Raw genomic sequence first — 56,165 nt, 5'->3', positions numbered from 1 at the left:
TATGAAAAGTATCAAGTTGGAACGCTATTGGTGATTGTAGGACATAATAGCGATTCTAGCGAAGCTGTCGATCCACAATTAATCGATACCCTCCTAGCATTCGACACAGTTTCTAAAACGTGAAAAGTATGTGATATAATAATAGAATCATAACTTTGAAGATAGTGCTGGAGGTAATTTGCAATGTTATCTGCTATTGAAGGAGATTGGAGGCAAATTCTTGCAGAAGAGCAGGATAAGCCGTATATGGCTGCTTTGACAGAGAATCTGGAACGCAGCTATGAGGAAAAGATTATTTACCCTAAAAAAGACCATTTATTTTATGCTTTGAATTTGACTGCATTTGCTGAAACTAAGGTTGTCATTCTTGGCCAGGATCCCTACCATGGACCTGGACAGGCATATGGCTTGAGCTTTTCTGTCATGGAGGGCGTAAAGCATCCGCCGTCGCTGCGCAATATTTTTAAGGAGCTTGCTAGCGATATAGGCTGCGAGACGCCGCAGAATGGCTGCTTGGACGCCTGGGCAAAGCAGGGAGTGCTGCTGCTGAATACAGTTTTGACAGTCGAAGATGGGCAAGCAGGCTCGCATCAAGGGATTGGCTGGGAACAGTTTACAAATCGCATCATCGAATTGTTGAATGATCGCGAGGAGCCGGTAGTATTTGTGTTATGGGGAAAGCATGCGCAAGAGAAGAAAAAAATGATTAATGCCAATAAGCATTGCATCATTGAGTCCGTTCATCCTAGTCCGTTGTCTGCGCATCGCGGTTTTTTTGGCAGCAAGCCTTTTTCAAAAGCCAATCAATTTTTGAGACAGCATGGACAAACAGAGATTGATTGGCGCTTGCTTAATGTATAAATGAGCTATTTTGGTTTATGCTATTAAAACTTAACGATATAAATTAAAAGCCGGCTAGAGGAAAGTCCCTTTTGGGGTCTGCTCTCTTGCCGGCTTTTCTTATTGTAACAGTTGTTAAAGTCGATTTTTGAAACAAGTACACTAGTGTTTATTGCGCCGCTGCTGCGCTTGAATGACCCGAATTGCCGCCTCCGCTTGAACTGCTGGAGCTGGAGTCGCTCGTATCAGAAGAAGCTTGAGCATAAATAAGCTCAGCCTTGTATGCGGAACTGATAAACGTATCTACACTTATATCAGTAATAACTTGAGGATAAACTCTATCAGGATCAGGCATTACAGGCTCTACTAGGATGAAGGCTGTTTTGCCCTCGAATGAAATGGAATTGATCTTCATTCCATATCCCGGATGCGGAACAGTTGCGTGAATAGTTATTTTGTTAACCTCATCGTTAATAGCGGTCTCTTCGAGGCGTACATTATCTAATGGAGACACAGGCTGCAAAGCTTTGTTCTTTTCTACAAAAGCGAGAGCATCATATACAGCACCTGCTGCATCGCCTCTAGTAATAGCTTCTGAAGGGTTGAAGAAATCTTTGTCCAGCGTCATCCATTTAGAAATTAGCACCTTTTGCACGCTGTCTCGATACGGCTCAGAAACTTTATCATGATCCTCAAACATCATATAAAGTTCTATGAAGGCAAAGTCGCCTTGCTTAATAACAGCTTTGAACAAATGATGTGCGAATTGTTCGCGCGTCATAAGATCATTGGCTTTCACATCTTTCGGAATATCCAACCCGTTATAGAATGCCTTGATAAAAGCATCTGCATACCAGGCGTCATTGTCCAGATTAGGGAAGGAATCTGTCGCTTCAGGCATTTTGACAAAACGGATATGGTTGATGTTAATATCAAAAGCTTTAACTAGTAAGGAAATTCCTTCGGCATAGGTTAAAGAACGGTTTGGAATGAATTGATCCTTTCCATTGCCGCTTAAAATCCCCTTTTTCTGCAATTCATTAATTTTAGAAGCTTGCGAATGTCCTGTTACGTCTGTGAATGCTGAAGCGCTTTGAGTAAATACGAGAGTAAGCATTAGTGCCATCATTAACAGAAAAAATCTTTTAGTTTTCATAATTTCACCTCTTTTATCGATTGTGCAGCGTTTGTTTTATAGACGTTTCTGTCAATGTATAGGTTGCAAGAAAAGAGATAAAAAATGCTGCCCTTGAGTAACGCTTCTAAATCGGCTATTAATCTCTCGCGTATATCATTATCTAGCAAGCCGGACGAGAATAGGAATGCGTTGATTACGGAGAAAATTGTGAGCATCATGCTGGACAAAATAGAACAGCCAGGGATGTAGTATGATCTGGACATGGAAGGTTTTAAAAAATGCTACGGAATCGATCCGGAGATTATTGAGGAGTTTTCAATCAAATCGCTGTCTATATATAAATTAACTCGATGCAAGAGCAGGTATAAGGAGGGGTTTAACCCTCCTCACCTTCAACAAGACTATCATCGTCAGGTTCTCTGAAAGTATCTAGCGCAGCATTGCCTTGACCTTGGTCACCTTCATATTCACGTTCCATTCCTGCATGAAGTTCTCGGTTTTCATAATCAAATGCATTAGGGGAGCGTTGATCAATGCGCCATGGCGTACTTTTTCCTAATTTTTCAGCATTAATGGTCGAACCATAAGGACCTTCAGGGAATTCTTCAGCGATTAAGTCATTGCGTTGAGATTCAACTGTAGCAAGATCAGTAAATTCATTTCGTTCTTCTTCGATAAAACCATCTTTTTCAGTCATAGCGAACCTCCACACCATTCATTTTGTATAGTGTGCTCAACAATTGTTGAAAAATACCCAATGGACGCATTGCAGCAGAAAGCTGAAGCTGCAGATTATTTAATAAAGTGAAATAAAGTTTATGAAGCAGCGCTCCTAGGGGCGTTTTTATCACCCAATTCAAAAGTGATTAAGCTTATCTAATATTTGTTTGAGGGTTGTCCCAAAAAGCCCGAAGAATAAGCCTGGGGGGCGATAATTACAATAGAAAGTAACAAGAATAAAGAACCAATAGATTTTGCTGATGGAATGATGGCATTAATAGAGGGGAGGGGGAAGCATAATAGATAGTTGCTATGGACGTTAGGCAGTTAGCAGCAGAAGCCACAGCAATTCATTTATTTATCTGATCACTTTTCTAATTTTTATTAATTCGTTTATAAAATAGTCTAACTGTTTTTGAGTAGAGTCTATCTGCATTGTATGATTTTGAAATCTTGTTTCGCTTGGGTTTTCTAACACTTCTAAAGCAAGCCCGGCGGCAACAGCAGATAAACCATCACCAAGCAGTGTGATTGATGATCCGATGAAAGCAATTCTGGCGATTAGAATATCTTTATCTAACTGATCTAAATCATTATTATTGCGGTTCATATATAATCCCTTTCTTAATAGATAATGAAAAGCCTAATGTAATATATGCACCGTAACGATTTTTAGAAGAGCAGCAGCAGTGCTTTTCAAATTGCAAACCGCTTTAGCTAAGCAACAAATATTCCATAATAAGAAAAACCCCCATTGGATAAAGGGGGTGTTAAAATCATTTGTTAGGAACGTTCTCTTTCTCGGTTTCTTAATCCGAACAAACCAGCTAAACCAAGCAATCCAATCCAGCTCCAATTAGTACCTCTATTGTTATCTACAGCAGATGTACGGTAATTATTTATGTTAGATCTTCCATCTACTCTGTATCCATCCATTCCACCATCGCTTGATTTGTAATTGTTCATTTGGTGGGTGGTTAAATCAATATTCTGGATAACATTCGTTTGATTATTGTCCAGTGCATAGGCGGGGCTTGACAGTAAAGATAATAACACAGTAAAGGTAAAAGCAAACGAGCATATTTTTTTCAAAACGATAATCCTCCTTATTATTATTTTCGTACTTTTTTAAGGTTTCCGTTGTTTTGAAAAATATTCTTAGACTTAGAAATGAAAAATCCCGCCCAATGATTACCTCCTATGATACCCACTTACTGGATTATTACCTGATATAGTATCACTTAAAAAACCATCTAGCTATATAAGCGATAATTGACAATACAATGCTTATAACTATGCAAGTGACGATGGGGAAGTAAAACTTTACACTTCCTTTTTCGACTGCTATATCACCAGGGAGACGCCCAAGGTTTATAAACCTCCCTAAACCAGCCCAAATTAATCCAATAACGATAAGCACGATACCGGCTATCATGAGCAATTTCGGAATGCCATTCAATACATCTCAGCCCCTTTGTTGAAGGATGTTGTTTTATAACCTGTTAACGGGCTCTAACGATGGCGCATATGTAACATTGGTGTTTTCTTCCTTTTATTTGCTGCAAGTTTTCACAGTAGACACATTTCATGTGCAGCTCACCTCCGAGAAATATTATGCCGTTAGTCGTAAAGGAATATTCTTGAAGTAGAGTATATTAAAAGAAGTCATTTATATTGCGAGCCAAGCATAAACGCTTGGCGGTATCATCAAAACGAGCCGGTGAATCTAATCGCAAGCCAGTGACTATCGGAAAGGGCTGCTGGATCGGAGCTCGAGCAACAATATTGCCAGGTGTTACCGTTGGTGATGGTTGCGTTATTGCTGCTGGAGCGGTTGTTACTAAAGATTGTGAGCCGGACTCATTATATGCTGGCGTTCCTGCCATAAAAATAAAATCTATAGAAAAGTAATGCAACTCAAGCACCCTGATCGGTGCTTTTTTCTTAGCTTAGGCAATAATGCATTAGTTAAAATTGTGAATAAGTGTGTTGAGCTCGAATTGATCCTTATGATGCAGACACTAATGACCGTTAGCGCTCATTTTTCGTCAACTTCTACTTTCTAACGGACGGAAATTTCCGTTAGCGGGTTAAAAGCTCGAGATTTCGAAGGAATTTTCTTCTAAAGGACATAAATGTCCACATATGCAACAAAAAGACTGTTTTTTTGGTTCTAACGGTCATGGATGACCGCACCGCAAATAACATCGCGTCGTTGGGAGTGGATATTCACATCGATTTTACAACAATTGCGAAAAACTTATCTGTACTATATATTTCAATCATCTGTTATAAAACAAAAAAAGCCTTGAGTATCAAGGCTTTCAGCTTCTAAGTTATGGTGATCTGAGCAGGGTTCGAACCTGCGACCCCCACCCTGTCAAGATGGTGCTCTCCCAGCTGAGCTATCAGATCATATTATGCAGATGCAAATATTAATATAGCAAATTGAAAACGCATTGTCAATATATTCATCTCATTTTCTCACCAATTCATTATTTTAAGGTTATGAGCAATGCATGTTACGCATAGTTTGATAGAAATATAATGAGAGGCGGGAATAAGATGGCAGATCAAGTCGTGGAGCTAGTTGTGTGGCTAGGTGGGATGTTTGTATTAATTGTAATTGTCATTGCAGCGACAGTGCGATTTTTTCGTTCCAGCTCGCAAAGTGATGATGAATAGCCCGCTTGAAAATGGACAATATTAAAGGTGTCAGGCAATGGTTTTACATCTGCATACTGACAATGACAGCAAGAGAGGATGACATAAATGGCACATGATTTCATTGAGAATAGAATGGGCAAGCGGGAGAGCTTTGTAGCTGTACAAAAAAATGGCGACGGCGATTTGACAGCTTTTAAAACGTGCAGCGGAAGAGTACTGGATTATGACCAGGCGAAGCAGGAAGTAAATGCAGGAAATATTAGCGGCGTTAATCTTTTCAAGGGCCGCGACGGCGAATTGTATATTCGCGGAGATGCAGACGGCGATCCATCGAACAATTTAGACAATTTGCCCTCATTTTAACGTTCGGTTTTACTAACGAAAAAGCTGTCACGCTTCAAAGCGTGACAGCTTTTTTGCTTGCGCTAACTTGCTAACATGCTAACTTGCGCTAAATAGCCGCTAATTTTAAAAGCTATACATTTTTCCTTGTTCAACAATACGCATTGCGCCGGTTTTTCCTATATATTCGCTAATGGCATCGCCATAATGCATTAACCACATTTTTTGCTGTATCGCATCAGGAAGCGTAAGCAGCTCGTCCAGGCATGCATGCACATTGCCGGGAGGTTCTAGCTGGCAGTCGTGAAAGAACGTCTCGACGCCTTGTTCATGCAGTAATTCGAGCAGCTTTCTGTCAAACTGCATATCTGCTGAATAAAAAAAACGGTCGTTAATAAGAAAGGAATAACTGGGTTTTCCCGGAATATGAGCTGTCTGAATTGGCATGACGGAAAGCTCTTCGGTCAGAGGCGCATATTCATTCGGCTTCAGGGGTCTTACTTCAAAAAAATCAGATAATGAAGTAAGCTCACCCTGTGTAAGGCCGCCGCGCAGTGTATGCTCCCATAACGGCGAAATAAGTGGCTCGGCAATATACAAAACTGGCTTACGGTTATAATTAAATAACATTTGAAAAGCAAGTTCTTCTAATCCGCCAACATGATCTGCGTGAATATGGCTTATAAGCACAGCATCTAATTGACCGAAATTATAACCTAGCTCGTAAAGCGCATGAGGCAATGTAATTCCGCAATCGAGCAATATGGTTTTGCCGCCGCTTTTTATTAATGCATTATTATTATAATGTTTTTTGGCAAAGGCGCTGCCCGTGCCAACCATTTGAATGTTCAATACACAGCCTCCAATAACCGAGTAATTAGAAATGAAATAAAAAAAGCTGCTTATATAGCTTATGTAAATAATAATGATATTTTTGGAAATAATCAATCATCTGCTTGTTATATTTCCCAGGCAAGCGCATATTTCAACAGGTTGTGACAGAGATATAGCGAAGTTTATCAAAATTTTCGTTAATGTAGTACGTTAATGTAGTATAAGAAAAATCTCTATTAAAAAAGAACAACTATTTGCGTTGAACGGCGCAACTTTATGACTGAAATGCAGTATACATCTACGACGAGAACATTTGGACGGAGGGCTTGCATAGATGTCAATGAAGAAGAAAGTAGCAGTTGCAGTATTGCTTTTAAGCGTATGGGGTGGCAGTATGATTTTTGCTAATACAGCTGCCAATAAAGTCAGTGTAATTTTCAATGGCTCTGAGCTTGGTGATGATGGAGCATTAATAGAAGGAAAAACATATTTGCCGCTCAGACAGCTTGCGAGCTCGTTCCAAGCGCTAATCGAGTGGGACAGCAATAAAAAAGCTGCGGTCATTTATAAGCCGAATGTACATATGTTTGTATTTCAAGGCAAAAGCTCAAATTCGTTTGGAATTGTAGACCGAGGCTCTTACAAGTTTCATGTGTTTTCACAAATCGATAATTTGAAAACCGACATAGCTGCGGTTAAAGTATCTATTTTTGATCCAAAGGGCAAGGAAAGAGTAATTCAAACTGAATCGGTTAATCAAAAGAATGATAATTTCTGGTTTGTAACTGAAGAAATTGATTACCGCTTTGAAACAGCCGGCAAGTATACGATTAAGTTTTTTATGAAGATGTCTGCGAATGATGATTGGACCGCTGTTTCAGAAAAAGTGATCACATCAAGATAAGCTAGTGCTCGAAGAAAAATGGCGTTCTTTCCTGCCGTGCAGTTTGACCCGAATATATTTAACGTGTTAGGATAAGCTGTGTACATAACAAATGAAATGGGGTTTTCTTGCATGAGCGAGCATCAGCATGGTGCAGATTGCGGCTGCGGACATGATCATGATCATGAGCATGAGGAGCATGTATTTATCGTAACAGACGACGAAGGCCAAGAGCGTGAGATGGTTATGGTTTATACATTTGAATCCGAAGAGAATGTATATGCAGTATTGTTGGATCGTCAAGATCCAGAAGCGGACGGAGTAATTTTCCGTATCGAGGAAGAAAATGACGAAGCATTCCTTGTAGGCATTGAAGATGATGCAGAATGGGATCGCGTTGCAGCTATTTACGAAGAAATTGCGCGCAAAGAAAATGAAGGCATTGAGCAATAGGCTTTCTATAAAAGTAAAAGAAGGGATGTCCCATGCAGCATACATGGGACATCCCTTTTATTTGCGCGGATTATAATAAATAGTCCGGCCATTGAACAAAGTCAGCTCAGCTTGCAGCTGCTTTGCCATATATTTAGAATACTCATTAGCTTTTCCTTTGTCGCCATGCGTGGCTGTTTTGGGTAAAACGACTTGAATGCACGGAACGGTATTTCCTTGCGAGCACTCTGCATTGCCGATGCCCATAATAATATGGTTGTAGTGTGCGGTTGCTCCCTTAAGATAAAACCAGCGTTCATCCTCAGATTCTACTATCGTGTAAGGGAAGGCGGCGTCAGCGTAATTCCAGCCCAGCTGTTCACCGGTTCGAGCAGCCTGATCGCAATATTGCTTAAGCTTGCTCTGAATAGCAGCAGTCGTTAAATCGAAATCCACAGAACCTTGCACAAGTTTAATAAATGCGCTCTGACTCACTTCGATCACCCCAGCCCCATATTAGCATGAATTGGTAATGTTTACAATAAAATTACCAATTTAACGCTTCAAGATCCGCTGATTTAGAAAATGGCTGTTTCTTCTACAATAACCTTAACAAATTCTATGCTGCGATCCTCAGGACCTTTCACAGGCAAGCCAACTTCAACATGATCGACGATGTAATCGATATTGGACTGGGAAATTACTTCGCCCGGAAGCAGAATAGGAATGCCTGGCGGATACACATAGATAAATTCGGCAATAATTCTGCCGGCAGATTCCCGGAACGGGATGACTTCTGTTTCCGCATAGAAAGCATCGCGGGGCGTTAGTGAAAGCTGAGGGATTTCAGGTATTTTCACAACGAGCTCGCGTGCTTCAGCGCCTTCGAAGAAGGCCGCTGACAAGGCTGTAAGTGCTTCGATTAGCATTCCAACAGAATCTGAGGTATCTCCAGGCGTAATTAAGCACAAAATATTATACATATCACTCATTTCAATTTCGAGATTGAAATGATCGCGCAGCCAATTTTCGGTTTCATAGCCTGTAATGCCTAAATGTCTTACATGGATCGTCACTTTGGTCGGATCGTAATCATAAGTAGCTTCATCGCCAAGAATTTCTTCGCCAAAGCTGTACAGGCCAGGAATTTTATTAATCGCTTGGCGGGCATATTCTGCAAGCTCTATAGCTTTTTCCGCAATTTCATAGCCGTGCAAAGCCAGATTGCGGCGAGATGTATCCAGCGAAGCAAGCAAAATATAGGAAGTCGAAGTTGTAGTCAGCATGCTTATAATCGTTTGGACGCGCTGCGGGTTGATTCTTCCGCTTTTTACATTGAGAACAGAGCTTTGCGTCATCGAACCGCCCAGCTTATGGACGCTCGTTGCAGCCATATCAGCGCCTGCTTGCATGGCCGACATCGGTAATTTATCATGGAAATGTATGAGCACACCATGCGCTTCGTCAACGAGCACTGGAATGTCATAGCTATGCACCAGGTCTACAATTTCCTTAAGATTAGCGCAAATGCCATAGTAAGTAGGATTAATGACAAGTACACCTTTGGCGTCCGGATGGCGTTCAATGGCGCGTCTTACCGAACGGGTTGTGATGCCATGATCGATGCCCAGATTGCTGTCTCGAGCAGGGGATATAAATACCGGTCTTGCGCCGGCAAAAATAATCGCCGCCATAATAGATTTATGCACATTGCGCGGGACAATGATTTTATCGCCGGGTGAGCAGACTGTAAGTATCATTGTCATGATGGCGCCGCTTGTGCCTTGTACAGAAAAATAAGTATAGTCGGAACCGAAAGCATGTGCAGCAAGTTTTTGGGCTTCTTCTATAACGCCTGTCGGTTGATGCAGATCATCGAGTGGAGCTATATTAATTAAATCGATTGACAACGCATTGTCTCCGATAAATGCTCTAAACTCTGGGTCGCTTCCTACCCCTTTTTTATGTCCCGGAATGTGGAATTGCACGGGATTGTGCTCCGCATGCTTGCGAAGCGCAGTGAAGAGCGGTGTTTTATTGTGATCCATCGCCAGCATCCCTGCCTTTCATCAGATGTACAAACAAAGTAGAGTATAGCAAAAAAGAAGGGGAATGCAAGCGTCTTTTTTTGAAAAAGGAAAGCTTGTAAAAATTCGCGGCATTCTTTCGTCCGAATAGTCGATTAAACCGCCAGACGACTGCACATCATCGTGTTTGAGCGTTTACATAAAATGAAATAATTAGTTATGCAGGAAGCGGTTTATTTGTTCTTGAAATGTTCAAACCTGTAAAGTAGTAGAATATGGTACGATGAAATAATGGAGGGATATTACGAATGAAAAATAGTCGTATGATCATTGTAATGGCAATCTTAATGATTACATTTATTGGCTTCGGTATTATAATTCCAGTTATGCCGGAAATCATACAAAAAGCTGATCCGACCGGGGCTGAACTACATACAGGGAGAATGCTGGCATTATATTCTGCGGTGTCCTTTCTATTATCGCCTCTTTGGGGCAATTTATCTGACCGGATAGGCAGAAGAAAAATTATTTTAACAGGTCTGATCGGTTTTTCTGTCAGCTTTTTGCTATTCGGCTTGGCGGGCGAAAGCTTGACGATGATGTATATTTCAAGAGCGCTAGGCGGCTTGTTCTCTGGTGCTGTAGCTTCCGTTATCGTTGCCTATGTAGCAGATATCACGCCTCCTGAGCAGCGTACGAAAGGAATGGGGCTTGTAGGAATGTCTATCGGGCTCGGCTTTACGATCGGGCCTGGTGTAGGTGGTTTATTAAGCGTTGTTTCTCTTAACACGCCTTTTTTCACGGCTGCCATATTTACGCTCTTAACGTTTGTAATGGCGTTTATTAAGCTGCAGGAGTCTTTGCCGCCTGAACAGCGCAAGAAGGCTTCTGAGAAAGCTGTATCGCGTTGGAAAGCATTTCAAGGACCGCTTAAATATTTATACGTGCTCGCTTTTTTTGTAACATTCACTTTAGCAGGAATGGAGGCGACACTGCAATTTTTCGGTATGCGTCGCTTTGATGTAACGCCTCGACAAGTTGGCTTATTATTTTTCGTGGTTGGTTTGGTAGGCGCGCTTGTACAGGGAGGCGTCGTTCGCCGAATGATCAAGAAAGGCCAGGAGCCGCTATTCATTAGTGCGGGGCTTATTTTTTCAGCAGTCGGATTTTTTATGCTCATATTCGCTCATTCCTTATGGTGGACCATTTTGTCTCTCGTTGTATTTGGAATCGGGAACTCCTTAATCCGGCCTTGTGTAACGTCGTTAATTACGCAAAAAACGACGGTTGGCCAAGGTGTCGCCTCTGGACTAAGCTCTTCGATGGACAGCTTTGGCAGAATTCTCGGTCCGCTATTAGGGTCCATATTGTTTACTTATGAAATTGGTTATGAGCTTGGCTTGCCATATTTGGTAGGCGGCATTTTATGTGCGCTTGCACTTCTGCTCGTACTCGGTTTTGTTCGCGCGGATCAACACCGCCAATTGGCTGCATCGAAGTAAAGCAACCTTTAAGCAGTGAATGTTGTTCACAATTATATAGCGGTCTTAGTGAAAAGTCAGACTTAGGTCTGACTTTTTTTCAATCTCTAGTATTTGCTAAATACTGGACTTGAGACGATTATGTAATCTGACTCCTCAACTTATGATTATTACAGAAAGAAATTATTGCAGAGGATAAAGGAGTCGTTCAAGTTGAGTAAATTAACAGAGTGGTCATTTCGCAATAAAGCAGCAATAGCCTTGCTAGTCTTTATGGCATTAGTTATGGGAGTTATCAGTTATTTCCGATTGCCGATGGAATTTTTGCCAGCTGCAGATAATCCGCAAGTGATGATAACGACGATTGGCCCAGGCATGAATGGAAAAGCGATGGAAGAGCAGGTAACAAATCCGATTGAAGAAGCTGTTTTATTTGTTAAGGGTAAAAAGGATATTTTCTCTACTTCCGGCGACGGTTATGGCCAAATCATTATTAATTACGATTCTAAAACGAGTATGAAGGAAGCGAAGCAGGAGGTTGAGCAAGCATTGGCGGGCGTGCCATTGCCAAGCAATGTTATGAAGCCTTTTGTCGTACAGCTGAACACCTCGATGATTCCGATATCCTGGTTAGTTGTAACCTTTGAAAAAGGTCTGAGCGAGCACGATAAGGATGAACAGCTGAAAAATGTGCTTGCTGAGATTAAAAATATTGAAGGCGCAGGTCAAGTCGTCGTAGATGGCAAGTCCAATCCGGTCGTCCTGATCGAACCTCATACGCAGAAGCTTTCAGAGCTGGGCCTTCCCGTACAGAGCCTGCTTTCCATACTGCAGGGAAGAGGCGTATCAGCCGCGATTAGCGAACAGATTATTGACGGTCATACCGCTAACATAGCCCTATATGATCAGATCGAAGACATTAAAACATTAGAAAGCTTGCCAGTGGCGCCACATGTATCGCTTAAGGACGTTGCTTCCATAAACGTTTCCAAGCAGCAGGATAGTATTACGCGATTAAATGGACAAGATGCCATTATGGTAACGATATCTAAAACAGCTGAAGCCAACGCGGTATCGGTAGGCAATGCCATACAAAATATGGTTGCTGACTTCAATAAGGACCATAATGGCGTAGAAGTATCAATAATACTCAGTACCGCAGAATCAATTGTTCAATCTGTGAACAGCATGCTGCAGGAGGTGCTGCTGGGAGCTTTATTTGCAACAATTATCATTTTAGTTTTTATGCGTAATTTCAAAGCGACCATTATTACAATTGTTTCTATCCCACTATCGTTAGGAATTACACTTTATTTGCTTCACATTTCTGGAGTTTCGCTTAATATTATTACACTGGGAGGCGTGGCGGTTGCCGTCGGCAGATTAGTGGATGACAGTATAGTCGTCATAGAAAACATTTATCGGAGATTGCAGCGTGAATCGTTCTCGATTTCATTAATAAAAGAAGCAACGAAAGAAGTGGCGTCAGCGATAACTTCTTCTACGCTTGTAACAGTAGCCGTATTTTTGCCAATGGGCTTGCTGCGCGGCTCCTTGCAGGATTTTCTATTGCCGTTTGCGCTTACCGTCGCTTATTCATTGCTCGCATCACTGATCGTTGCGTTGACAGTCGTGCCGCTGCTGAGCGCTGTACTGCTTAAGAATACGGTTGAAGCGCCGCATAAAGGCGCAGAATGGTTTACTCATTTTATTCGATGGAATTTAAATAGAAAATGGCTGCCTCTGACTCTGGCGCTGCTGCTTTTTGCAGGCTCGATTGGCTTGTATGTCTCGATGCCCAAGGGAGCGCTCGATTCATCCAGTGCAGAGTATGTAGATATTTCTTTGCAGTATGCTGGCGATACGCCTTCGGATGATGTGCTTTTGGCAGGGGAAAGGCTGGACAGCTACTTAACGCAGCACGCTTCGGTAGACTGGGTGATGATGTCTCTGGGCAATAGCGCCGAGGCTGCTAAATTCGGAGCTGTCTCCTCCGCAACGAATGTTCAATTTATGCTTCACTTGAAAAAACAGACGAATGTGGAGCAATTTATGGCTGAAATATTAGCTTTGCAAGACCAATACGCAGGAGCTGACTTGTTTGTTACTGCCACTGATCTTATGATGGGTGGCGGCTCAAGCAACATATTTATAGATATTATGGGCGAAAATACAGAGCAATTAGCGCAGGCTGCCGAACAAATTGTAACAGCTATTAGGCCTGTGGATGGCGTTCTGAAGGTTGAAAGCAATCAGTCTGAGCAAAAAACAGTATATTCTTATAAGATTAACGCGACTCAAGCAACAGGGCAGGACACCGCAATGCAGCTGCAAAGCTTGTTTAATCCTATGCCGCTTGGCGAAATTAAAATTGACGGTCATGCAACGCCCGTTATATTGCAGCCTGTTGCTCTCGCGCAGACAGAGTCCGATCTGAAGCAAATTACGCTGATGACTGAGGAAGGGCCTAGATCGATTGAGGAAGTGGCAAGTTTGGTAAAAACACAGGAGCCCAGCCTGCTTTACCATAAGGAAGGCAAGCCGTATGTACGGGTTACGGTTAGCGCGGAGCCTTCATTGTTGTCCAAGGTGGATCAGCGAATTAAAGAAGAGATGAATAGCGTAGAGCTTCCGGAAGGTGTAAAAGCAATTGTTGGCGGTGCTTCTTCGGATCAATCGGAGGACTTTGCTGATCTTGGCATGACGGCGCTTATCTCCATTGGGATTGTTTACTTGATTATGGTGCTCACGTTCAAAACGCTGCGCGCTCCGCTCGCAATATTGATATCTCTGCCTTTGGCGGCTATCGGCGCTGTGACAGGACTTCTAATATCTGGTGTAACGCCGGACTTTACAGCGATGTTTGGAGCATTGATGCTAATTGGCATCGTGGTTACCAATGCCATTGTGTTAATAGACCGTGTGAAGCAAAATGAGCAGACAATGTCTATTCGTGAAGCGATTGCCGAAGCGGCTGCAACTCGTCTGCGACCGATCGTAATGACGGCGCTTGCTACGATCTGTGCGATGCTTCCGCTAGTATTCGGTTCGCATGAGTCAGGCAGCATCGTATCGCAAAGCCTTGCCATCGTCGTTATTGGCGGCCTTGCAGGTGCAACAGTATTGACGTTAATTATTGTTCCTTGTGTGTATGAGCTGATGTATTTCCGCAAATCTGCAAAACAAAGAAGACGACAAGTGCAAGATGGATTGACTGCTTCTTCTTAATTCTGAATTACTGTATTAAAAAAATATGGAAAAAGGCAGTCCCATAAGTCATTCGTGACAGGGGCTGCCTTTTTGCGCAATAAGGTTTTTCTTACTATTGCAAGAAGAGGGGGATTAATTGGCAGTTTATACCGTATGCCTTGCCTTCTGGCAGGCAAGCTCGTACAACGGAAGCAGCTGCAAAAATGTGTTTTCTACATATCCTAACAAATTTTCTTCACTGTTCAAAAGCTCGCTATCCGGGCTAATATGTCTACCTATTAATAACTCGCATTGCTTGACGTCACGCAAGCGGATAAGCAGCTTTTTCCAATCATCTTCGGCAAGTGTATGTACGGCAGTGCTGTCCTTTTTCATATGGTCGAGCGATATTACATAGTCTTGCGGAACGGCTGCAACTACATCATCCAGCTGATTTAAAAAGCCTGCAGCTACTTGCTGCTTGCCTGGAAGCTCGTAAATAAGCGCCAGCCAAATAAACAGGTGATCATCGAAAAGCCCCAGCTGAAAATGCGGATGCCCCTTGTACCCGCGCTTGTTGTCACATATCGCCAGCCAAGTATCTTTGGGCGGATTGACAGTACGTCTGGCGTGCTTGGCAATGTGAAGAAACATCTCTTTGCCCGTATGCACGCTTAGGCTGCTGCGCAGCTGCTCGCCGATGGTACGGAATTTAGGCTGAATCTGCTCCTGGATTGCAATCATGCGCTGTTCAAGCCCTTGTATATGAAAAACTTCAAAATCTTTACGAGTAAACATTCCGGTATTCTCCTTACTTTGATTTGATAAAAAGGGTATGATGATAGAACATGGAATAAGTATAACATGATCTAATAAAACGGGCTAAAAATTAGTCAATAATCCAAGTTGCCACAACATAAGATGAAGTATAAGATAGTATTACGAAATGAATTCTGAACTTTCTGACAATTGGCCGCAGATCAAGGAGGGGTTGCCGTGAATAAAGGATATGAGGTCGAATTTTGTAATTTGGAATTGCGGTTTGAACGACGGCAAATCCAAAACCTAATTAGAGAGCTTATTCAAGAAGGGTATTCGTTATATTGGAGTGAATCGGAAGGTGCATTTTTAGTATCTATCCGATCAGGCCGCAGACTGCTTAAGCTGCATTTTCAAAAATTAAATGACCGCTACAAGATGATAGGCAATTATACAGTGCGCGATGAGCGACTTACTGAGCTGCTTGATAAGCTGATAAATGATACAAGAGGGCATGCTGTAGTAAAACGGACAAGGGATCGGCAAATGGTCATTGAGAATATTATGTTCGGGGAAATTATCCGGTTGGTGGAGGTGACGGGAATGGAGCATCGTATTATTTTCCAAAAAAAGCCGGCGATTACTACTGAGGATATGATTCGGGCGTTTCAATCGAAGCGTGCGGAGGAAAGAGCAGCCGTTTTACGCTATGAGCTCGATTATGAATTATCCGCTCTTTATGAAGCTTTACAGTCAGGCAACGAGAAGCAAGTTGTTTTATCTAAAAATAAACTGGAGCTGTTAAGAGTTGAAATGCTGCAATTGGAATTATAAAAGGATACGATCCGTATGCTATAATAAAGCTGCGGGTCGTTTTTTTGTACATTTTCGGTCGAAATAGTTTTCTTCTTGTCGCAAAAAGAGTAGAATAGGCTTATTATGACTTAAAATATATACGAAGGATGGAAGAGCCAAATGTCTAAACAGCAAATCGGTGTCATTGGTATGGCCGTAATGGGCAAAAATCTTGCTCTTAATATCGAAAGTAGAGGATTTACAGTTTCTGTATTCAACCGTTCTCGTGAGAAGACAGATGATCTAATGAAGGAAGCAGCGGACAAAAATCTTGTTCCGACTTATACAATTGAAGAGTTTGTGCAATCATTGGAAGTGCCTCGCAAAATTTTGATTATGGTACAAGCAGGCGCAGGCACGGATGCGACGATCGATTCACTTGTTCCGCATCTTGCTCCAGGGGATATTATTATCGACGGCGGGAATGCATACTTCCCAGATACACAGCGTCGCAGCAAGGAGCTTGAGGCTAAAGGCTTCCGCTTTATCGGCACAGGCGTATCCGGCGGTGAGGAGGGAGCGCTTAAGGGCCCTTCCATTATGCCAGGCGGACAAAAATCAGCTTACGAGCTTGTTGAGCCGATTTTGACAGCTATATCTGCTAAGGTAGGCGAAGATGCTTGCTGTACTTATATTGGGCCGGACGGTGCGGGCCATTATGTAAAAATGGTTCACAACGGTATTGAATACGGCGACATGCAGCTTATTTGTGAAGCTTACGACCTTCTCAAAAATGTACTGGATGTTAGCGCTGAAGAGCTTCATGAAATTTTCTCCGACTGGAATAAAGGAGAGCTTGACAGTTACTTAATTGAAATTACAAGAGATATTTTCTCCAAATATGATCCTGAGACCGGAAAGCCGATGGTGGATGTTATTCTTGATTCTGCTGGCCAAAAGGGCACAGGCAAATGGACAAGCCAAAGCTCACTTGATCTTGGCGTGCCGCTTTCCATTATTACAGAATCCGTATTTACCCGCTTCCTGTCCGCTATGAAGGAAGAGCGCGTAGCTGCCAGCAAAGTGCTTAGCGGACCAGCTAAAGTTCCATTCCAAGGCGACCGTGCAGCATTTATCGAGTCTGTGCGCAAGGCGCTGTTTGCAAGTAAGATTTGCTCCTACGCGCAAGGCTTCGCGCAAATGCGTGCAGCTTCTGAAGAATACAACTGGGATCTTCGCTACGGCGAGATCGCGATGATCTTCCGCGGCGGCTGCATTATTCGCGCACGCTTCCTGCAAAACATCAAGGATGCTTATGACCGCGATCCTGAGCTGCGCAATTTGCTGCTTGACCCTTACTTTAAGGATGTTGTTGAATCCTACCAGGGCGCATGGCGCGAAGTTGTATCCGTAGCCGTTGCAAACGGCGTGCCTGTTCCTGCATTTGCAAGCGCACTGGCCTATTTCGACAGCTACCGCACCGAGCGTCTGCCGGCCAATCTGCTGCAAGCTCAGCGCGATTACTTTGGCGCTCATACATTCAAGCGTGTGGATAAGGAAGGCACTTTCCATTTCAACTGGCTGCAAGATTAAGCTTCATTGTTTAGGAGGACGCTGGATGCCTCGGATAGCCATTCTCGCATTTGATTGGCATCCAGCGAGTTATTGTTGCCTCGTTGAATTAGGCATAATGCCGCCTCCGCATAAGCGTGAAAGCTTTGAATTAAGCGTAGCTGCGGGAGATCCAGTAGAGCTGGGTCCTCGTCAGCTACTCTTTTTTTTATACACTGAAGCAGCCAGATAACATCATTGCGACAAAGCGGATGATCGGCATCGAGCAAACTGTTTATATGTCGTTTTGTTTCATTCATTGTGTGAATGCTCTCCTTTCCTATTTTTTTGTTCGTAAATATTTTTAGCGTGTATTATCATAAATACGACATAATTAGCTTTTTTATACCCTGGTCCTAAAAAAAATGATATGATGTACATAAGTCGGCGATAGCCATTTATCCTTGAAATACAGGAAAGTATATGTTTTTGTTAAGGGAGAATAAGCACATGGGCAATGAAGGGCTTCGTAATATTATTTTGGTTGGTTTTATGGGCACGGGCAAGTCAACCGTCGGAGCTTTGCTTGCTAAGCAGCTTGGCTGGGAAATCGTTGACGTCGATGCCGAAATCGTACAGTCAGAAGGCCGTGCTATAGCTGATATATTTGAAAAAGACGGAGAAGCGGCGTTTCGAGCAATCGAAACAGCTGTGCTGGAGAAGCTTCTTACCGATTCGCGCAAGCTTATTATTGCGGCTGGCGGAGGCGCAGTGCTTGCTGAACGCAATCGCGAGCTGATGCTGAAGCATGGGCTTGTCGTAGCTCTAACAGCAACTGCTGAGCAAATCGTCGAAAGAGTGAAGCATGATACGGCAAGGCCTCTGCTGCAAGGAGACGTTAAGGCAAGAGTCGAACATCTAATGGAGCAGCGCAAGCATGCCTATGATTTCGCGCCTGTCGCTGTTGATACGACTGCCAGGAGTGCTGCCGAGGTCGCAGCTGCCATAACCGAACAGCTTGAGACGAGAATACAACTATAATTGGGCAAAGGGGAATTGTTACAATGGATGTAATCGTTACACCAACACCTAAACTTAGCGGAGAATTGCAGGCACTCTCCTCCAAAAACTATACAACGCGCTACTTGCTTGTTGCAGCGCTTGCAGAAGGAACGAGCACGATTTACTATCCTGCGCATAGCGAGGATAGTGATGCAATGCGCCGTTGTATTCGCGATCTTGGGGCAATTATTGAAGAGGATGATGAGAAAATTGTCATTACTGGCTTTGGACGGAATCCGAAGCCGGCAGCGCAGCTTGACGTAGGCAACGCGGGTGCGGTGCTGCGGTTTTTAATGGCCATTGCCTCGCTTTGCCCTGATCTTACATTCATTAATCGTTACCCGGATTCGCTTGGCAAAAGGCCGCATCATGATTTGATCGAATCTTTAGAGAGCATGGGAGTCACAATTGAACATAATGAGGGCAAGCTGCCTATTACAATTAAGGGCGGACAGCCAAAGGGCGGACATATTAAAGTATCCGGTAATATCAGCTCGCAGTTTTTGAGCGCTTTGCTGTTCCTGACGCCGCTGCTTGAAGAGGACAGCGAAATAGAAGTGCTTCATGATTTGAAATCGAAGGTTGTCGTTGGCCAAACGCTTGAAGTATTGGAGCAGGCAGGTATCGTTATCCATGCTTCCGACGATTACATGAGCTTCCGCGTTCCAGGCAAGCAAAGCTACGCAGCAAAAACATACAGTGTGCAGGGCGATTACCCGGGTTCAGCAGCACTATTGGCGGCAGCGGCTGTCACACAATCCGAAGTACGGATCCATCGACTTGAAGAAAACAGCAAGCAAGGCGAGCGTGCTGTTATCGATGTGCTTAAGGCAATGGAAGTGCCGCTAACGCAAAAAGGCGGCATTGTAGATGTGAAAGGCAACGGCAAGCTGAAGGCTGTCGAATTCGATGGCGATCATTTTACGGACGCTGTTTTGGCAATGGTAGCTGCAGCAGTATTTGCCGAAGGCACATCACGTTTTTATAATGTAGAAAATTTACGTTATAAGGAATGCGATAGAATCACAGACTATTTGAATGAGCTGCGCAAAGCAGGCGCTGATGTAGAAGAACGTCAAAGTGAAATTATAGTGCACGGCAAGCCGGAAGGTGTTGAGGGCGGCGTTGAAATCAACGCACATTACGATCACCGCGTTATTATGGCGCTGACTGTAGTAGGCCTTCGTGCAAAAGCTCCGATACGGATACGTGATGCGCATCATGTAGCGAAATCTTATCCAATTTTCTTTGACCATATGAAGGCATTGGGTGCCAAGGTGGAATGGGTTGAGTAGCTTACATCAAATTTAAGAGGTGAGAAGGATGGCATTTGAAAACCCGGATCGTACGCAAATAAAAAAGATTTTGCAGGAGAGCTCGGTAATTGCTGTAGTAGGCTTATCAGATAAGTCTCATCGCACTTCTTATATGGTTTCACAAGCTATGCAGGCAAAAGGCTATAAGATTATTCCGGTTAATCCGAATGCTACAAGCATTTTGGGTGAAGTCTGCTATCCATCATTAAGCGATATTCCTGTCAAAGTGGATATTGTCAATGTATTTCGCCGTAGTGAATATACGCCTGAAATCGCTAGGGAAGCTGTAAAAGCTGGGGTTAAAACACTATGGCTTCAACTTGGCGTTTTCAATGAAGAAACCGCACAAATCGCATTGGACGGCGGACTTACGGTCATTATGGACCGCTGCATTAAGGTAGAGGACTCGATACTCCTGCCGCATGGCAAGGAAACCTAGCCCTGTTTGCCTTATGGATATGGAGGAAAGAGAGGATACGGGGAGTCGTGCAGGCTCGCCCGTATCTTTGTTTCCTTTGACATTGAGCGAGGATGCGATTATTATCGTATTGTCAATACAGAAGTCTAATAGTAAAGGAGGGTTTGAATGGCGTTTATAGGTAATCTGCAGCAGCTTGGCAGAGCTTTTATGCTGCCGATGATCGTATTGCCTGGCGCGGCTTTGTTTATGAGTTTAAGCAAGCTGCCGTGGGAATATATCGGCTTGCCAGGTCTATCCTCGCATTTACTGGCTGCAAGTGAAGCTATTTTTTTGTTTTTGCCTTATATATTTGCGCTTGGGATATCGTTAGGCTTAACGGGAAATGCGCTATCCGCTGGTATTGCATCGATAGTAGGAATGATTATTTATTACGGAATAACGAATTCGGCAAATCCCGAAATAGAGCCAACTGTTTTGATCGGGGCGATCATAGGCATTATTGCGGGCTACAGCCATGAGCGGTTTAAAAGCTTGCGATTGCCTGAATATATTCAGTTTTTTGGCGGGCCGCGCTTCGTTCCGTTATTTGTCAGTTTTATTTCCTTGCTATTTTCGATCGGAATGATAAATATTGCGCCATTTCTCCAAAACATACTAGTTGATCTCGGAGAGATCGTTGCTTCTGGCGATGGATTTGGCGTGTTCTTATATGGATTTGTACATCGGATACTTGTAGTATTCGGACTGCATCATTTAGTCAGCCATGTATTCTGGTTTCAAATTGGCGGCTATGAAACAGCTTCCGGTACGATGGTTTATGGTGATTTGCCGCGTTTTTTTGCGGGGGATCCTTCAGCCGGAGCTTTCATGGCAGGCTTATATCCAACGATGATGTTCGCATTGCCGGCAATTGCATTTGCGATTATTCATGAGGCGCGTGAAGATTTAAAGCCCAAAATTAGAAAAACGTTTTTTTATGCTGCTCTTGCTTCCTTCTTGACCGGCGTTTCCGAGCCGGTAGAATTTGCGTTTTTGTTCGTCGCTCCATACCTTTATGTCGTTCACTCCATATTGTCCGGTATCATTATGTGGGTAACGTATGAACTGGGTATTTTGCACGGCTTTTCATTTTCAGCGGGAGCGATTGATTTTATAATTAACGAGCATTTGGCTACAAGAGGCTGGCTCATTATTCCGATTGGCATCGTTGTCTTCATGGTCTATTACTTTCTGTTTCGCTGGGCGATCCGAAGGTTTAGAATACCGACGCCTGGCCGTGAAGAAGGCTCGCAGCTTGAGGATTGGGCAGGCGATATACCATACCGCGCTCCGCTTATTCTGCAGGCTATCGGCGGCAAACAAAATATCGTTCAAATGGAATCCTGCATAACGCGGCTGAGGCTCAAGCTATCCAACGAGAAGGATATCGACGTCAATGCGCTGCGCAATCTTGGTGCAGCGGGAGTTATCAGGCTCGGTGGAGGCCATGTGCAGGTCGTGTTCGGCACCTATTCCGAGCTGATCCGTGAAGAGATGATTAAGACGATTCACCGCGATCAAGCGCAAGTGCTGTTCCATTCGCCTATGCAAGGGAAAATGATCCCGCTGGAAGAAGTGCCGGACCCTATTTTTTCCGGTAAGCTCGTAGGCGACGGAGTCGCGTTTATACCAGATAAAGGGGAGCTGGTTTCTCCTGTCCAGGGAGAGGTCATTCATATTTATCCTACGATGCATGCGATCGGGATTCGCACTCCGGAAGGGCTGGAGGTGCTTATGCATATTGGGATAGATACATCACAGCTGAAGGGCGGAGGCTTCTTCCAAGCGCTAGTCAAGGAAGGCGATGAAGTAATGCCGGGCACGATGCTGATAAAATTCAATTTGCACCGAATACGACAGGAAGGCAAGTCGCTTGCCACGCCGATGGTCATTACTAATTCTGATCGTGTTCGTTCATGGCGGTTCGCTCCTTTTAAAGCAGTCAAAAAGGGACAATCTTCTGTTATGTCAGTTGTACTTAAAGAGAGCAATAGTGGAGGGGAAACAGAATGATTCAAGGGATAGGGGCGTCTTCAGGAATCGCTATCGGAAGAACATTCGTACTGCCTAACTGGGAGTGGGAAGTGCCGGAACAACAAATTGATGTAGCTGATTTTGCTAAAGAATTTGATCGTGTCTACGAAGGGATTCGCACATCCAAAGTTGAAATCGAGCAAATTAAGGACGAGCTGAAGGATGTAGTCGGCTCAAACGAAACGATGATTTTCGATGCGCATATTGCCATTTTGGATGATCCTGTTTTTATGAACGAAATTCAAGGCATTATTCAGCGTCAATATAAAGCGGCAGAGGTTGCTGTAAAGGAAGCTATCGATCATTTTGTCACGATGTTTGATTTGCTGGATGACGATTATATGAAAGATAGAGCGCTGGATATTAAAGATGTAGGCAATCGCCTGCTGAAGCATTTGCTTGGTGCGCCTGAAATTAAACTGCCCTCAGATACGCAGCCTTTCATTTTAATAGCTAAGGAGCTGTCGCCATCCCAGCTGGCGAATTTGAATCAGGACCATGTGCTTGGCATCGTTACGCTGGCGGGCAGTACAACCTCCCATACGGCTATCATGGCAAGAGCGTTAGGCATTCCGCTCGTTGTCGGGATAGAAAGTATGCTCGATCGTCCGATACAAACCGGTGAAAAAATTATAATTGATGGCGGGGATGGAGCCGTATTTTTAAATCCTAAAAAGCAGCAAATTACAGAGTATTTGAAAAAACGGGATAAGCAGGACGAGGAAAAAAAGCTGTTATCTCAAATAGCGGATATTCCGTCTGCCACACCGGACGGCAAAAAGCTGAAACTTTCAGCGAATATCAGCTCGCTTAAAGAACTGGAAATCGCTCTAACCTGCAGTGCAGACGGAGTCGGACTATTCCGTACAGAATTTTTATATATGGACCGTACAAAGTTTCCGCAAGAGGAAGAGCAGTTTGAAATTTACCGTAAAGTTGCAGAAAGGCTGGAAGGCTCGTCCATCGTTATTCGTACGCTGGATATTGGCGGAGATAAGCAGCTTGATTATTTTCAAACGCCTGAGGAGGATAATCCTTTCCTGGGCTATCGAGCCATACGTATTTCACTTGCCCGAAAGGATTTATTCAAGACACAGCTTAGAGCAATCTTACGAGCGAGCTATTATGGAAATGTTAAAATTATGTACCCGTTGATTACATCTTTGGATGAGGTGCGTGCGGCTAACGCAGTTTTGGAGGAAGCGAAGCGGGAGCTTGAGGAAGAAGGCCATCCCTATGACAGCTCTATTCAAATCGGAGTTATGATAGAGGTGCCAGCAGCGGTTATGATCGCTGACCTGTTGGCTGAGGAGGTCGATTTTTTCAGCATCGGCACAAATGATTTGCTGCAATTCACACTGGCTGTAGACCGCATGAATGAAGAAATAGCTCATTTGTATGAGCCGTTTCATCCAGCAATGCTGCGTATGCTCAAATATACGGTTGAGTCTGCTAAGAAATGCGGCATTCCCGTGTCTGTTTGCGGAGAGCTTGCCGGCAATCCGCTGGCCCTGCCTATTTGGCTTGCGCTGGATGTTGACGGCATCAGTATGTCCGCACACTCCATATTGCGAGTTAAAAAACGATTGCTTGATACGTGCCAGTCGGATAGCAAAGAGGTTGTGCAGCAGCTGCTGAGCTGCCGTACTAGCGACGAGATGAAAGCGAGACTGAATGATTTTTTGGCAGCCGTGGACAAGAAGAAGCGATGTGCGCCATTGGCACATGAGGAACCGTTTCACGGTGAAGTATAAGAACTTTATACGGGTGTAAAACTTGTACATTCTTATATATGAAAAAGAGCGAATGGTTAGCCCATTCGCTCTTTTAAAGCATCTACAAATGCCTTGGCATAAGGAGGCAAGTCGGGAGGCCTGCGTGCAGAGATCAGGTTGCCGTCTACAACAACAGGCTCATCGAACCAAAGCGCTCCGGCATTTTCCATATCGTCTCTAATGCCTGGGGTAGATGTTACTTTACGTCCGTTCAAAATTTTTGCTGATATAAGCACCCAGCCGGCATGACAGATTTGACCGATCGGCTTATTGGCTTCATCCATATCGCGCACAAGCTGCAAGACAGCCGGATAGCGGCGTAGCTTGTCTGGAGCCCAGCCTCCCGGTACAAGCAGGCCGCTTACGCTGCTGCTGTCTATCTCATCAAAGGAAAGATCTGCAGTGGCGGGCACGCCGTATTTTCCGATATGCGTCTTTCCCTTTTCAGGTCCGGCATACAATACAGTTGCTCCAGCTTCTCTTGTGCGATAAACAGGATACCATAGCTCCAAGTCTTCAAATTCATCATCCAGCAAGCAGATTACGGTTAGGTTTTGTAAGGACATCGTTAGTCTCCTCTCCTCAGTCTTTCTCTATTATTGTAACGAAGGAGGTTATAGGAAGCAAATGCCTGCTTATAACGAATATCGCAATATTGATACAACTACTGTGAAAAGCAAAGGGAAACGGATATTCAGGTTTATTCCCGCATTGTTATGGATGACAGTTATTTTTGTTCTATCTTCGCGCACAGGCGACGAGATCGATACGGTTTTGCCTTTTTTCCAATCGTTTATGCCTTGGATTTCTGATTTTAACTGGGGACATTATATCGCTTATTTTATATTGGCTCTGACGTTTGATTTTGCACTCGGAAAAAAAGCGAATCGTTTTGTTTGGAAAATTGCAATCGTGCTTCTATGCGGCTTGTATGGAATTACAGACGAATGGCATCAATCATTTGTTGGCGGCCGCATGATGGACCCTGTCGATGTACGCAATGATATGATCGGAGCTGCTGTTTTTGTCGCGGTTATCGCTATTCCTCCGTTGCAAAGGGCATGGTCAAGGCTAAAAGACTAGTAAAAGACAGGTTCAGCATGCTGTGAAAAAATTTTTTTTGAATAGTAAAAATTACATATCGCAAACAAGCAGGAATTTTGCCGAATCAGGTCGAATGTTTCACTCATCGCATTGTGTTTAATGAGCCACAGTTATGCTGTGCTCGCAAGAAGGAGTGATACCATTGCAAAAACAATGTCATTGCGGCGACATAATGTCCATTAAGTTGCGAACTGTAATTTATTCTGGAAAGGTAGAAATCGGCAACGTGCCTATTTATTCTTGCCAGGCTTGTCAAAGAAGTGAGGTTATTCCGCAAGTAAAGCCGGATTTGACTGGATTGATCGCTCAGCTCGGCTCAATGCCTGAAAAACAATCTTTTTTGTTTAACGAGTGTAATGAATGGGCAGATTTATTAGTAGAGGCAAAAGAACAAAAGCGTAGAATTAGTGAAAGTGAGGTAGAAGCACTCACAGAACACCGCGTGAATGCTTTGCTTGATTTATATTTATTGGCGCAGTCACTGCAGGATAAAAATTGGATTAAGGATCTGTCAAAACGTTTGGAGCAGCTAAGCCGCAGCAAGCAAACTACATAGACTGGATTTCTGAAGCCGGACATACAGATTTAAAATCATATACATAATGTTCGTATCTTATCACACTTAAAAAACCGTACGTCCAACAGATAGGAATAGGAAATGATGTAGTCCTGGTCATTGCTCGTAAATATCAGACAAGCATAATTTGTAACAATTCATAGTCGAATTGATAGCTAACATTGCGAAAAGTAATATTTTGTCGTATCATTAACGGTAACATACGGCGAACGTATCAACAAAATCTGATGTAATGGAGAGAAGGATCGTGACGGTAACCATTTATGATGTAGCAAGAGAAGCTGGCGTATCTATGGCGACGGTTTCCAGGGTTGTAAACAACAATCCGAACGTGAAGCCTGCCACACGTAAAAAAGTATATGAAGCGATTGAACGGCTAGGCTATCGTCCGAACGCCGTCGCTCGCGGTCTTGCGAGCAAGAAGACGACTACAGTAGGCGTAGTAATTCCGGATATATCCAATGCTATATTCGCAGAGGTAGCAAGAGGTATTGAGGATATCGCGAATATGTATCATTATAATATTATTTTGTGCAACGCGGATAAGAAGAAGGAGAAAGAGATCCGTGTTATCAACACGCTTCTGGAGAAACAGGTAGACGGTTTGCTGTTTATGGGAGGCGCTGTTACCGAAGAGCATCAGCAAGCCTTCAAAACATCCAATGTGCCAATCGTGCTATGTGCTACTTCGGATGAAAGTGAAGAAATTCCTTCAGTCGATATTGATCATGAGGCAGCGGCATACGATGCTGTTATGAACTTGATCTCTAACGGGCACAAAAGAATTGCGATGATTAGCGGAACTTTGCAGGATCCGGCTAACGGATATGCTAGATTCCAAGGCTATAAGCGCGCACTCGAATCATCCGGTATTGCCTATGACGAATCATTGGTTCGCATCGGCAATTACAGATATGAGTCTGGCGCAGAGGCGATGAAGTATTTTATCGATATGGACAAGCGTCCTACAGCTGTGTTTTCTGCAACGGACGAGATGGCGATTGGCGCCATTCACTGCATCCAGGATAGCGGCCTGAGCGTGCCATCTGATATATCAGTTATCAGTGTAGACAATAGCCGTATGGCGTCTATGGTTCGCCCTCAGCTGACGGCGGTGGCGCAGCCGATGTATGACATTGGCGCGGTATCGATGCGGCTGCTTACGAAACTGATGAAGAAAGAGCATGTAGAGCAATCCAAGGTTGTTCTGCCGCATGATTTGATTGCAAGACAATCGGTTAAAACTGTGTAAAACATTATAAAGCAGCCCGGTCAATTTAATGACTGAGGCTGCTTTTTTGTTCCTATTTCTTATATTTAAGCGTGACACAACGGTAAACGTACCTCAAAGAAACCTTTTTTGCATACAATGATTCGTCACTTCCAGTAACTTAGATGCCGGTTCACCCACTAAAGGGATTTTATGTAGTTAGAATAAATAAATTTGAGCAAAAATAAGGAAACGCCTGAAAACAAGTACACGTTTTCAGGCTATTGAAAAACCGCAACAAGTACTTTGCAACAATGGCAAGCTCTGTTTTGTGTGACGAGCACTCACGAGTTAAGCTAAGTGCATTTCCTGTGCTTAGTTATAAGAAATTTGGCTTTTTTGTGATTCTATGGGGAAAAACTGCATTTAGTTTGGCGTAATTCGAAAATTATAGGGTAATTCAATAAAACTAGATGCATGAAATCCATTTAGAATCGTTTTTTAGATAGAAAAGGTGAATCTAGATGGACAAAATGTACTTAGTATGTACTTAGTTACCACGAGCACTTGTCCATTTATTGTATACTTTTTCCAACAGTCTGACGTTTTCCCTCTAAATCAGCATATGTACCTTAAAGTGCCTAAACTAAATGCACAAAATCCGGCTGTTGAAAAAGCTCTGCGGCAGCTTAATAGCCTGGGTTAAGCGAAGCGCAGCCCGAGAAGCTGCGTTCATTTTGTAACGAACCCTAACGACGCTATATCGCATAAAATGCCCCTTTTGAAAATCTAACGCATCGAGGGGACGCTATCTGTGAACAAATGCTCATTTGAGCAGCGTTTTACAGCCAATAAGCATGCTGCGATTCGTTACAAATTTAAAACAAGCTTTTTCGGCTTAATAGCGCTACTAGCATTCGTTAAAGTTTCAAAACGAGTTTTCCAACAGTCTGACAATTTCCACTTAGATAAACCAAGAAACAGCTTTGTCCATCGTTTACTCCACGCGCTAACGGTTGCCAGAGGCGCTATTCCGCCTTAAAAATCACTTTTAAAAATCTAACGGTTCTAGGAGAGCTTATTCGTCTCAAATCAAGTGAAATAAGCAAAAAGTTCACAGATAGCGTTGCTGGCAACCGTTACATTTTCAAATCAGCTATTTTTGAACAAATAACGGCTCTACAACCGTTACAGTTTTCGCCCATCGTTTACTCCACGCGCTAACGGTTGCCAGAGGCGCTATTCCGCCTTAAAAATCACTTTTAAAAATCTAACGGTTCTAGGAGAGCTTATTCGTCTCAAATCAAGTGAAATAAGCAAAAAGTTCACAGATAGCGTTGCTGGCAACCGTTACATTTTCAAATCAGCTATTTTTGAACAAATAACGGCTCCTACAACCGTTACAGTTTTCGCCCATCGTTTACTCCACGCGCTAACGTTTGCCAAAGGCTCTAATCCGCCTCAATCAAGCAAACAAGCGAATTTTAGAAAGTTGCAGATAATCTCCTGTGCGCCGCTAGCACTGGACACATTAAGTCGAATATCGCCGTCATTACTCTTTAGCGGGCTGGTGCTGAAATCGCAAACTCGTTAAATATCTTGTATAACTATAGCTTGTGTCGCTCTATTTTTTTGTTCGATTTGCTCGCGCCGCGGAATTTCACCGATGACCTCCGGCGGATCGAACCAATCGTCAGGAAGCTCAAATGGGCTGTAAGGCTGCCATTTTTTGAGCCACTGGGCAGGGAGCGGGTGAGTCGATTGATGCGAAGCCCCTGCAGCCATAATCGGCTGATCCTGCATCTCCAGCCATACGAGCGACCACGCGCGGGGCACGACACGCCATATGTCATATCCGCCTCCGCCAAGAGCAATCCATCGCCCAGCTGTATATTGATGAGCGAGTTGATGAATAATCGCCGGTATTGCATGATATATATTCATACTGCAATGCAAGTGTGAGAGCGGATCGAATGCATGCGCGTCGCAGCCGTGCTGGCTTATAATAACATCCGGCTTGAAATGCTCAATGACGCGATGCAGCGTTACTGTAAACGATTCGAGCCAAGAGTCATCCTCGGTATAAGGCTCGAGCGGCACGTTGAAGCAGGTTCCAAAGCCGTGATCATTGCCTTTTTCGTAAACATAGCCTGTGCCTGGAAATAAAAATTTGCCCGTCTCGTGAATGGAATAGGTGCAAACATAAGGATCATTGTAAAAAATCCATTGCACGCCGTCGCCATGATGCACGTCGGTATCGATATATAATACTTTGGCGCCGTAAGTATGACGAATATGCTCGATCGCTATAGCGGCATCGTTATAGACGCAGAAGCCCGCAGCGCGCTCTGGGAAGGCGTGGTGCAATCCTCCGGAGACGTGATAGGCATGAAGCGTCTCGCCGCTCATAACGGCATCTGCGGCCGCGACAGAGCCTGCTACAATTGCACTGGCCGCCTCGTGTATGCCGTGGAAGGAAGGAGTATCCTCTGTGCCCAGCCCATACTTATCGATGAATGAAGCGGTTTCAATATTATCATCGGTGACGCTGACATGCTTTACGGCATCAATGTAATCTTTTCGGTGAACGAGCGTAAGCTTACTGTCATCCTGCAGAAGCTTAGGCACAACAATATCTTGATCAGAAAGCATATTCATAGATTTGAGCAAATCCATCGTCAGGACAGCGCGTATCGGATTAAAAGGATGATCTTCGTTAAATTTATAATCTTTTGTAGCGGGATGATGAAAAAATAATGCATTAGCTGACATTCGCAACACAATTCCTTTCCCTAGATTCAATACATGAATCTTCGTTGAAATCGAAGTTGATCGAACTTTTCAATAGAGCTCATTGGCACTTCTTTACCGATCCGTACCATAAGGCAATTGGCGGGATGAGAGCAAATTTCCGGATCATCGGTTGCATGCCACGTCATGCCAACAGACTGCATCAGCCTCTCCATCATTTTTCGATAGTCCCAAACATTCATTTTTGTTCCTTCCAAATCCCAATGCCAATAATATTCTGTCGCAAAAACAATGGCATTTTCCAGCTGTTCCTCGGCGAACGCCATTTGAACCATTCGTTTTCCAAGACCGTAGGAGCGGTAATCCTTCGCAACCTCGACAGCCCCAAGCTCGATCAGGTCTACCATATTGCCCTTGGACCAGCGCTCAAGCTCGTCTGGATAATGAAAGGTTATATATCCAACGATAGTATCGTTTTCGCGCACCGCAATAATGCGGCCTTCCTCTAGGCCGGCAATCTCGACAAGCGCTTCAAGCTGATCTGCGGGCCTGCGAAAAGCATCCAGCGAGGAATGTATGGATAATTTCGCCAGCTGCTCGGCAGGAATAGGTCCTTCTATCACCAGTTCGCGATTGTCGGACAATGAAATCGTACTGCGTTGCAAACGTTTACGATGCTCCAAAGTGATTTTCCCCTCTCATAAATAATTTGCAACTTCATTAGCTAATAAGAGTGATTTGTGTAAATTTATCCCCTAATATTGTTTATAGCAAACATTTAGACAAATGAAAAGCGTAGTCGAGATGAATTCGATTGTGGTATAATAGAAAAGGTGGATGTAAGCGTATTCTTGTTCACAATATTGTGACAGATATTACAGGAGAGTGATCGAATGACTAATTTGCATCAGGAGCGACTAGAAGTAACGGCTCAAAATCCAAATTTGCCAAGTTATGAAGCTGCAAGAGAAACATTCAACTGGGAATCCGTAGAGAAAGAGTTCAGTTGGTATGAGACGGGCAAAGTAAACATGGCCTATGAAGCGATTGATCGTCATCTTGAGCAAGGAAGAGGCAGTAAAACTGCATTGCTTTATAGTGATAACGAGCGTAATGAGTCTTATACGTTCGAACAAATAAGCAAACAATCGAATCGATTTGCCAATGTGCTCCGCAAACTGAACATTCAAAAGAGCGAGCGTGTATTTGTATTCATGCCTCGTACTCCTGAACTCTACTTCAGCATTTTCGGCATTCTTAAAGTCGGCGCTGTTGTCGGTCCGTTGTTTGAGGCGTTTATGGAGCAGGCTGTCAAGGACCGCTTAAAGGATAGCGAAGCAGTTGCTATCGTTACTACGCCTGCCCTTTTAGCAAGAATTAAGCGAGATGAGCTGCCGCTTCTCAAGCATGTCATCGTTGTTGGCGACGATATAGCAGAGGAAGACGGAATAGTTGATTTCAAGAAAGAGATGGCCGCTGCTTCGGAAGAAGCGCATATCGAGTGGCTGGGACGCGAGGATGGAATGATTCTTCATTACACATCCGGCTCCACTGGCAGCCCGAAAGGCGTATATCATGTACAGAACGCAATGGTTCAGCAAAAGTATACAGGCCGAATCGTTCTCGATTTGAAGGAAGATGATGTATACTGGTGTACAGCCGATCCAGGCTGGGTTACGGGAACTGCATATGGAATATTTGCACCATGGCTGAATGGCGTAACGATGGTAGTCCGCGGCGGACGCTTCAGTCCTTCGGATTGGTACAGTGTATTGCAAAATAATGGCGTAACCGTTTGGTATAGCGCTCCTACAGCTTTCCGCATGCTTATGGGAGCAGGGGATGATCTTACCAAGCAATTCGACCTATCCAAGCTTCGCCATGTGCTTAGCGTTGGCGAGCCTCTTAACCCTGAAGTCGTGCGCTGGGGAATGAAGGTATACAATCAGCGTATTCATGATACTTGGTGGATGACGGAGACGGGAGCGCAGCTAATTTGCAACTATCCTGCCATGGAGATTAAGCCAGGCTCGATGGGCAAGCCAATTCCAGGCGTTGATGCTGCTATCGTTGATGACAGCGGGAATATTATGCCTCCATACAGAATGGGAAATCTTGCTATTAAAACACCATGGCCGGCTATGATGCGGCAGGTATGGAAAAACCCTGCTAAGTATGAGGAATACTTCCATCTGCAGGGCTGGTATATTTCCGGTGATTCGGCTTATATGGATGAAGACGGATATTTCTGGTTCCAAGGCAGAATTGACGATGTTATCAACACCGCTGGCGAGCGGGTGGGGCCATTCGAGGTAGAAAGCAAGCTTGTTGAGCATCCAGCAGTAGCGGAAGCAGGCGTAATCGGCAAGCCGGATCCGATGCGCGGCGAAATTATTAAAGCATTTATTTCCCTGCGTGAAGGCTTCGAGCCATCGGAAGAGCTGAAGCAAGAAATAGCCCAATTCGTAAAAGTTGGTTTAGCAGCTCATGCAGCTCCTCGCGAGATCGAATTTAAAGACAAGTTGCCTAAGACGCGAAGCGGTAAAATTATGAGACGTGTCCTTAAAGCTTGGGAGTTGAACCTTCCAACAGGCGACCTGTCAACTATAGAGGACTAATCAAATTATTTCTTTTTACTTATAGAAAGAAGAGCGGCGAGAGGATTTTCCTCTCGCCGCTCTTTATTTTTACGAAGCGATCTTTACCTTATTGGAAGGAGCAGATTCACCGCTGCTGTTTTCAGCCGTTATATAGTAGGTTCCAGTCAGTAAAGGTGAAATATGCTCGAAATTGGTTTGTCCTGTGGAGGCGATTTTAGAAAAATTACCGTTGCTTTCAGGACTGTAATAAATATTGTACTGATACGTTTGTTCAGATATTGGACTTGCAGACCAATTGAGTAAAATGCTCATATCTGATTTCTCATAGCTTAAGCCGGAAGGGGAGGCTGGCGACGGCAATTCTGATGAATTGCCGTCGCCATTGCCATTGCCGTTGTTATTCCCGTTTCCATTGCCATTCCCGCTATTGTTGCTTCCGTTGCCATCTATGCCGCTATTGTCTCCATCGTTTGGATCTGTTGGGTCCGGTATTTCTGGCAGCTTATGCCCATACTCCATAATGGAGCTTGGCGCTGACTCTTTGCCCGATACGTCAACAGCGACTACGTAAAATGCAGCGCTGCTGCCGGCTGGTGCTGCGAAGGTAGCTTTATATTCTTCGTCCAGCAAAATAGAAGAACCTGCTTTTTCGTAATTGCCAGGCAGTAAAGAACGATAAATGCGATACCCGACCACATCTTTGGCTTTGCTGCCTGTGAAGGTTATCGTCAGCTGTCCGCCGCTTTCCTTCATCTGCACATTTGAAGGCGCGTCAGGCGCAGCGCCGTCATCTACGCGCGGATCAACTTTGGAAGGTGCATCCTGCCCGGCATCAGCAGGCAAATAAACGCTCATATTGCGTCTGTTTTTGGCCGGCAGCTTAGCTTGAGCCGCTTCAATCTCGTCCATTAGGGCATCGAGCGGCTTTTTACGCTTGATTACAATTTTTTCTTTCAGCATATCCTGAGGCGTCGCATCCTGAGGCACATAGTTGATGCCTTCATAAGAGATATATGACATTTGCACCAGGGCGTCATCTGATTTTTTCGGCAAGTATGCTTTGTTGAACCAATCCGTAACTAGCAAGCCGGATTGACGGGTCAGAGCGGTAGGTAATAGGCCGCTTGCTTTGGATACAGTTGCTTTTACAATGCCGTCCGGCATAGGGAATTTATCTGTATTAAACAATTCTGGCTTAGCCTCTGTCGTTTTATTCATAATTAACGACCAGATTGATCTCGCTCGCGTTCTACCGTTATTAGATAAAGTGTGAATCGGTTTTTCATAGCCGGCCCATACTCCAAGCGTAATATCCGGTGAGAAGCCGACAAACCAGACGTCAGCGTAGCTTTGTGTAGTACCTGTTTTACCTGCAATCGGTATTTTGCTGAACTGTTTGAACTGGCTAGTCAAAGAATGTCCGGAGCCGCTAGGGCTTGTAATAACGCTTCTAAGCATGTCGCCTACAAGGAAAGCAGTTTGTTCAGAGAATACGCGCTTTGGATTATGCTGATGCTCGTATATTACTTTTCCATTGGCGTCGGTAATCTTTTCAATCATATAGGAATCGTTGTACATGCCTTGGTTCGGAATTGAACCGTAAGCGTTGGTCAGCTCTTCGACGGATACGCCGATGCTAAGCCCGCCAAGAACGCCTGTCTGTGCATGATCATCCTGCGGCTGCAGGGTAGTGATGCCCAGCTTTCTTACAAAATCCCAAGCTCCTTTAATCGTTACGTCATCGTTGAAGATTTTGAGCGCCGGCAGGTTGATGGAACGGGCAAGCGCATCTCTGGCAGTAACCAGTCCCGAAAACTTGTTGTTTACGTTCATTGGGATGTGGAAGCCTTTTTGACCGTCCTTCATAACGATGGGAGCATCGTCTATTATGCTCGCAGGCTGGATTAAGCCTTGCTCGATAGCAGGCAAATATGCCGCTAATGTTTTCATCGTGGAGCCGGGCTGACGGGTCATTTGAGTCGCGTAATTAAGCTGCTCTTCATAGAAGTCTCGGCCTTCCAGCATGCTCAGTATAGCGCCTGTGCGGTGATCGATCATTACCGCAGCAATTTGCTCAAGTCCTTTTTCTTTGCTGTACGGAGAGAAATTGTTTTCGTCGTTGCCGATTTCTCTCATTAATGAATAAATATCTTTATCGATTGTTGTATAAATATGATATCCGCCGCGGAGCAGCGTCTCGCGCATATTTTCAATCAGCTCGGCATTTTCCTTCTTGCGAAGATCTTCCTTGGTCAGCTCAGGACGCTGCTTAAGCAACAGCACCTCTGCGGCTTGACGCTCAGCTTCAAGCATCAAATAAGGATAGGTGTTATATGCCTTCTCAACAGATGGGGCAATTGAGCCTCTAATATCAAAATTTAAAGCTTCATCATATTGTTCATTCGTTATTCTGCCTGTCTCTAGCATACGGCGAAGTACTAGCTGCTGACGCTGTACAGCGTATGTAAATCCTTTTTCATTGAATTTACCTGAGCCTGTAAATGCAGTATATAGAGATGGCAATTGCGGCAATCCTGCTAAGTATGCGGACTGGGCGATATTAAGTTTGGATAAGTCCTCAATCCCGAATATGCCGCGTGCAGCAGCTTTAATGCCGAATACCTGGTAACCGCTAGAACCGTTGCCGAATGGCATTTTGTTTAAGTAAGCAGCCAAAATTTCTTTCTTGGTAAGGTGGCGTTCCATACGCAAAGCCAGGAAGATCTCTTTAATCTTGCGGCTGTCCGTTTTGTCGAGGCTCAAAAACACGCGTCTTGCCAGCTGCTGTGTCAGCGTACTGCCTCCAGTTTGCGTATCTTCATTAAATAGCTTCTGCTTCACAGCGCGGCCAAGCCCGTTAATATCAACGCCATAATGCTCGAAGAAATTTGTATCCTCAGTCGACAGCAGCGCATCGATAACGGATTGTGGAATTTCATCGTAAGTAATAACAACACGGTCTTCATCAGTGCGGAGCTGGCCAACGAGCGAATTATCATTAAAATAAACGTAGCCAGTCATTGAATATTCGCCGACCTTCTCCTGAATAACCGATTGGGGGCGAATTTCTTCATCCTTGACCAGGGCGGCTACGTATCCGGTTGCAATACCTCCGGCCAGGAGCCCGAAGAATATGCCGAAGAATATAATCCATTTCACTGTAATAAAGGACACAAGTCCAAATGTACGCCATTTACTATACCGCTTTGGCGCAGGTTTTTGTTCCTCTTGCATCTATTAAACTCCTCCTCCAAAATAGCAGTTTCATTATAACACAAATCGTCAAGGGATACAGTTGTCATTGTCGTTTGCTGTAAGTTAGGCCAGCTGCAAATATATATACGCAGTTTTATAGGAAAAAGTTGTAGCCGGTTCTGGTGCGAGTGCAGCGTTATGGAATATAAAGTAAATGTGCCTGTTCATAGGACGGCGAAGTATTTTATTGTTGACGCATATCGCTGAAAATAAAGAATAATTATTATTTTAGAAACCAGTTAAAAGGAAAAACGTACTATCTATAGAAAGCTATAACAGGCGGAATTTGTCGGAAGGGAGATGAGCGTGTATGGAAACTTTATTTCTAGTGTTGCTAATAACAGGCATATTATATGCGGTAGTCACCTTTTTCTTTGGCGATTGGGTAGGTGATGTGCTTGATGGCTTTCCGTTATTTCAGTCGACAGTGCTCGTCAGCGGGTTGACGGCGTTTGGCGGAAGCGGACTGCTGCTTTATCGTTACAGCCCCTTGCAAGGATTCATTTTGGTTGGCGCCGCGCTAATTATTGCTGCAGCTTTAGCAACCTTAGTATTTTTCCTGTATGTCAAGCCAATGAAAAACAGCGAGAATTCAATTGCGTTTAAGCTGCAATCATTGGAGGGGGCTATTGGAGAAGTGCTGACGCCGATTCCGGCTTCTGGCTATGGCGAGGTGCTTGTAAAGGTTGGCGCAGGCGTCACGAATCAAATCGCTGCCAGCTATGACGGCACATCGATTCCATCCGATGCGAAAGTCGTTGTCGTGGAAGTAAAGGAGCATACACTTTTTGTATCGCCCATTCGCCTGTAACCATCATTTTAAAATAGAAAGGAGATATGCTTATGCAAGAAATTTATGTTATTCCAGCTATTGTTGTTGGTGTTATCGTTATTCTTGGTCTTGCCTTTTGGGCTAGATACAAGACGGTCAGCCCGGACGAAGCGATGCTGGTCACAGGTTCTTTTCTCGGAACCCGCAATTCCTTGATTGATGAATCGGGAAGAAAGGTAAAAATCATTCGAGGAGGCGGCGCGTTTATATTGCCGATTTTTCAGAAGGCAGAGTTTTTGTCCTTGCTTTCCTTGAAGCTTGACGTATCGACTCCCGAGGTGTATACCGAGCAAGGTGTTCCTGTTATGGCCGATGGCGTAGCCATTATTAAAATCGGCGGAGCAGTAGAAGATGTTGCTACCGCAGCCGAGCAGTTTCTAGGCAAGCCTACGGAAGCGCTTAAAAGCGAAGCGCAAGAAGTATTGGAAGGTCATTTGCGCGCTATTCTCGGCTCCATGACGGTTGAAGAGGTTTATCGCAACCGCGATAAGTTTGCTCAAGAGGTGCAAGCAGTTGCTGCAAAGGACTTGAAAAAAATGGGTCTGCAGATCGTTTCCTTTACCATTAAGGATTTGCGTGATAAGCATGGTTACTTGGATGCGCTTGGTAAGCCGAGAATTGCTGCGGTTAAGCGCGATGCTGAAATAGCGGAAGCCGAAGCGGTTCGTGATGCGCGTATTCAGAAGGCGCATGCGGCTGAGGCTGGCCAGAAGGCGGAGCTGCTGCGTGATACGAATATCGCCGAAGCTGAAAAGGATAAAGAGATGAAGGTTGCTTCCTTTAAGCGCGATCAGGATACAGCACGCGCTGAAGCGGATCAGGCCTATTCTATTCACGAGGCGAGAGCGAAGCAGAATGTTGTTGAAGAACAGATGAAGGTTGAGCTCGTTCGTAAAGAACGTGAAATCGATTTGGAAGCCAAAGAGATTTTGCGCCGTGAAAAGCAGTATGATGCTGAAGTGAAGAAGAAAGCGGATGCTGACCGCTATGCTGTTGAGCAAGCTGCTGAAGCGGACAAAGCAAAGCGTCTCCGCGAAGCGGATGCATTGCAATATCGCATTGAAGCGGAAGCCCGCGCTTTGGCGGAGCAGAAGCGTCTTGACGGTCTTGCGGTAGCTGAAGCGGAAAAAGCGAAAGGTACAGCTGAGGCTGAAGTTATCCGTTTGCGCGGTTTGGCAGAGGCGGAAGCGAAGGAAAAGCTGGCTGAAGCGTTTAGTAAATTCGGCGAGGCTGCGGTTCTTGATATTATTGTTAAAATGCTTCCAGAGCTTGCTGGCAAAATTTCCGAGCCAATCAGCAATATTGACAAGCTGACAGTTGTCGATACAGGAAATGGAGAAGGGGCTGCTCGTGTAAGCAATTATGTTACTTCTTTAATGGCCACTGCTCCAGAAATGTTGAAGAGCGTATCTGGAATCAACGTAAACGAACTTATCCAAGGCTTGACTCAAAAGGCTATTAAGCTGCCTAATGCAGACGCAGCGCCTGTCAAAGCGACAGCAGAGCCTGCTGCTAAAGTGATTGCTGCCGCAGAACAAGTGGATCCTTCAAAGCTGTAAAAAGCTTTAGGATCCCGATCAGGCAAAACATAGAATATCGAAAGAAACAAAAAGAAGGGGCTGTCCCAAAAGTAGGTTGCTCGCTTGATGAGATAGCTCGCTACACAAAAAAACTTAAAAATAAAGGAATGGCGATGCAAAGGGAGATCATCCCTGCATCGCCATTCCTGATTTTTGGTCCATAGCTGCCTTCTTGAGTAAATTATGGGCGAGCGAAAGCCACCCGACCTCAAGGCTAACCTTCGGCAGGCCTCGAAGCAGAAAACGCGATATACGTGATGAGGCTGGCACGCTTGGGAATGCACGTTGTACCGCAATGAAGGGTCCTTATATATCAAGTCATTTAATTATGCTGGCAATAGGTATAACGATTAAAGAGTGGGGCGTGCCGCCGCCTGAGTCGTTTCAAAGGCAACTATGGTAATAGAGCGCCCTATATTATAAGGCGCCCTAAAAAAAAGGTTTTAGACTGTGCGACGACGACGCTTTTTACAAACTACAAGTACTTTTTGACCAGGATGAAGAAATATCGTAATCGGTCTTCTGTGTTTTCTCATAGAAGTCACCACCTTGTACCAAGATAATCTAGTATATGTTTTTTTAGTAGATTTGATTCGGACGGGTGTGTATTTTCTGGAAAAACCTAGTAATCTGATTGACCCTATTCACTAAATATATTGGAGCGGTGTACAATGGCCGACAAACAAATTACCAATAGGAGGAATAAAAGTCACAAATGTATTAAGAAAAGGCCCAAAATGGGCCTGGGGGGCGAAAAATATAAGAAGGTAACTTTTAACTTATTTGTTGGGGGGTGATGAAATTAGAAGCCAAATCCACCGCCACCAAAGAAACCACAAGTACAAGCAATAATGACCAAAAGAATGAAGAGTACAAGAATAAAGCTAGAGTTGTTATTGCCACAACCAACACCACCTACAGCACCCACTAAGCTCTCACCTCCTGTGTGTTAGTACACGATAAGATATGCACTCTTTTCATAATGTGATTGGGTGTTTGTACTGAGGCATTTAAACCGTGATATTAGTTTAGATGCATCAGGATTCGCCAGCTTCAAAATAAAAAGACCGGACAGTTTTTTTGTCCGATCCTATGGGAATTAGATTAAATCAATCCATAGTCCCATGTAACTGCCAATAAAGTTGAACAATTGCTTTTCAAACATGAAATGTTTCTGGTAGAAATGTATATGTTTTTCTGGGTCTATATGTTCATAAAACTTTCAGAATGTTCCTTACGAAAAAAAATGAAAAAGTCGTCCCTATATGAGACGACAATTATCTATTCCTCATTTAAGTTGTGTAAAGGTACAGTTAGCTCTTTCTCTGGATCATCAATAGGGTAGATCCTTGCCATTTCAGTTGTTTCGTCAACATGTTGGATATATATTTTTAATCCTTGATAGGTCACGTTAGCCATGTTGGGTGAATCGACGATCTCTTGCGCTCTTTGCTTGTTAATGTTGAAAACCTCCACATTTGTTATGACTACATTTTATTATTATACAAATATCAATAGTTATTCTTATTTATAGGATCCCTATTCTTAGACATGGGACTTCAGGTGTTTTTTAGACCTTAACTTACCCGCTAATGGACCTTAATGATGGCACAAATGTAGCATCTATGTTTTTTTCCTTTTTTTGTTTCAGGTTTTCATCAGAAACGACTTAACACCACCAACAAAAGAGGATTTTGAAGAACATAAACAGATGCACGCAGACCACAAAAAATTCATGATTGAAAAGTATTGAATTAACTCTATGCTAGAAGTAATAAAAAATCGTAAGTGTAGAGAGGTGAATCCTTTGATAGAATGGTATTATGCCACTAACCAATAAAATCCACTTATGATCTTTGTATCACAGGTGGCTTTTTTATAGGAATATATTACTAGAAATCATTGTGTATTATGTATGAATTTGTAACAATTTGTTTATGTTTAAGTATTATATTGCAATTAAAAACGAACGTTTTGGTGAACCATTGAGCAAAGAAGAAGCTCTTAAACAGTACTTTGAACTCAAAGCAAGTTTTAAAGACTTATGCATATTGATTTATGATGAGAAAGATAGATTATGTGGGAGAATACCTAAAAAATAGCCGCATTAGAAAGCATCCCTGCCACTCTTTTGTATATACTATCCATTAGCGTCTACCCACGAATTATTATTATTAATTAGCCCTAAAAACAGCCCCAAATAAGTGCATTTCTTTGCTTTTTCCTGCATTTTTGTCAAAATGAAAAAAAGCCCAGAACCCTTGATATAAGGGTTCTTAGGGCTTTTTGTGCATCCAGAGAAAATCCGTTAACGGCTGTAGAACTCAACGATTTGCTTCTCGTCGATTTCCTGGGACAATTCGTCACGAGCAGGTAGACGAACGAATTTGCCTTCTAGCGCTTGCTCGCTGAACTCCAAGTAGTTAGGAAGGTGATTGCGGCCTTCCATAGCTTCTTTAACCGTTTTAAGAGAACGGCTGCGCTCACGCAAACTAATTACATCGCCAACAGAAACAGTGTAGGAAGCGATATCCACTTTCTTGCCGTTTACTGTAATATGACCATGAGATACAAGCTGGCGTGCGCCTGCACGAGTGTTAGCAAATGCAAGACGGTAAACAAGGTTGTCCAGGCGGCTTTCAAGAAGGATCATGAAGTTCTCGCCGACAATACCTTTCATCTTAGCAGCTTTGTCGTATAGGTTACGGAATTGCTTCTCTTGCAAACCGTACATATGACGAAGCTTTTGCTTCTCTTGCAATTGAATGCCGTATCCGCTAATTTTTCTGCGTAGGTTTGGTCCGTGTTGTCCTGGAGGGAACGGGCGTTTCAAGTCTTTTCCGTTACCGCTCAAGGAAATGCCTAGGCGGCGGCTTAATTTAAATTTAGGTCCTGTATAACGTGCCATGCGTCGTGTTAACTCCTTCATCAAATGAAATTTTGATAAATGGGGTTGTGTTTCGCCGAATACGTTCTGCTGACGAATTAGCTCGTCCCTGATTTGCACTTCAGCCGCTGGCGAATCAGTGAACATATTACATGAGGGTGACACAAAACCCGTACGCCCATATATTCAACATTTATATTATAGGAGATTCATTGCAAAAGTCAAGAGAAAGACAGGCGGGAATTGAAATGCGAATCAAGGTACCACTTTGAGCCGATTTGTTTCATAATAATAATATTTCTAATTTTAAAATAAAAGCATTCAAGGCGATATGAGAAAACTGTCAGATTCATTAATCTTTTGTAAAAAAGAGTCTAAAGTCCTATAAATTTTACATTATTATAGTGCAAAATTCTTAACAATCAAGTATGATGAAAGAAAGAGGGCTCATCTCCTTGTAAATTGCTGAAAGGGTGGGAGCTGAATGGAAACTATACTTAATAACGAATTAATTTGGTTTGCCAGCGAAGATTTTAACCACGCTGATCAGCCGTACCTCCCCCCATTGTTGAGTGAGAGCTTTGCAAAGTGGAGAAGCGAGGCAGCACAAATAACAGCTAGTGAGGAAGGGTATTTTATTTTAGTTGACGACTGCGGCAGGAGGCACGGCGTTAGTGGGAACACCTCCTCGTTTCAATTAGAGCAAGGCGATTTGAACATCCTATTGCAGAGCGTAATCTCCGAAGCAATTAGAGAAGGCTCGCCAGCAGTGCGCAGTCACGGAGAATTCAAGGTGATGGCGGTACCTCTCCTTAAGCGTACGGAAGATGCAGTGTTTGCTGTATTTTTATACGCAGCTCCCCAGCATACCAGCATGACGGAGGCAACTATACAAGCATGCGCCATGCATTATCGCAGTTGCTTCTATTATATATTTGAACAAATTTACATGAAGGCTATCATTGAGCAAGAGGAACGGATGGTACGCGAGGCAAGAAGAGGGGAAGCACTGCTTATTGCATCTCGCAAAATGTACAATCAGAATGACGTTTCCAGTGTGCTCAGCGAGCTGCTTAAAGGTGTAGAAATATTGTATGAATCCTCAGAAGCTCATCTGTATTTGTCCCAGGATCATGTGCACGGTGATCCGAGAGTGCATCCGCTAGTATTCGACGTGATGGCCCATGATATTATTGCAGAAGCTTTTTTGAATGAAAAGCCTGTTATTGAACCGTATGCAAACGGTCAGCTCGCGATAGCTGTGCCGCTGACGGGCAAGCAGGCCGCTTATGGCATACTTAAGATTTTAATCGCAAGCGATAACTGGAATGATTCAGATTTGCACATCATTCGCTTGTTCGCGGACACGGCAGGCTCGGCATTTGAGAATGCAAAGCTGTATGAGCAGTCTAATATGCTTATTAAGGAGCTTAGGCTTATTAATGAGATGACCAAGCGGCTCAACCAATCGCTAAGCCTGAAAGAAATATTTCAATTCGCGACGAATGAACTGTTGTTGATTTTTCAAGCCGACTACTGCTGTATACTGCAGCTAAGTAAGGAAAGCGATTCCTTTGAAGTGAAGGCGAGCAATGTGCCAATGCTTGTCAAAACCAAATTTGCGATCGAGTACGGATTCAGCGGCATTGTTTATCGTACGAAAGAGCCTTTGATCATTTCTGATTATATGAATTCTTCCGCCGTTTCTTCTACTTTAATGGATAATACAGATTCCCGTTCATTAATTGCAGCCCCTATTTTTGTAGAAGGAGAAGTCATCGGCGTTATTTTAATTGCACACCGCATTGCGAACTACTTTTCCTATGAAAATTACAAGCTGCTGCAAGTAATCAGCACGCATGTAGGTTTGGCGATTGCCAATGCATCGCTGCATGCAGAAGTGCGCCGCATGGTGATTACAGATAATTTGACCGGGCTGCATGCGCGCCATTATTTGAATGAGCAAATCGTTAACAAGCAGCGTTATGATAGCTGCGGTTCGTTAATTTTGGCTGATATTGATTTGTTTAAACAAATTAACGATACATTCGGTCATCTCATTGGCGACGAAATATTAGTTCAAGTTAGCAGCATTATACAAACCGCTATACGATCAGGCGATATTGCAGCCAGATGGGGCGGGGAAGAGTTAGCGATATATTTGCCGAAGATCGGCATTGAGCAGGCGCGTGTCATTGCCGAGCGAATACGCGATCAGGTTTCCAGCAAAACGAATCCTCGAGTAACGGTATCCTGCGGCGTGTCTGAATGGCAAAGCACACATGAGAAGATAAGCGTAGAATCGCTGTTTTACCGGGCGGATATGGCCCTGTATGACGCCAAGCATAAGGGCCGCAACAGGATCGTTGTAGCTGCGGAATAGCAATAGGAGAGCTAGCAGTCAAACTATATATGTTCGATCGAAGGAACGCCGTCAGGCGTTTTTTTATTTTAATAATTACTATTGGAAGGAATAATGAACGGTTTGCCTAGGGATGCTAGATTGTAACTGGCCTATTGGCAGAAGTGAGAAAGTCTGCAGCGGAGCAGAAAGCTTTCTGTCAGAATAACCAGAACAAAGCTATTGGAGGACGCAGTAATGAAATGGTTAAGCAAGAACCGTAAAAAGGCTTTAGTCAGCATCGTCGTCATTGCAAGCAGCATCGCGCTGGCAGGCTGCAGCATCATGAAGCCCAGGCTGGAAGCAAAGGACTGGATTTCGCTGGCCTATGCGGGACTGGAAGCAACGGATCATTATGAATTCACAGGCTCTACTTCCATTGAAGCAGATGGTTATTCTATGATGAAGCCGTTTACCTTTCAAGGGAAAGTAACCGACCATAATCAATTGACCGTGCAGTCCAGCGCCGAAAAATCGCAATATTCGCATCCTTCGCAAATTTTAAGACAGCTGAAGGCGGATAACTATGAGGCTTCTATCGTTGAGTTTGGCAAAGATCCGGAAACATCTGCGTCTACAGTAAAAATAAAATTGGATGAGCTAAGCGAGAGTGCTAAAAAACGCTGGGAGGAGCAGCTTAAGGATCAATTGAAGGAAATTGCTGTCTCATTGCCAGACGGCAGCGGCAGCCACACCAAAGAGTGGGAAGAGGAGCTTAAGCGCTCCGAGGAGCAGCTGGCCGCTATGCTGGGCACGCTGCAGGTAAGCTCATCAACTGCAGTTGTTATCGATACAGCGCGCATGCTCCCGCTTAAGCTGAATGAGTATACACAATTTCAATATGAGCGCGATGGCAAGCTGATGAAGGAAGTAAGAAGAACCGTTCTGCATCTGCATTCCTTTGACGGCCGAGCAAGCAATGCTATGCAGCGCTAATGAAATCGTGATACGATTATATTATGAAATTTTAGTTATGCAAGCGGGAAGGAGATTAGACAATGCGTGATCCAAGATTACAAAAGCTGGCACAAAATTTGGTGCAATACTCAATTGATGTACAGCCAGGTGAAAATGTTTTGATTGATATGATAGGCAAAGAGGTAGAGCTGGCCAAATGCTTGATTGAGGAAGTGGCGAAGCGAGGCGGCAGGCCTTTTGTTGAAACAAGCGATCGCTCCGTTTTGCGGACTATGCTGATGCATGCCACTAAAGAGCAAATGGAGCTATGGTCGTCCTTGGATTTGGAAAGAATGAAGCAAATGCAAGGCTATATAGCTGTTCGCTCGGGAGACAACATCAATGAACTGGCTGATGTGCCTGAAGCTAACATGCGACTGTATGATCAAATCTATCGTAACCCAGTACATATGGAGCAGCGAGTGAAGCGTACGAAGTGGGTTGTGCTTCGTTATCCGAATGCATCGATGGCGCAGCTTGCCAATATGAGCACAGAAGCGTTCGAGGATTTTTATTTTAATGTTTGCAACCTCGATTATTCCCGTATGGATAAGGCGATGGATCCGTTGCAGCAGCTGATGAATCGCACGGACAAGGTGCGCATCGTTTCGCCTGGCACGGACTTAACCTTTTCAATTAAAGGAATCGGCGCGAAAAAATGCGCAGGCAACCGCAATATTCCTGACGGTGAAGTCTTTACAGCGCCAGTGCGCGATTCCGTACAGGGCACGATTACGTACAATGCGCCAAGCGTACAATCGGGTGTGACATTTGAGAACATTAAGCTGACATTTAAAGATGGAAAAATTGTTGAAGCGACGAGCAACGATACTAAGCGGATCAATGAAATATTCGATATGGATGAAGGCGCGCGCTATATAGGCGAATTTGCAATCGGTTTTAATCCTTATATTCAGCATCCGATGAATGATATTCTTTTTGACGAAAAAATCGACGGCAGCCTGCACTTTACGCCAGGCCAGGCTTATGAAGAGACCGATAATGGGAATCGCTCTGCCTTGCATTGGGATTTAGTATTGATACAGCGTCCTGAGTACGGAGGCGGAGAGATTTATTTTGACGATGTGCTCATTCGCAAGGATGGACGATTTGTTATTCCGGAACTGGAATATTTAAATCCTGAGCATTTGAAATAGGCGTGAATATGCTTTTAAGCATAATCATTATAGCCTGTGAATATATACTGATAACCGCTGTAAAATATAAAATTTCTCTTGAAGGATAGTACGTTTTAGGTTAACATGGTTTCAAAGGAAAGCTTTACTAAAAATAGTATGGAGGGATCCCCCATGTCCAATAACGCAGCTATCGTTGAAATTTCTCAGGCAGCAGGTCAATTCACATCATCTATCGTTCTACAGGCTGATAATAAATATATAGATGTGAAAAGTATTTTGGGACTATTTACTACATTGGTGGGCGGTCATTCCTATGAGCTCCATGTACACGGTCCGGATGCAGAAGCAGCTAAAGAAGCAATGTCAGCCGTTTTTGCAAAGCATAACCTGAATGTAAAAGTAATTTCTGAATAATAGTGTCATGGCAAAGGAGCGCTTCTTACGAAAAAGAAGCGCTTTTTTGTTTTGTCCTTGTGTATTGACAAGTTTTCGACTAATATAAATATATAAGACAGTGGATGTGCACTTAGGGGGGAAAACGATGTCTGTGCCTGAAATCACAATATTAATGCATGAGAAGGCGCTTCGTCTTCTTCAAGAGGATGCTAGTAAAATAGAGAAGCTAATCGAAGTTCAAATGGAAAACTTGACGACGCGTCAATGTCCGCTATATGAAGAAGTGTTAGATACTCAAATGTATGGTTTTTCTCGCGAAGTGGATTTCGCTGTACGAGCAGGCTTGCTTGGAGAATTAGCGGGTAAAGAAATTATTAGCAGGCTGGAACGGAATTTAGCAGTGCTATATGAAGCATTGGATCGAAAGAGCAGCCTTTAATACAGGCTGTTTTTTTTATTGCTTTCGCGGAAGAGGATAGGCTGGTTTGTTAGGTTGGTGCACCGTGTAAAAAATAATGCAAATTTGGACAAGATTCATTTATTTATGATTTAAAAAATACAATAAATGCTTGTTTTTACATGACAATTGTCATATTTATTGCTGAAAGCCGCCTTCGTTCTTGCTTGTGGCCCACAGTTCTATTACAATGGACGTATATGGTAAATGGAGGAGTGAATGACATGACCGAAGACCTTCAAACGGGTATGATTCGAATTTCTGATGATGTAGTAGCTACAATTGCAGGACTTGCTGCGCTGGAAACTCCTGGCATAGCAGCTATGTCCGGTGGTATTTCCGAGGGCCTTGCAAAGCGTCTGAGCGGTAAAAATGTTCAGAAAGGCGTATCGGTCGAAGTCGGACAATTGGAGGCTGCCATTGATCTGCGTATTATTGTCCACTATGGTATTCCCATTCAGGAAGTTTGCCGTCAGCTTCAATTGAACGTTCGCGAGTCAGTTGAGAATATGACTGGTCTTAACGTAGTCGAAGTAAACATAAAAGTAGAAGGTGTAGCTTTCAAAGAAGAAGAAGCAGTTGAAGAGCCGCAGCTTCGTTTGAAATAATTGACTAACGGCATTTCTCAATTCGAGAAATGCCGTTGTTTTTATAAGCGTGATCAAGTTGAAAGCTATGCAGTACACCAATATTTTAGGCTCAAATATTAAAAAGCTGCCCTGCAATTGTGGGCAGCCATGCATATTCATATAAGTGCGGTTATGTTCGATTAGCTTAATGCTTTGGCAAGCTGCTGCAAGCGCTGCTTCACCGTGTCCATAATATGTCCTGGAACTAGCGATTCATACTCCAAGCCATGAGGGAATGTTGCCCGTCCGATATAAACATGCTCAATTTCAAGAACAGCATGCGGATTTTCGAGCTTGCCTTCGATTGCTCTGGCATTAATGCGCAAATAGTAATCTGAGCCGGAAGCGCGATCAGAAAGCTTAAGGTCATATGTTGCACGGAAGTAATCCCACTGCCAGCGCACGAAGCCAGCTTTTTCAGTGGAAGCATCCAAGTGATGAAGTTCAGTTTGAATGCCGTTAAGGCCGCTATTTTCAATAATCATTGTGTTTCCTCCCAGTTATAACTAATTATCATGGTTGATCGTCTTTTCTCATGATAGTATGTTTCCCCACTCCGCGCAACCCTATGATGCGGTCAATTGACGGTTAAAAACAATAATTTCAAGAAATGTTCATCACAAACGTACATTTAGGACCATTTATGATGCCATCCTTTTATATTCAAGCATTTATTTGCTAAAATACATACACGAAGCAATGGGATCCCAGATCTACATTTATGCTTTATTCAGAAGAAGGAGGGGGAAGATAATGAGCAAGCAAGCAGAGCAATTTATGGGGCGCATTGAAGAGCTTATTATAAATTGGCGAAGACATCTGCATCAATATCCGGAGCTTTCCTTTCAAGAAGCGGAGACATCCAGATGGATTGCCGGACAATTAGAGCAGCTGGGCTGTCAGCCATTAACCAATATAGGCGGTCACGGCATCATTGTAACAATTGACAGTCATAGGCCAGGACCAACCGTTGCCCTTAGAGCGGATATAGATGCTTTGCCGATTCAAGATGAAAAAGATTGTACATACCGGTCAAAGCACAGCAATGTCATGCACGCCTGCGGGCATGACGGCCATACTGCAGCATTATTAGCGATTGCTGCCTATTACCAGGACAACAAGGATTGGGTTGGCGTAAGAAAGCTGATTTTTCAGCCTGCGGAGGAGGTTAGCCCGGGTGGAGCGGCAAGCATGATCAAGGCTGGAGCGCTGCAAGGGGTTGATGTTATATATGGGGTACATTTATGGACACCGCTGGATATAGGCAGCTGTTCGTCCGTCAGCGGCGCATTTATGAGCACAGCAGATGAATTTATAATTGATATTTTTGGAAAAGGGGGCCATGGCGGCTTGCCTCACCAATCGGTAGATGCCATTATTGCGGGGACTGCTCTTGTACACTCTGTACAAACGATTGTTAGCCGCAATGTTAATCCGCTGCAGCCGGCCGTCATAACGATTGGCTCTATACATGCAGGCTCTGCTCCTAATGTGATTGCAGAGAGATGCCAATTAAAAGGGACGATACGCTCCTTCGACGAGCCTACGCGCCAATATATGCAGCACAGGCTGGAAGACGTTATCCAGCATGTATGCGCGCTGTACCAAACTGAATATAAGTACGAGCTTAGAGAAGGCTATCCTACGCTTGTCAATAATAAGGAGGAGACGCAGCGATTTTTTGAAGTCGCGCGGGCGCAATTCGGCGAGGAGAATACGATAGAAGCACAACCGATCACAATTGCAGAAGATTTTTCCTATTATTTGCAGCAGATCCCGGGATGCTTTATGTTTGTAGGCGCGGGCAATGATGCGGCAGGCGCCAGCTATCCTCATCATCATCCTATGTTTGATATTGATGAGCGGGCAATCGCATATTCCGCCCGTTTGCTAATCGGCATGGCGGAAAGCTACTGCGCCGAGCACAAATAGCCTCCAGCTGTATGTGCATCAGCTTGAAGGCTTTCGTTCAAATGAATTTAGTTATCCTCCCACACAGCCACCAGTTCATTTTTGTCCGTATACAGCTCTGCTGGATCTTTTTCATTAAGATGCCAGATATTATCTGCTTCCCAAATCAATGTATTTGGGGAGCTCTTTTTATTAACAGCATTTTTTCCTGAAGCGATTTGTACGGAACTATTGGCCTCCAGTGCATAATCATGAAAAACAAAGGTTTGGTTATCTTTTACGCTAACGAGCTTCCATCCGTCAAGCTCGATGCTGTTTTGCGATATATTCGTAATTACGACGAGCTCATCCTCTTTATCAACCCAAATACGAATTCCTAATTCATCCGCTTTTTTCACAGGGATATCCACATTTCCTGCTTCTGTGCCTGAGCGCCAAATGCCGTTTTGATTTTGCTTGGCTGTTTGCTCAATTCCTTTGTAAATATTTTCCATTTTCACATTAGGTTCGTTAATGACAACAGTCGCCAATCCTTCCTCAAGCAGCAGCTCATTAAGAATTCTGCCATCTCTCAGCTCAACGATTGCTTCTAATTGTCCTAAAGCATTAACTGCCTGTTTATCAAAGGTAAGTTTTACTTCTTTTGAATTTTCTAATTGGGTGCGAGTGAACAGTGCAGCCTGCAGTCCTAAATGCTTAAGATCATCAGGTGTATTTTTGATTTCCGGCACTTCCAGTGATAAAAGCTTAACTGTATTTGTTTTATCGCCATTTTGAATATGAAAGGTGTCTCCATCGACAAAGCTGGATACCGTATACCACTGATTAGCTTTAGGCATGTCAACCTTGGAGCTTGTCTGGCTGGAGCAGCTGGCAAGCAATATAGTAAATAAGATAAAAACGATATATTGTTTCATTAGAGGAAACCTCCTGCATAATGAGTAAAAGTTTTCTGATTGTCATTACTATACCATATCATAACTGAAATCATAATAATTTGGATATGCCAAAGAGCATAAATTTCGCAACAACTATTCATACTGGATAATAAGGGATATTAGAGAGGGAGCGAATGTAAGGAAAATGACCTATTCGGCAGGCGCAATTACCGTCCAATCGGATTTGACCATATTACTTAATCATGCACATCCTGATGCTGCTGTGGCAAGAGAAAAATTAAACGCTTGGACAGAGCTGCTCCATAAAGCCGGAACGATCCATCTTTACAAGCTGTCGGCGCTATCTTTATGGAATGCAGTGAGCATGGGTGAAAATGAACGAGATATGCTCGAGTGGATGAAACGAAACAGTACGAACGGATTGCCGCTTAAGGCAGAAGCGATGATACGGGCATGGTTGAACAGGTTTGGCAAAGTAGTGCTGTATTATGATAAGGAAAGGCTTATATTGGCTTTTGATTCCAGTTTGCTGCATACTGCGCCATTAATGAGCTTGGTACATAAGTGGGCTGTATCATCAATCAATGAGTGCCGTTTCGTAGTTAATGCTGAAGATCGCGGGCTCATTAAACAAGAGCTCACGCGAAGCGGCTTTCCGGTTATCGATCAAGCGGGCTATATAGCGGGGGAAGATTTGCCGGTGCAGCTGCGGACGACAACGCGGAGCGGCGTTAGCTTCAGGCTGCGCAGTTACCAGCAGGAAGCGCTGGCAAGATGGAAGCATCAAACAGAGCTGCTGTGCGGCAGCGGTGTTGCCGTTTTACCCTGCGGAGCGGGCAAAACGGTTGTTGGCATTGCGGCGTTGGCAAGCTTACGCAAGGCTGCGCTAATATTGACCTCCAGCTCTACCTCTGTACAGCAATGGAAACAAGAGCTGCTCGACAAAACAACTTTAACTGAGCAGGATATTGGCGTATATTGCGGACGAAGCAAGCAGGTTCGGCCGATCACAATTGCTACGTACAATATTTTGACTCATCGCAGTTCCAAAACTGCTGATTTTGCGCATATGCAGCTTTTTACCGAGCGGGAATGGGGAATCATTATTTATGATGAGGTGCATCTGCTGCCTGCTCCTGTATTCCGCATGACAGCCGATATACAAGCGACTAGGCGATTAGGGCTGACGGCGACTTTAATACGTGAGGACGGCTGCGCTGAAGATGTCTATTCCTTAATCGGCCCTAAGCTATATGACATGAATTGGAAAAATGCGGAGCAGCAGCAGGTTATAGCCGAAGTTCATTGTACAGAAATCCGGGTGCCCCTGGATAAAGCTGTGCAAATGAAGTATGAGAAGGCGGGAGCGCGCGAGAAGCTGCGTATCGCTTCGGAAAATGCAGAGAAGCTGACGGTTGTACGGCAGCTTTTAGAAAAGCATGCGGATAAGCAAACGCTCGTTATCGGGCAATATTTGTCACAGCTTAGCGAGGCGGCCCAGCTGCTGCAAGCACCTCTATTGACTGGCGAGGTAAGCCATGAAAAGCGGCAGAAAATATTTGATCAATTCAAATCAGGGGCAATTCGAGTGCTCGTTTTATCTAAAATAGCTAATTTGGCTGTTGATTTGCCGGATGCGAGCGTTGCGATACAGCTATCCGGCAGCTTTGGCTCCAGACAGGAGGAGGCTCAGCGGATCGGCAGATTGCTAAGGCCTAAGCAAGGTACGAATGAAGCTTGGTTCTATACGCTTGTTACCGATCGAACGAAAGAGACGGAATTTGCAATGAAACGCCAGCTCTTTATGCTTGAGCAGGGGTATCAGTATGAACGGGTAGAGCTTAAAGAAAAGGTATAGATTAAGGGTGATTATTGATGCTTTTGTCTGATATGCTGGCAAAATTATGTGCAGCCAGAGTTGAAGAGATCGGATCTTATCATATATGGAGAAAAGCGTTGCGGCAAAATGAGCAATGGCATAAAGCGGTTATTCAGGCTGAGGCTGCTAAGCGAGCCGCATTTTATTTGGAGGCGGAAGCAAGGATGGTTTTGCCAGCCTATATGAATGTTTGCGGTGTGCAGCCCATTGAAGAACAGCAGCTTATGGAGCGATTAATGCAGGAAACGAAGCAATCCGGTGTAAAATGTATGATCGGGCTTAAGCAGCTGGAAGGCGCTGGCATTTTGTTTGCGCTTCAAAGGGTATGGGGCGAGAGGCATTACTTGATGCCAACGGACATTTTTTTAAGCTGGCATATTATATTTTTTCCGTGTGCTGCTCGTCCGCTGAAAGCTGATCAGGAGCTTGCGCTGTGGGGAGCAGGCGAGGTGCTGGCAGGAGCGCGTCCGCTGGATCGGCAGATGCTCAGCATGCTGGCCGAATTGGGTCGCTCCGGGCTCAAATTTACTAGCAAGGGCTTGCTGCCGCTGCCTGTTGCAAAGCGTTTAGCGGCTGCTGTCGATATGAAAGATAATGCTTTGCAAGCCATTGGGCTTGCTGCATCGGGCAGTCAGCCTTCCAATGCAGTTGCTTTCTTGCTTGCTGCCGCGCTGTCTCTTGGCCTGCTTGCTAGAAGCGAACAGGCCTTAAGCTGGAACATGGCAAAGCTGCACAGCTGGCTGGCAATGCCGCCAAATGAGCGGATCAGCCAGCTGCAGACGCTTGTCCTTGATCAGGCGATCAGTAATACTAAAAATACTAATGCAGGCGAAGCGGCTGCCTACACTCAGCTGGATTGCGGGCATTGGTACAATTCATCCGAAGTAATTGCTTATCATCAATTACTTCATCAATGCGGCTGGCTTGATTCAATTTATGACGTTAAGAGCAAGCAAACCTACATTCGAAAACGCTTGTTGGGGCAATATTCCGGCAGCGAAGTGATCGTACAGGCAAATGGAGAAATTTTAGTGCCTGCTGATTATTTTTTACTTAGATGGGAGCTTGAGCTGGTAGCGGAATATGTGCACGACGATCATATGGCAATTTATAGATTAACTAAAGAGTCGCTTTCTCGGGCAGCTCAATACGGTCGCAAGCGGTCGGATATTATACAGCTGCTGCAGCATCATGCTGGAACGCTTCCTGCCTCCATAGCGGCTATGCTTGCGGAATGGATGAGTGAGGAAAATGCAGAGGAGCGCACTTATTCTGCTGGCCAGCAATACCCGCAATTTCAAGCGCAGCTGGCTGGCGAGCTGACCTATGAGGTGAATTTTGTAGAGTCTGATATAGCTCAGTTTTTGTTCGCTGCTCAATTAGACTTGCGGCAATATTCTTGGTCTGAAGAGAGTGTGGCAAGAATGGAATTGAAAAATGGCTTGCTGAATCTGCCTTCAATGTGGACCGGAAAATATCAGGCGTATCACAGCTCAACAAAAAAAGAGCTGATTGAACAAGCTATTCTTTGGAAAACAGAGGTGCTTATACAATATTCGGGCAAGCCGCGTCTGTTTATTCCTTTGTATACGGAGCTTGCCGGCGATGAATGGCGTGTTGCAGGCCACTGGGCAGATGATCGAGATACAGCGGATCCTGCAGCCGAACAGCTGGTTTGGCTGCGGTCTGATCAGTGGAATGAGATGCAATTAATAGCACCTGAATCGCTCTAGCCATATCGCCTTTAGCGGTTATCCTCTTAATTCCTGCTATTCAGGCATAAAGTATATATGATATGATTAATAAGTAAATGATTTTGAAATGAGGTGGTATAATGTTTGCTGCTGAGCGCGTATATGAAGCGCAAGAAACGAATGCGCCAATCGGCACAGCATCATTGGATATGGCATCGCTCTTAATGAGCGCCTATGATTTAGGAGACTCCATTAATCAGTCCGCTGAAGTGGCTGAATATTTATATTGGAAGAAAGTTGTTTTTGAAGATGCTCAGGTTATGGAGGTAAGTAAAAAATTCGAAAAAGCGAAGGAATTTTTTGCCGAGTGCGAGCGCTTCGGAAGATTTCATCCCGACTATCATTCTGCAAAGGATAAAGTAAAGCAAATTGAGCGCGAACTGGGAGCAATCGAAAGCGTAAGCAAATTCAAAGCATCAGAGCTCGTTGTGGATCAGATGCTGCATGATATAGCAACTATGATCGCAGGCTCTGTATCCGCTAACATTAAAGTGCCAAGCAATGAAAAAAAATTGGGCGGCTGTGGTAGCGGCGGCTCATGCGGCTGCGGAAGCGGCGGCTGCGGCTAACATTTGCATATTTAAGGAGTGGGGCAATGCTACCTGAACGTACAGGGTACATTATTTGGGTAAGTGATTTGAAAGCGGCAAAAAGCCTAGAGCGTTTTGGCTCGGTTCATTATATGTCCAAAAAGCTGCATTATGTCGTTATATATATGAATGCTGACAGGGCGGAGGAAGCTTTAAAGCAGCTGGGCAAGCTGCCTTATGTACGCAAAATTGAGCGTTCTTACCGCAATGAACTGAAGACCGAATATACGAAAGATACAGAAGAAAAATCAAAATTTTATAGCATGTAGCCTTTTACAGGCACCTCATCAGTTATATTGATGGGGTGCTTTTTTTTGAATACTAGAAAGTATATGTTTTTTCCCTATACCTGTTTTAAATTTCGTTGGTAAACGTGCCTGTCCAAAGGACGGCGGAGCCGTTTAATCTCTTTGAGCCATGAAAGGGTTCCATAAATGGAAATAGTTTAGCAGGAATGCGAAAAGTTTATTGAATTATTAGACAATCATGATAGAATGGAATAAAAAGAATAGGAAAAAAGACCCGGTTCTTTGGAAGGAGGTGTTGCGAATTGAAGGATAAAATGACGAGCAGATGGAATACTTATGAATCCTTTCATATTGAGCTTGGCGATAAGAAGGTTGTAGATGTCATTATTACGAATCATGCCCGCGAACGTTGGCAGGATCGCATTGAAGGTGAGAAAACCGGCTATGATGATATTGCAAAATATATATGGGATTGCTTGAAACAGGGCAGGGTAGCGCCATATTATCGCAATGAAGAGGATGTTTATGTTATTGACGATGATTTAGTATTTGTTGCTGAGTTCGCAACATCGTTGACTGAAACTGATATTATCGGAAATCCACTGCATCAGATGGTCGTTGTTACTTTTCTGGGCAGAATGTCTGAAACGATTGAATTACGTGACCTTAAGTCCTACTATTCGTGGCTGCGGCATTCGAGGCGCATGACGCTTGTAAAAAACAGCCGCAAAAGAAAATGATATTTATGAGTCGTTAGTGTTAATATAATAATAGTGGAATTATGAAGCTTGCGGCTATAATATTAGTCGCAGGCTTCTTGATTTATAGTAGTAATGCGCAAGAGGAGGGTTTATAGATGGAACAATTAAACAGTAAGTTACATAACAGAGCTGATTTGCATGTTCATACGACGGCCTCGGACGGCTTGCTGCAGCCGGCTCAGGTTGTGCAGCTGGCAAGCCGATTGGGCTTGTCGGCAATTGCCATTACTGATCACGATACGACTGCAGGCGTTGCGGAGGCTCAGGAGGAAGGGAACAGGCTGGGTATCCGCATAGTGCCGGGCGTTGAGATAAGCACCGCAATAAACGGCTCTGAAATTCATATACTGGGCTATGGCATCAAACTTGAAGATGCTGTGCTTCAATCCCGACTGCAAGAGCAGCGGAATGCGAGAAGCAAGCGTAATGAAATCATAATCGGCAATCTAAACAAAATGGGCATTGCGATAACTTTAGAGGATGTTCACATGGAGGCGGCAAACGCTGATCATGATAGCCAGACAGGATCGAAAGATGATAAGCGAAAATCTATCGGCAGACCGCATATCGCTGCGGTGCTCGTTAAGCGGGGTATTGTAAAGACGATTAGAGAAGCGTTTGACGAATATTTGGCAGCCGGCGCCGCAGCTTATGCAGCCGTACCGCGCATTACGCCATTTGAAGCGATTGACTGGATTCGTGATGCGGGCGGTGTAAGTGTAATTGCTCATCCAGGGCTATATCATAACGACAGACTAGTAGAGGAGCTGCTGCAAAAGGGGGGCGCACTAGGCATAGAGGCCTATCATTCTGATCATGATACTGAGGCAGAACGCCGTTATTCGCAGCTGGCACAAGTATACAATGTGCTGATTACAGGAGGATCAGATTATCACGGTGAGCGGGCTGAGGGAAGCTATCACGGGGCGCTTGGCAGCAAATCAGCAGATATAGCGATTGTTGAAAAGCTAATGCAAGGATAAACGGATACGCCGTCTTTTGAAAAGAGGCCCATGGTCATGGATATGACAGGGCCCCTTTTT

At 44.0% G+C, this 56,165-nt stretch carries 55 protein-coding genes and 1 tRNA gene; 36 read left to right on the top strand and 20 right to left on the bottom strand.

From position 1 onward, the window contains the following. Positions 1-183: 183 nt before the first annotated feature. A complete protein-coding gene (locus tag V1L65_RS23870; RefSeq protein ID WP_331701768.1) occupies positions 184-861 on the top strand; it encodes a uracil-DNA glycosylase in 678 nt (225 codons plus the stop codon). Between the two features lie 148 nt (positions 862-1,009). Here V1L65_RS23870 and V1L65_RS23865 read toward each other — a convergent pair whose 3' ends face one another. The 5 genes from V1L65_RS23865 to V1L65_RS23845 form a co-directional block, all read right to left on the bottom strand. Beyond that, complete coding sequence (locus V1L65_RS23865) at positions 1,010-1,996, bottom strand: S-layer homology domain-containing protein (RefSeq protein WP_331701767.1); 987 nt, start codon at positions 1,994-1,996, stop codon at positions 1,010-1,012. Between the two features lie 358 nt (positions 1,997-2,354). Further along, positions 2,355-2,675, bottom strand: a complete 321-nt coding sequence (locus V1L65_RS23860) for a hypothetical protein (RefSeq protein ID WP_331701766.1) — start codon at positions 2,673-2,675, stop codon at positions 2,355-2,357. A 381-nt stretch (positions 2,676-3,056) separates the two neighbouring features. Beyond that, the gene (locus tag V1L65_RS23855; RefSeq protein ID WP_331701765.1) at positions 3,057-3,308 is read right to left on the bottom strand and encodes a translation initiation factor 2; all 252 of its coding nucleotides are present in this window, start codon (positions 3,306-3,308) and stop codon (positions 3,057-3,059) included. Between the two features lie 173 nt (positions 3,309-3,481). After that, positions 3,482-3,790: a WGxxGxxG family protein gene (locus V1L65_RS23850; RefSeq protein WP_331701764.1), complete on the bottom strand. Its 309-nt coding sequence runs from the start codon at positions 3,788-3,790 to the stop codon at positions 3,482-3,484. Between the two features lie 145 nt (positions 3,791-3,935). After that, on the bottom strand, positions 3,936-4,157 hold the full coding sequence (locus V1L65_RS23845; protein ID WP_331701763.1) for a DUF2905 domain-containing protein: 222 nt from the start codon (positions 4,155-4,157) through the stop codon (positions 3,936-3,938). Positions 4,158-4,182: 25 nt separating this feature from the next. Here V1L65_RS23845 and V1L65_RS23840 point away from each other — a divergent pair, with 25 nt between their 5' ends. Together V1L65_RS23840 and V1L65_RS23835 are read left to right on the top strand one after the other, a co-directional pair. Then, positions 4,183-4,347 (top strand): hypothetical protein, encoded by a 165-nt coding sequence (locus V1L65_RS23840; RefSeq protein ID WP_331701762.1) that lies wholly within the window; start codon positions 4,183-4,185, stop codon positions 4,345-4,347. Positions 4,348-4,393: 46 nt separating this feature from the next. Beyond that, complete coding sequence (locus tag V1L65_RS23835) at positions 4,394-4,609, top strand: acyltransferase (protein ID WP_331701761.1); 216 nt, start codon at positions 4,394-4,396, stop codon at positions 4,607-4,609. A 428-nt stretch (positions 4,610-5,037) separates the two neighbouring features. On the opposite strand, the gene V1L65_RS23830 is transcribed toward V1L65_RS23835, so the two are convergent. Further along, positions 5,038-5,113, bottom strand: a tRNA-Val gene (locus V1L65_RS23830). A gap of 384 nt (positions 5,114-5,497) precedes the next feature. On the opposite strand from V1L65_RS23830, the gene V1L65_RS23825 reads away from it, so the two are divergent. Continuing rightward, complete coding sequence (locus tag V1L65_RS23825; protein WP_331701772.1) at positions 5,498-5,728, top strand: DUF3892 domain-containing protein; 231 nt, start codon at positions 5,498-5,500, stop codon at positions 5,726-5,728. A 105-nt stretch (positions 5,729-5,833) separates the two neighbouring features. On the opposite strand, the gene V1L65_RS23820 is transcribed toward V1L65_RS23825, so the two are convergent. Continuing rightward, complete coding sequence (locus tag V1L65_RS23820; protein WP_331701771.1) at positions 5,834-6,547, bottom strand: MBL fold metallo-hydrolase; 714 nt, start codon at positions 6,545-6,547, stop codon at positions 5,834-5,836. A 328-nt stretch (positions 6,548-6,875) separates the two neighbouring features. On the opposite strand from V1L65_RS23820, the gene V1L65_RS23815 reads away from it, so the two are divergent. After that, positions 6,876-7,445: a stalk domain-containing protein gene (locus V1L65_RS23815; RefSeq protein WP_331701759.1), complete on the top strand. Its 570-nt coding sequence runs from the start codon at positions 6,876-6,878 to the stop codon at positions 7,443-7,445. Positions 7,446-7,556: 111 nt separating this feature from the next. After that, on the top strand, positions 7,557-7,877 hold the full coding sequence (locus tag V1L65_RS23810; RefSeq protein WP_331701758.1) for a DUF1292 domain-containing protein: 321 nt from the start codon (positions 7,557-7,559) through the stop codon (positions 7,875-7,877). A gap of 57 nt (positions 7,878-7,934) precedes the next feature. Here V1L65_RS23810 and V1L65_RS23805 read toward each other — a convergent pair whose 3' ends face one another. Together V1L65_RS23805 and V1L65_RS23800 are read right to left on the bottom strand one after the other, a co-directional pair. Then, positions 7,935-8,351, bottom strand: a complete 417-nt coding sequence (locus V1L65_RS23805; RefSeq protein WP_331701757.1) for a DUF1885 family protein — start codon at positions 8,349-8,351, stop codon at positions 7,935-7,937. Positions 8,352-8,434: 83 nt separating this feature from the next. Continuing rightward, positions 8,435-9,904 carry an aminotransferase class I/II-fold pyridoxal phosphate-dependent enzyme gene (locus V1L65_RS23800; protein ID WP_331701756.1) on the bottom strand — a complete coding sequence of 490 codons (1,470 nt, stop codon included), beginning with the start codon at positions 9,902-9,904 and terminating at the stop codon, positions 8,435-8,437. A 287-nt stretch (positions 9,905-10,191) separates the two neighbouring features. Here V1L65_RS23800 and V1L65_RS23795 point away from each other — a divergent pair, with 287 nt between their 5' ends. Together V1L65_RS23795 and V1L65_RS23790 are read left to right on the top strand one after the other, a co-directional pair. Next, positions 10,192-11,385 carry an MFS transporter gene (locus V1L65_RS23795; protein WP_331701755.1) on the top strand — a complete coding sequence of 398 codons (1,194 nt, stop codon included), beginning with the start codon at positions 10,192-10,194 and terminating at the stop codon, positions 11,383-11,385. A gap of 192 nt (positions 11,386-11,577) precedes the next feature. Then, positions 11,578-14,592, top strand: coding sequence for an efflux RND transporter permease subunit (locus tag V1L65_RS23790; RefSeq protein WP_331701754.1), 3,015 nt, complete (start codon positions 11,578-11,580; stop codon positions 14,590-14,592). 126 nt (positions 14,593-14,718) lie between these two features. On the opposite strand, the gene V1L65_RS23785 is transcribed toward V1L65_RS23790, so the two are convergent. Beyond that, positions 14,719-15,351 carry a YktB family protein gene (locus tag V1L65_RS23785; protein WP_331701753.1) on the bottom strand — a complete coding sequence of 211 codons (633 nt, stop codon included), beginning with the start codon at positions 15,349-15,351 and terminating at the stop codon, positions 14,719-14,721. 198 nt (positions 15,352-15,549) lie between these two features. Here V1L65_RS23785 and V1L65_RS23780 point away from each other — a divergent pair, with 198 nt between their 5' ends. Both V1L65_RS23780 and gndA read left to right on the top strand, forming a co-directional pair. Then, positions 15,550-16,146 carry a hypothetical protein gene (locus V1L65_RS23780; protein ID WP_331701752.1) on the top strand — a complete coding sequence of 199 codons (597 nt, stop codon included), beginning with the start codon at positions 15,550-15,552 and terminating at the stop codon, positions 16,144-16,146. A 141-nt stretch (positions 16,147-16,287) separates the two neighbouring features. Continuing rightward, positions 16,288-17,700 carry an NADP-dependent phosphogluconate dehydrogenase gene (gene gndA, locus V1L65_RS23775; RefSeq protein ID WP_331701751.1) on the top strand — a complete coding sequence of 471 codons (1,413 nt, stop codon included), beginning with the start codon at positions 16,288-16,290 and terminating at the stop codon, positions 17,698-17,700. On the opposite strand, the gene V1L65_RS23770 is transcribed toward gndA, so the two are convergent. Further along, positions 17,697-17,978: a hypothetical protein gene (locus V1L65_RS23770; RefSeq protein ID WP_331701750.1), complete on the bottom strand. Its 282-nt coding sequence runs from the start codon at positions 17,976-17,978 to the stop codon at positions 17,697-17,699. The genes gndA and V1L65_RS23770 overlap by 4 nt on opposite strands. 190 nt (positions 17,979-18,168) lie before the next feature. On the opposite strand from V1L65_RS23770, the gene V1L65_RS23765 reads away from it, so the two are divergent. The 5 genes from V1L65_RS23765 (at position 18,169) to ptsP (ending at position 24,284) form a co-directional block, all read left to right on the top strand. Beyond that, positions 18,169-18,699, top strand: a complete 531-nt coding sequence (locus V1L65_RS23765) for a shikimate kinase (protein ID WP_331701748.1) — start codon at positions 18,169-18,171, stop codon at positions 18,697-18,699. 23 nt (positions 18,700-18,722) lie between these two features. Beyond that, positions 18,723-20,015, top strand: a complete 1,293-nt coding sequence (gene aroA / locus V1L65_RS23760) for a 3-phosphoshikimate 1-carboxyvinyltransferase (protein ID WP_331701747.1) — start codon at positions 18,723-18,725, stop codon at positions 20,013-20,015. Between the two features lie 28 nt (positions 20,016-20,043). Continuing rightward, positions 20,044-20,475, top strand: coding sequence for a CoA-binding protein (locus V1L65_RS23755; RefSeq protein WP_331701746.1), 432 nt, complete (start codon positions 20,044-20,046; stop codon positions 20,473-20,475). 147 nt (positions 20,476-20,622) lie between these two features. After that, a complete protein-coding gene (locus V1L65_RS23750) occupies positions 20,623-22,509 on the top strand; it encodes a glucose PTS transporter subunit IIA (protein ID WP_331701744.1) in 1,887 nt (628 codons plus the stop codon). Next, complete coding sequence (ptsP, locus tag V1L65_RS23745) at positions 22,506-24,284, top strand: phosphoenolpyruvate--protein phosphotransferase (protein WP_331701743.1); 1,779 nt, start codon at positions 22,506-22,508, stop codon at positions 24,282-24,284. The genes V1L65_RS23750 and ptsP overlap by 4 nt, the downstream gene beginning before the upstream one ends. A gap of 56 nt (positions 24,285-24,340) precedes the next feature. Here the strand turns inward: ptsP and V1L65_RS23740 are convergent, their stop codons facing one another. Further along, a complete protein-coding gene (locus V1L65_RS23740) occupies positions 24,341-24,871 on the bottom strand; it encodes a type 1 glutamine amidotransferase domain-containing protein (RefSeq protein ID WP_331701742.1) in 531 nt (176 codons plus the stop codon). Positions 24,872-24,932: 61 nt separating this feature from the next. Between V1L65_RS23740 and V1L65_RS23735 the strand changes: the two genes are divergently transcribed. The 4 genes from V1L65_RS23735 to V1L65_RS23720 all read left to right on the top strand — a co-directional run bounded on the left by V1L65_RS23735 (position 24,933) and on the right by V1L65_RS23720 (position 28,238). Beyond that, positions 24,933-25,388: a VanZ family protein gene (locus tag V1L65_RS23735; protein WP_331701741.1), complete on the top strand. Its 456-nt coding sequence runs from the start codon at positions 24,933-24,935 to the stop codon at positions 25,386-25,388. 163 nt (positions 25,389-25,551) lie between these two features. Further along, entirely contained in the window at positions 25,552-25,965 is a 414-nt protein-coding gene (locus V1L65_RS23730; protein ID WP_331701740.1) for a hypothetical protein, read from the top strand. Between the two features lie 268 nt (positions 25,966-26,233). Beyond that, positions 26,234-27,238, top strand: a complete 1,005-nt coding sequence (gene ccpA, locus V1L65_RS23725; protein ID WP_331701770.1) for a catabolite control protein A — start codon at positions 26,234-26,236, stop codon at positions 27,236-27,238. Between the two features lie 772 nt (positions 27,239-28,010). Then, the gene (locus V1L65_RS23720) at positions 28,011-28,238 is read left to right on the top strand and encodes a hypothetical protein (RefSeq protein ID WP_331701738.1); all 228 of its coding nucleotides are present in this window, start codon (positions 28,011-28,013) and stop codon (positions 28,236-28,238) included. Positions 28,239-28,786: 548 nt separating this feature from the next. Here the strand turns inward: V1L65_RS23720 and V1L65_RS23715 are convergent. Both V1L65_RS23715 and V1L65_RS23710 read right to left on the bottom strand, forming a co-directional pair. Next, positions 28,787-29,968: an acetoin utilization protein AcuC gene (locus tag V1L65_RS23715; RefSeq protein WP_331701737.1), complete on the bottom strand. Its 1,182-nt coding sequence runs from the start codon at positions 29,966-29,968 to the stop codon at positions 28,787-28,789. Positions 29,969-29,994: 26 nt separating this feature from the next. Continuing rightward, a complete protein-coding gene (locus V1L65_RS23710) occupies positions 29,995-30,630 on the bottom strand; it encodes a GNAT family N-acetyltransferase (RefSeq protein WP_331701735.1) in 636 nt (211 codons plus the stop codon). A gap of 210 nt (positions 30,631-30,840) precedes the next feature. Between V1L65_RS23710 and acsA the strand changes: the two genes are divergently transcribed. Next, positions 30,841-32,565 (top strand): acetate--CoA ligase, encoded by a 1,725-nt coding sequence (gene acsA / locus V1L65_RS23705; RefSeq protein ID WP_331701733.1) that lies wholly within the window; start codon positions 30,841-30,843, stop codon positions 32,563-32,565. Between the two features lie 69 nt (positions 32,566-32,634). Here acsA and V1L65_RS23700 read toward each other — a convergent pair whose 3' ends face one another. After that, a complete protein-coding gene (locus V1L65_RS23700; protein ID WP_331701732.1) occupies positions 32,635-35,781 on the bottom strand; it encodes a transglycosylase domain-containing protein in 3,147 nt (1,048 codons plus the stop codon). A 331-nt stretch (positions 35,782-36,112) separates the two neighbouring features. Here V1L65_RS23700 and V1L65_RS23695 point away from each other — a divergent pair, with 331 nt between their 5' ends. The 3 genes from V1L65_RS23695 (at position 36,113) to V1L65_RS23685 (ending at position 38,617) form a co-directional block, all read left to right on the top strand. After that, positions 36,113-36,613: an NfeD family protein gene (locus V1L65_RS23695; RefSeq protein ID WP_331701731.1), complete on the top strand. Its 501-nt coding sequence runs from the start codon at positions 36,113-36,115 to the stop codon at positions 36,611-36,613. A gap of 32 nt (positions 36,614-36,645) precedes the next feature. Continuing rightward, positions 36,646-38,193: a flotillin family protein gene (locus V1L65_RS23690; protein WP_331701730.1), complete on the top strand. Its 1,548-nt coding sequence runs from the start codon at positions 36,646-36,648 to the stop codon at positions 38,191-38,193. Positions 38,194-38,386: 193 nt separating this feature from the next. Further along, a complete protein-coding gene (locus V1L65_RS23685; protein WP_331701729.1) occupies positions 38,387-38,617 on the top strand; it encodes a hypothetical protein in 231 nt (76 codons plus the stop codon). Between the two features lie 399 nt (positions 38,618-39,016). On the opposite strand, the gene V1L65_RS23680 is transcribed toward V1L65_RS23685, so the two are convergent. The 3 genes from V1L65_RS23680 to rpsD all read right to left on the bottom strand — a co-directional run bounded on the left by V1L65_RS23680 (position 39,017) and on the right by rpsD (position 41,122). After that, a complete protein-coding gene (locus V1L65_RS23680; protein ID WP_331701728.1) occupies positions 39,017-39,142 on the bottom strand; it encodes a sporulation protein YjcZ in 126 nt (41 codons plus the stop codon). 353 nt (positions 39,143-39,495) lie between these two features. Beyond that, positions 39,496-39,675, bottom strand: a complete 180-nt coding sequence (locus V1L65_RS23675) for a small acid-soluble spore protein H (RefSeq protein WP_331701769.1) — start codon at positions 39,673-39,675, stop codon at positions 39,496-39,498. A gap of 847 nt (positions 39,676-40,522) precedes the next feature. Then, positions 40,523-41,122 carry a 30S ribosomal protein S4 gene (gene rpsD, locus V1L65_RS23670; RefSeq protein WP_331701727.1) on the bottom strand — a complete coding sequence of 200 codons (600 nt, stop codon included), beginning with the start codon at positions 41,120-41,122 and terminating at the stop codon, positions 40,523-40,525. 463 nt (positions 41,123-41,585) lie between these two features. Here rpsD and V1L65_RS23665 point away from each other — a divergent pair, with 463 nt between their 5' ends. From V1L65_RS23665 to V1L65_RS23640, 6 genes are all read left to right on the top strand, one after another. Beyond that, complete coding sequence (locus V1L65_RS23665) at positions 41,586-43,484, top strand: sensor domain-containing diguanylate cyclase (RefSeq protein WP_331701726.1); 1,899 nt, start codon at positions 41,586-41,588, stop codon at positions 43,482-43,484. Positions 43,485-43,700: 216 nt separating this feature from the next. Then, the gene (locus V1L65_RS23660; protein ID WP_331701725.1) at positions 43,701-44,438 is read left to right on the top strand and encodes a hypothetical protein; all 738 of its coding nucleotides are present in this window, start codon (positions 43,701-43,703) and stop codon (positions 44,436-44,438) included. Positions 44,439-44,500: 62 nt separating this feature from the next. After that, positions 44,501-45,616, top strand: coding sequence for an aminopeptidase (locus tag V1L65_RS23655; RefSeq protein ID WP_331701724.1), 1,116 nt, complete (start codon positions 44,501-44,503; stop codon positions 45,614-45,616). A 153-nt stretch (positions 45,617-45,769) separates the two neighbouring features. Then, entirely contained in the window at positions 45,770-46,012 is a 243-nt protein-coding gene (locus tag V1L65_RS23650; protein ID WP_331701723.1) for an HPr family phosphocarrier protein, read from the top strand. Between the two features lie 127 nt (positions 46,013-46,139). Beyond that, on the top strand, positions 46,140-46,433 hold the full coding sequence (locus V1L65_RS23645; protein ID WP_331701722.1) for a YlaN family protein: 294 nt from the start codon (positions 46,140-46,142) through the stop codon (positions 46,431-46,433). Between the two features lie 242 nt (positions 46,434-46,675). Beyond that, positions 46,676-47,059, top strand: coding sequence for an Asp23/Gls24 family envelope stress response protein (locus V1L65_RS23640; RefSeq protein ID WP_331701720.1), 384 nt, complete (start codon positions 46,676-46,678; stop codon positions 47,057-47,059). 161 nt (positions 47,060-47,220) lie between these two features. Here V1L65_RS23640 and V1L65_RS23635 read toward each other — a convergent pair whose 3' ends face one another. Then, on the bottom strand, positions 47,221-47,565 hold the full coding sequence (locus V1L65_RS23635; protein ID WP_331701719.1) for a YugN family protein: 345 nt from the start codon (positions 47,563-47,565) through the stop codon (positions 47,221-47,223). Between the two features lie 268 nt (positions 47,566-47,833). Here V1L65_RS23635 and V1L65_RS23630 point away from each other — a divergent pair, with 268 nt between their 5' ends. Further along, positions 47,834-49,012 carry an amidohydrolase gene (locus tag V1L65_RS23630; protein WP_331701718.1) on the top strand — a complete coding sequence of 393 codons (1,179 nt, stop codon included), beginning with the start codon at positions 47,834-47,836 and terminating at the stop codon, positions 49,010-49,012. A 47-nt stretch (positions 49,013-49,059) separates the two neighbouring features. On the opposite strand, the gene V1L65_RS23625 is transcribed toward V1L65_RS23630, so the two are convergent. Continuing rightward, complete coding sequence (locus V1L65_RS23625; protein ID WP_331701717.1) at positions 49,060-49,908, bottom strand: thermonuclease family protein; 849 nt, start codon at positions 49,906-49,908, stop codon at positions 49,060-49,062. 166 nt (positions 49,909-50,074) lie between these two features. Here V1L65_RS23625 and V1L65_RS23620 point away from each other — a divergent pair, with 166 nt between their 5' ends. The 6 genes from V1L65_RS23620 to V1L65_RS23595 all read left to right on the top strand — a co-directional run bounded on the left by V1L65_RS23620 (position 50,075) and on the right by V1L65_RS23595 (position 56,105). Further along, a complete protein-coding gene (locus tag V1L65_RS23620; protein WP_331701716.1) occupies positions 50,075-51,748 on the top strand; it encodes a DNA repair helicase XPB in 1,674 nt (557 codons plus the stop codon). A 32-nt stretch (positions 51,749-51,780) separates the two neighbouring features. Further along, positions 51,781-53,502 carry a helicase-associated domain-containing protein gene (locus tag V1L65_RS23615; RefSeq protein WP_331701715.1) on the top strand — a complete coding sequence of 574 codons (1,722 nt, stop codon included), beginning with the start codon at positions 51,781-51,783 and terminating at the stop codon, positions 53,500-53,502. A 101-nt stretch (positions 53,503-53,603) separates the two neighbouring features. Continuing rightward, a complete protein-coding gene (locus V1L65_RS23610; protein ID WP_331701714.1) occupies positions 53,604-54,092 on the top strand; it encodes a YlbF family regulator in 489 nt (162 codons plus the stop codon). A gap of 26 nt (positions 54,093-54,118) precedes the next feature. Then, on the top strand, positions 54,119-54,382 hold the full coding sequence (locus tag V1L65_RS23605; protein WP_331701713.1) for a YlbG family protein: 264 nt from the start codon (positions 54,119-54,121) through the stop codon (positions 54,380-54,382). A gap of 281 nt (positions 54,383-54,663) precedes the next feature. Continuing rightward, positions 54,664-55,101: a hypothetical protein gene (locus tag V1L65_RS23600; RefSeq protein ID WP_331701711.1), complete on the top strand. Its 438-nt coding sequence runs from the start codon at positions 54,664-54,666 to the stop codon at positions 55,099-55,101. A gap of 116 nt (positions 55,102-55,217) precedes the next feature. Next, complete coding sequence (locus V1L65_RS23595) at positions 55,218-56,105, top strand: PHP domain-containing protein (RefSeq protein WP_331701710.1); 888 nt, start codon at positions 55,218-55,220, stop codon at positions 56,103-56,105. The last annotated feature ends 60 nt before the right edge of the window (positions 56,106-56,165 follow it).

Origin of the sequence: Paenibacillus sp. IITD108 (assembly GCF_036541265.1) — a bacterium.
GTDB lineage: Bacteria > Bacillota > Bacilli > Paenibacillales > Paenibacillaceae > Pristimantibacillus.
Note: the sequence above shows the minus strand (reverse complement) of the source record. Positions and strands in the feature narration are given on the sequence as shown.

Bases quoted from the DNA above. Each gene is read 5' to 3' on its own strand.
- V1L65_RS23870 (WP_331701768.1), top strand. From the start codon at position 184: ATGTTATCTGCTATTGAAGGAGATTGGAGGCAAATTCTTGCAGAAGAG.
- V1L65_RS23865 (WP_331701767.1), bottom strand. From the start codon at position 1,996: ATGAAAACTAAAAGATTTTTTCTGTTAATGATGGCACTAATGCTTACT.
- V1L65_RS23860 (WP_331701766.1), bottom strand. From the start codon at position 2,675: ATGACTGAAAAAGATGGTTTTATCGAAGAAGAACGAAATGAATTTACT.
- V1L65_RS23855 (WP_331701765.1), bottom strand. From the start codon at position 3,308: ATGAACCGCAATAATAATGATTTAGATCAGTTAGATAAAGATATTCTA.
- V1L65_RS23840 (WP_331701762.1), top strand. From the start codon at position 4,183: ATGTTGTTTTATAACCTGTTAACGGGCTCTAACGATGGCGCATATGTA.
- V1L65_RS23825 (WP_331701772.1), top strand. From the start codon at position 5,498: ATGGGCAAGCGGGAGAGCTTTGTAGCTGTACAAAAAAATGGCGACGGC.
- V1L65_RS23820 (WP_331701771.1), bottom strand. From the start codon at position 6,547: ATGGTTGGCACGGGCAGCGCCTTTGCCAAAAAACATTATAATAATAAT.
- V1L65_RS23815 (WP_331701759.1), top strand. From the start codon at position 6,876: ATGTCAATGAAGAAGAAAGTAGCAGTTGCAGTATTGCTTTTAAGCGTA.
- V1L65_RS23810 (WP_331701758.1), top strand. From the start codon at position 7,557: ATGAGCGAGCATCAGCATGGTGCAGATTGCGGCTGCGGACATGATCAT.
- V1L65_RS23800 (WP_331701756.1), bottom strand. From the start codon at position 9,904: ATGGATCACAATAAAACACCGCTCTTCACTGCGCTTCGCAAGCATGCG.
- V1L65_RS23795 (WP_331701755.1), top strand. From the start codon at position 10,192: ATGAAAAATAGTCGTATGATCATTGTAATGGCAATCTTAATGATTACA.
- V1L65_RS23785 (WP_331701753.1), bottom strand. From the start codon at position 15,351: ATGTTTACTCGTAAAGATTTTGAAGTTTTTCATATACAAGGGCTTGAA.
- gndA (WP_331701751.1), top strand. From the start codon at position 16,288: ATGTCTAAACAGCAAATCGGTGTCATTGGTATGGCCGTAATGGGCAAA.
- V1L65_RS23770 (WP_331701750.1), bottom strand. From the start codon at position 17,978: ATGAATGAAACAAAACGACATATAAACAGTTTGCTCGATGCCGATCAT.
- V1L65_RS23765 (WP_331701748.1), top strand. From the start codon at position 18,169: ATGGGCAATGAAGGGCTTCGTAATATTATTTTGGTTGGTTTTATGGGC.
- aroA (WP_331701747.1), top strand. From the start codon at position 18,723: ATGGATGTAATCGTTACACCAACACCTAAACTTAGCGGAGAATTGCAG.
- V1L65_RS23755 (WP_331701746.1), top strand. From the start codon at position 20,044: ATGGCATTTGAAAACCCGGATCGTACGCAAATAAAAAAGATTTTGCAG.
- V1L65_RS23750 (WP_331701744.1), top strand. From the start codon at position 20,623: ATGGCGTTTATAGGTAATCTGCAGCAGCTTGGCAGAGCTTTTATGCTG.
- ptsP (WP_331701743.1), top strand. From the start codon at position 22,506: ATGATTCAAGGGATAGGGGCGTCTTCAGGAATCGCTATCGGAAGAACA.
- V1L65_RS23740 (WP_331701742.1), bottom strand. From the start codon at position 24,871: ATGTCCTTACAAAACCTAACCGTAATCTGCTTGCTGGATGATGAATTT.
- V1L65_RS23735 (WP_331701741.1), top strand. From the start codon at position 24,933: ATGCCTGCTTATAACGAATATCGCAATATTGATACAACTACTGTGAAA.
- V1L65_RS23715 (WP_331701737.1), bottom strand. From the start codon at position 29,968: ATGTCAGCTAATGCATTATTTTTTCATCATCCCGCTACAAAAGATTAT.
- acsA (WP_331701733.1), top strand. From the start codon at position 30,841: ATGACTAATTTGCATCAGGAGCGACTAGAAGTAACGGCTCAAAATCCA.
- V1L65_RS23700 (WP_331701732.1), bottom strand. From the start codon at position 35,781: ATGCAAGAGGAACAAAAACCTGCGCCAAAGCGGTATAGTAAATGGCGT.
- V1L65_RS23695 (WP_331701731.1), top strand. From the start codon at position 36,113: ATGGAAACTTTATTTCTAGTGTTGCTAATAACAGGCATATTATATGCG.
- V1L65_RS23690 (WP_331701730.1), top strand. From the start codon at position 36,646: ATGCAAGAAATTTATGTTATTCCAGCTATTGTTGTTGGTGTTATCGTT.
- rpsD (WP_331701727.1), bottom strand. From the start codon at position 41,122: ATGGCACGTTATACAGGACCTAAATTTAAATTAAGCCGCCGCCTAGGC.
- V1L65_RS23665 (WP_331701726.1), top strand. From the start codon at position 41,586: ATGGAAACTATACTTAATAACGAATTAATTTGGTTTGCCAGCGAAGAT.
- V1L65_RS23660 (WP_331701725.1), top strand. From the start codon at position 43,701: ATGAAATGGTTAAGCAAGAACCGTAAAAAGGCTTTAGTCAGCATCGTC.
- V1L65_RS23655 (WP_331701724.1), top strand. From the start codon at position 44,501: ATGCGTGATCCAAGATTACAAAAGCTGGCACAAAATTTGGTGCAATAC.
- V1L65_RS23650 (WP_331701723.1), top strand. From the start codon at position 45,770: ATGTCCAATAACGCAGCTATCGTTGAAATTTCTCAGGCAGCAGGTCAA.
- V1L65_RS23645 (WP_331701722.1), top strand. From the start codon at position 46,140: ATGTCTGTGCCTGAAATCACAATATTAATGCATGAGAAGGCGCTTCGT.
- V1L65_RS23640 (WP_331701720.1), top strand. From the start codon at position 46,676: ATGACCGAAGACCTTCAAACGGGTATGATTCGAATTTCTGATGATGTA.
- V1L65_RS23635 (WP_331701719.1), bottom strand. From the start codon at position 47,565: ATGATTATTGAAAATAGCGGCCTTAACGGCATTCAAACTGAACTTCAT.
- V1L65_RS23630 (WP_331701718.1), top strand. From the start codon at position 47,834: ATGAGCAAGCAAGCAGAGCAATTTATGGGGCGCATTGAAGAGCTTATT.
- V1L65_RS23625 (WP_331701717.1), bottom strand. From the start codon at position 49,908: ATGAAACAATATATCGTTTTTATCTTATTTACTATATTGCTTGCCAGC.
- V1L65_RS23620 (WP_331701716.1), top strand. From the start codon at position 50,075: ATGACCTATTCGGCAGGCGCAATTACCGTCCAATCGGATTTGACCATA.
- V1L65_RS23615 (WP_331701715.1), top strand. From the start codon at position 51,781: ATGCTGGCAAAATTATGTGCAGCCAGAGTTGAAGAGATCGGATCTTAT.
- V1L65_RS23610 (WP_331701714.1), top strand. From the start codon at position 53,604: ATGTTTGCTGCTGAGCGCGTATATGAAGCGCAAGAAACGAATGCGCCA.
- V1L65_RS23605 (WP_331701713.1), top strand. From the start codon at position 54,119: ATGCTACCTGAACGTACAGGGTACATTATTTGGGTAAGTGATTTGAAA.
- V1L65_RS23595 (WP_331701710.1), top strand. From the start codon at position 55,218: ATGGAACAATTAAACAGTAAGTTACATAACAGAGCTGATTTGCATGTT.